This window comes from Massilia orientalis (assembly GCF_030411975.2).
Classification (GTDB): Bacteria; Pseudomonadota; Gammaproteobacteria; order Burkholderiales; family Burkholderiaceae_D; genus Telluria; species Telluria orientalis.
On sequence record NZ_JASNRB020000002.1, the window covers coordinates 344,502 to 400,297 of the forward strand.

At 68.1% G+C, this 55,796-nt stretch carries 54 protein-coding genes (2 of these 54 cut by a window edge); 34 read left to right on the forward strand and 20 right to left on the reverse strand.

Translation table 11 applies throughout. From position 1 onward, the window contains the following. Window positions 1-281, reverse strand: the start of a protein-coding gene (gene tssF, locus QPK29_RS03600) for a type VI secretion system baseplate subunit TssF (protein WP_371769622.1). 1,561 nt of this gene lie to the left of the window's left edge; the window shows 281 of its 1,842 coding nt (coding positions 1-281); its start codon is at window positions 279-281; its stop codon lies off the left edge, out of view. A 98-nt stretch (window positions 282-379) separates the two neighbouring features. On the opposite strand from tssF, the gene QPK29_RS03605 reads away from it, so the two are divergent. After that, window positions 380-1,090: a glutathione S-transferase N-terminal domain-containing protein gene (locus tag QPK29_RS03605; RefSeq protein WP_371769621.1), complete on the forward strand. Its 711-nt coding sequence runs from the start codon at window positions 380-382 to the stop codon at window positions 1,088-1,090. Here the strand turns inward: QPK29_RS03605 and QPK29_RS03610 are convergent. Beyond that, window positions 1,087-1,815, reverse strand: a complete 729-nt coding sequence (locus tag QPK29_RS03610) for an SDR family oxidoreductase (protein WP_056131314.1) — start codon at window positions 1,813-1,815, stop codon at window positions 1,087-1,089. The genes QPK29_RS03605 and QPK29_RS03610 overlap by 4 nt on opposite strands. A gap of 169 nt (window positions 1,816-1,984) precedes the next feature. Between QPK29_RS03610 and QPK29_RS03615 the strand changes: the two genes are divergently transcribed. From QPK29_RS03615 to QPK29_RS03630, 4 genes are all read left to right on the forward strand, one after another. Continuing rightward, window positions 1,985-4,699 (forward strand): putative bifunctional diguanylate cyclase/phosphodiesterase, encoded by a 2,715-nt coding sequence (locus tag QPK29_RS03615; RefSeq protein ID WP_371769620.1) that lies wholly within the window; start codon window positions 1,985-1,987, stop codon window positions 4,697-4,699. Window positions 4,700-4,770: 71 nt separating this feature from the next. Next, the gene (locus tag QPK29_RS03620; RefSeq protein WP_371769619.1) at window positions 4,771-6,240 is read left to right on the forward strand and encodes a sensor histidine kinase; all 1,470 of its coding nucleotides are present in this window, start codon (window positions 4,771-4,773) and stop codon (window positions 6,238-6,240) included. Further along, a complete protein-coding gene (locus QPK29_RS03625) occupies window positions 6,212-6,874 on the forward strand; it encodes a response regulator transcription factor (protein WP_371769618.1) in 663 nt (220 codons plus the stop codon). Before QPK29_RS03620 ends, QPK29_RS03625 begins: the two co-directional genes overlap by 29 nt. Window positions 6,875-6,890: 16 nt before the next feature. Beyond that, on the forward strand, window positions 6,891-7,298 hold the full coding sequence (locus QPK29_RS03630) for a response regulator (RefSeq protein WP_371769617.1): 408 nt from the start codon (window positions 6,891-6,893) through the stop codon (window positions 7,296-7,298). Window position 7,299: 1 nt separating this feature from the next. On the opposite strand, the gene QPK29_RS03635 is transcribed toward QPK29_RS03630, so the two are convergent. Further along, entirely contained in the window at window positions 7,300-7,572 is a 273-nt protein-coding gene (locus QPK29_RS03635; protein ID WP_371769616.1) for a lysozyme inhibitor LprI family protein, read from the reverse strand. Between the two features lie 85 nt (window positions 7,573-7,657). Here QPK29_RS03635 and QPK29_RS03640 point away from each other — a divergent pair, with 85 nt between their 5' ends. Next, window positions 7,658-8,122 (forward strand): hypothetical protein, encoded by a 465-nt coding sequence (locus tag QPK29_RS03640; protein ID WP_371769615.1) that lies wholly within the window; start codon window positions 7,658-7,660, stop codon window positions 8,120-8,122. A gap of 66 nt (window positions 8,123-8,188) precedes the next feature. Here the strand turns inward: QPK29_RS03640 and QPK29_RS03645 are convergent, their stop codons facing one another. Together QPK29_RS03645 and QPK29_RS03650 are read right to left on the reverse strand one after the other, a co-directional pair. After that, window positions 8,189-8,881: a hydrolase gene (locus tag QPK29_RS03645; protein WP_371769614.1), complete on the reverse strand. Its 693-nt coding sequence runs from the start codon at window positions 8,879-8,881 to the stop codon at window positions 8,189-8,191. Window positions 8,882-9,080: 199 nt separating this feature from the next. Next, window positions 9,081-9,416 carry an energy transducer TonB gene (locus tag QPK29_RS03650; RefSeq protein WP_371769613.1) on the reverse strand — a complete coding sequence of 112 codons (336 nt, stop codon included), beginning with the start codon at window positions 9,414-9,416 and terminating at the stop codon, window positions 9,081-9,083. A 239-nt stretch (window positions 9,417-9,655) separates the two neighbouring features. Here QPK29_RS03650 and QPK29_RS03655 point away from each other — a divergent pair, with 239 nt between their 5' ends. Genes QPK29_RS03655 through QPK29_RS03665 form a run of 3 tightly spaced genes read left to right on the forward strand, consistent with a single transcriptional unit; the run spans window position 9,656 to window position 12,237 of the window. Next, entirely contained in the window at window positions 9,656-10,405 is a 750-nt protein-coding gene (locus QPK29_RS03655) for an SDR family oxidoreductase (protein WP_371769612.1), read from the forward strand. A gap of 13 nt (window positions 10,406-10,418) precedes the next feature. Next, complete coding sequence (locus QPK29_RS03660; RefSeq protein ID WP_056131281.1) at window positions 10,419-11,318, forward strand: SDR family NAD(P)-dependent oxidoreductase; 900 nt, start codon at window positions 10,419-10,421, stop codon at window positions 11,316-11,318. Window positions 11,319-11,349: 31 nt separating this feature from the next. Beyond that, entirely contained in the window at window positions 11,350-12,237 is an 888-nt protein-coding gene (locus QPK29_RS03665; protein WP_056132447.1) for a LysR family transcriptional regulator, read from the forward strand. Here the strand turns inward: QPK29_RS03665 and QPK29_RS03670 are convergent. Beyond that, window positions 12,228-12,902, reverse strand: coding sequence for a M24 family metallopeptidase (locus tag QPK29_RS03670; protein ID WP_056131278.1), 675 nt, complete (start codon window positions 12,900-12,902; stop codon window positions 12,228-12,230). The genes QPK29_RS03665 and QPK29_RS03670 overlap by 10 nt on opposite strands. Window positions 12,903-13,075: 173 nt before the next feature. Here QPK29_RS03670 and QPK29_RS03675 point away from each other — a divergent pair, with 173 nt between their 5' ends. From QPK29_RS03675 to QPK29_RS03685, 3 genes are all read left to right on the forward strand, one after another. Beyond that, a complete protein-coding gene (locus tag QPK29_RS03675; RefSeq protein ID WP_371769611.1) occupies window positions 13,076-14,047 on the forward strand; it encodes a GlxA family transcriptional regulator in 972 nt (323 codons plus the stop codon). Window positions 14,048-14,135: 88 nt separating this feature from the next. Then, on the forward strand, window positions 14,136-16,043 hold the full coding sequence (locus QPK29_RS03680; RefSeq protein ID WP_371769610.1) for a putative bifunctional diguanylate cyclase/phosphodiesterase: 1,908 nt from the start codon (window positions 14,136-14,138) through the stop codon (window positions 16,041-16,043). A gap of 231 nt (window positions 16,044-16,274) precedes the next feature. Continuing rightward, a complete protein-coding gene (locus QPK29_RS03685) occupies window positions 16,275-16,832 on the forward strand; it encodes a TetR/AcrR family transcriptional regulator (RefSeq protein ID WP_371769609.1) in 558 nt (185 codons plus the stop codon). Window positions 16,833-16,838: 6 nt separating this feature from the next. Here QPK29_RS03685 and QPK29_RS03690 read toward each other — a convergent pair whose 3' ends face one another. Continuing rightward, window positions 16,839-17,903 carry an aldo/keto reductase gene (locus QPK29_RS03690; RefSeq protein WP_371769608.1) on the reverse strand — a complete coding sequence of 355 codons (1,065 nt, stop codon included), beginning with the start codon at window positions 17,901-17,903 and terminating at the stop codon, window positions 16,839-16,841. A gap of 137 nt (window positions 17,904-18,040) precedes the next feature. Between QPK29_RS03690 and QPK29_RS03695 the strand changes: the two genes are divergently transcribed. Further along, complete coding sequence (locus tag QPK29_RS03695; RefSeq protein WP_400189722.1) at window positions 18,041-18,934, forward strand: AraC family transcriptional regulator; 894 nt, start codon at window positions 18,041-18,043, stop codon at window positions 18,932-18,934. Between the two features lie 67 nt (window positions 18,935-19,001). On the opposite strand, the gene QPK29_RS03700 is transcribed toward QPK29_RS03695, so the two are convergent. From QPK29_RS03700 to QPK29_RS03710, 3 genes are all read right to left on the reverse strand, one after another. Continuing rightward, the gene (locus QPK29_RS03700; protein ID WP_371769606.1) at window positions 19,002-19,412 is read right to left on the reverse strand and encodes a VOC family protein; all 411 of its coding nucleotides are present in this window, start codon (window positions 19,410-19,412) and stop codon (window positions 19,002-19,004) included. 190 nt (window positions 19,413-19,602) lie between these two features. Then, entirely contained in the window at window positions 19,603-20,076 is a 474-nt protein-coding gene (locus QPK29_RS03705) for a hypothetical protein (RefSeq protein WP_371769605.1), read from the reverse strand. Next, complete coding sequence (locus QPK29_RS03710) at window positions 20,076-24,527, reverse strand: DUF6861 domain-containing protein (protein WP_371769604.1); 4,452 nt, start codon at window positions 24,525-24,527, stop codon at window positions 20,076-20,078. Before QPK29_RS03710 ends, QPK29_RS03705 begins: the two co-directional genes overlap by 1 nt. A 138-nt stretch (window positions 24,528-24,665) precedes the next feature. Between QPK29_RS03710 and tssI the strand changes: the two genes are divergently transcribed. Genes tssI through QPK29_RS03735 form a run of 5 tightly spaced genes read left to right on the forward strand, consistent with a single transcriptional unit; the run spans window position 24,666 to window position 30,311 of the window. Next, window positions 24,666-27,032: a type VI secretion system Vgr family protein gene (gene tssI / locus QPK29_RS03715; protein WP_371769603.1), complete on the forward strand. Its 2,367-nt coding sequence runs from the start codon at window positions 24,666-24,668 to the stop codon at window positions 27,030-27,032. 4 nt (window positions 27,033-27,036) lie between these two features. Then, window positions 27,037-27,879 carry a DcrB-related protein gene (locus tag QPK29_RS03720; protein WP_371769602.1) on the forward strand — a complete coding sequence of 281 codons (843 nt, stop codon included), beginning with the start codon at window positions 27,037-27,039 and terminating at the stop codon, window positions 27,877-27,879. Further along, on the forward strand, window positions 27,880-29,154 hold the full coding sequence (locus QPK29_RS03725) for a PAAR domain-containing protein (RefSeq protein WP_371769601.1): 1,275 nt from the start codon (window positions 27,880-27,882) through the stop codon (window positions 29,152-29,154). It begins immediately after the preceding gene. Window positions 29,155-29,185: 31 nt separating this feature from the next. Then, window positions 29,186-29,914, forward strand: a complete 729-nt coding sequence (locus QPK29_RS03730) for an SMI1/KNR4 family protein (RefSeq protein WP_371769600.1) — start codon at window positions 29,186-29,188, stop codon at window positions 29,912-29,914. Continuing rightward, entirely contained in the window at window positions 29,907-30,311 is a 405-nt protein-coding gene (locus QPK29_RS03735) for a tetratricopeptide repeat protein (RefSeq protein ID WP_371769599.1), read from the forward strand. The genes QPK29_RS03730 and QPK29_RS03735 overlap by 8 nt, the downstream gene beginning before the upstream one ends. 230 nt (window positions 30,312-30,541) lie before the next feature. On the opposite strand, the gene QPK29_RS03740 is transcribed toward QPK29_RS03735, so the two are convergent. Continuing rightward, a complete protein-coding gene (locus tag QPK29_RS03740) occupies window positions 30,542-31,531 on the reverse strand; it encodes an aldo/keto reductase (RefSeq protein WP_371769598.1) in 990 nt (329 codons plus the stop codon). A 119-nt stretch (window positions 31,532-31,650) separates the two neighbouring features. Here QPK29_RS03740 and QPK29_RS03745 point away from each other — a divergent pair, with 119 nt between their 5' ends. After that, window positions 31,651-32,538: a LysR family transcriptional regulator gene (locus tag QPK29_RS03745; RefSeq protein ID WP_371769597.1), complete on the forward strand. Its 888-nt coding sequence runs from the start codon at window positions 31,651-31,653 to the stop codon at window positions 32,536-32,538. Here the strand turns inward: QPK29_RS03745 and QPK29_RS03750 are convergent. After that, window positions 32,535-34,316: an amidohydrolase gene (locus QPK29_RS03750; protein ID WP_160409892.1), complete on the reverse strand. Its 1,782-nt coding sequence runs from the start codon at window positions 34,314-34,316 to the stop codon at window positions 32,535-32,537. The two genes, QPK29_RS03745 and QPK29_RS03750, sit on opposite strands and share 4 nt — an antisense overlap. 103 nt (window positions 34,317-34,419) lie before the next feature. Here QPK29_RS03750 and QPK29_RS03755 point away from each other — a divergent pair, with 103 nt between their 5' ends. Beyond that, a complete protein-coding gene (locus QPK29_RS03755) occupies window positions 34,420-34,617 on the forward strand; it encodes a hypothetical protein (protein ID WP_056131219.1) in 198 nt (65 codons plus the stop codon). Between the two features lie 2 nt (window positions 34,618-34,619). On the opposite strand, the gene QPK29_RS03760 is transcribed toward QPK29_RS03755, so the two are convergent. The 4 genes from QPK29_RS03760 to QPK29_RS03775 form a co-directional block, all read right to left on the reverse strand. Further along, on the reverse strand, window positions 34,620-35,540 hold the full coding sequence (locus tag QPK29_RS03760) for a pirin family protein (RefSeq protein ID WP_371764982.1): 921 nt from the start codon (window positions 35,538-35,540) through the stop codon (window positions 34,620-34,622). A 1-nt stretch (window position 35,541) separates the two neighbouring features. Next, on the reverse strand, window positions 35,542-35,925 hold the full coding sequence (locus tag QPK29_RS03765; protein ID WP_371769596.1) for an OsmC family protein: 384 nt from the start codon (window positions 35,923-35,925) through the stop codon (window positions 35,542-35,544). An 80-nt stretch (window positions 35,926-36,005) separates the two neighbouring features. Further along, window positions 36,006-36,425 carry a DoxX family protein gene (locus QPK29_RS03770; RefSeq protein WP_371769595.1) on the reverse strand — a complete coding sequence of 140 codons (420 nt, stop codon included), beginning with the start codon at window positions 36,423-36,425 and terminating at the stop codon, window positions 36,006-36,008. Between the two features lie 50 nt (window positions 36,426-36,475). Next, window positions 36,476-37,177 (reverse strand): pirin family protein, encoded by a 702-nt coding sequence (locus tag QPK29_RS03775; RefSeq protein WP_371769594.1) that lies wholly within the window; start codon window positions 37,175-37,177, stop codon window positions 36,476-36,478. A 225-nt stretch (window positions 37,178-37,402) separates the two neighbouring features. Here QPK29_RS03775 and QPK29_RS03780 point away from each other — a divergent pair, with 225 nt between their 5' ends. The 4 genes from QPK29_RS03780 (at window position 37,403) to QPK29_RS03795 (ending at window position 41,734) form a co-directional block, all read left to right on the forward strand. After that, a complete protein-coding gene (locus QPK29_RS03780) occupies window positions 37,403-39,076 on the forward strand; it encodes an AMP-binding protein (protein WP_371769593.1) in 1,674 nt (557 codons plus the stop codon). A gap of 114 nt (window positions 39,077-39,190) precedes the next feature. Further along, on the forward strand, window positions 39,191-39,790 hold the full coding sequence (locus QPK29_RS03785; RefSeq protein ID WP_371769592.1) for an NAD(P)H-dependent oxidoreductase: 600 nt from the start codon (window positions 39,191-39,193) through the stop codon (window positions 39,788-39,790). A 33-nt stretch (window positions 39,791-39,823) separates the two neighbouring features. Then, on the forward strand, window positions 39,824-40,771 hold the full coding sequence (locus QPK29_RS03790; protein WP_371769591.1) for a LysR substrate-binding domain-containing protein: 948 nt from the start codon (window positions 39,824-39,826) through the stop codon (window positions 40,769-40,771). Window positions 40,772-40,894: 123 nt separating this feature from the next. Then, window positions 40,895-41,734, forward strand: a complete 840-nt coding sequence (locus QPK29_RS03795; protein WP_371769590.1) for an alpha/beta fold hydrolase — start codon at window positions 40,895-40,897, stop codon at window positions 41,732-41,734. 5 nt (window positions 41,735-41,739) lie between these two features. On the opposite strand, the gene QPK29_RS03800 is transcribed toward QPK29_RS03795, so the two are convergent. Next, window positions 41,740-41,904 carry a hypothetical protein gene (locus QPK29_RS03800; protein ID WP_400189723.1) on the reverse strand — a complete coding sequence of 55 codons (165 nt, stop codon included), beginning with the start codon at window positions 41,902-41,904 and terminating at the stop codon, window positions 41,740-41,742. A gap of 116 nt (window positions 41,905-42,020) precedes the next feature. On the opposite strand from QPK29_RS03800, the gene QPK29_RS03805 reads away from it, so the two are divergent. After that, the gene (locus QPK29_RS03805; RefSeq protein ID WP_371769588.1) at window positions 42,021-42,956 is read left to right on the forward strand and encodes a LysR family transcriptional regulator; all 936 of its coding nucleotides are present in this window, start codon (window positions 42,021-42,023) and stop codon (window positions 42,954-42,956) included. On the opposite strand, the gene QPK29_RS03810 is transcribed toward QPK29_RS03805, so the two are convergent. Then, window positions 42,937-43,893 (reverse strand): TIGR03571 family LLM class oxidoreductase, encoded by a 957-nt coding sequence (locus tag QPK29_RS03810; protein WP_371769587.1) that lies wholly within the window; start codon window positions 43,891-43,893, stop codon window positions 42,937-42,939. The two genes, QPK29_RS03805 and QPK29_RS03810, sit on opposite strands and share 20 nt — an antisense overlap. A gap of 213 nt (window positions 43,894-44,106) precedes the next feature. Between QPK29_RS03810 and QPK29_RS03815 the strand changes: the two genes are divergently transcribed. The 9 genes from QPK29_RS03815 to QPK29_RS03855 all read left to right on the forward strand — a co-directional run bounded on the left by QPK29_RS03815 (window position 44,107) and on the right by QPK29_RS03855 (window position 55,038). Next, entirely contained in the window at window positions 44,107-45,363 is a 1,257-nt protein-coding gene (locus QPK29_RS03815; protein ID WP_371769586.1) for a cytochrome c, read from the forward strand. Beyond that, the gene (locus tag QPK29_RS03820; RefSeq protein WP_371769585.1) at window positions 45,360-45,818 is read left to right on the forward strand and encodes a (2Fe-2S)-binding protein; all 459 of its coding nucleotides are present in this window, start codon (window positions 45,360-45,362) and stop codon (window positions 45,816-45,818) included. The genes QPK29_RS03815 and QPK29_RS03820 overlap by 4 nt, the downstream gene beginning before the upstream one ends. Then, window positions 45,815-48,052 (forward strand): xanthine dehydrogenase family protein molybdopterin-binding subunit, encoded by a 2,238-nt coding sequence (locus QPK29_RS03825; RefSeq protein WP_371769584.1) that lies wholly within the window; start codon window positions 45,815-45,817, stop codon window positions 48,050-48,052. Before QPK29_RS03820 ends, QPK29_RS03825 begins: the two co-directional genes overlap by 4 nt. A 130-nt stretch (window positions 48,053-48,182) precedes the next feature. Further along, complete coding sequence (locus QPK29_RS03830) at window positions 48,183-50,198, forward strand: ATP-binding protein (protein WP_371769583.1); 2,016 nt, start codon at window positions 48,183-48,185, stop codon at window positions 50,196-50,198. Continuing rightward, window positions 50,191-50,517, forward strand: a complete 327-nt coding sequence (locus QPK29_RS03835) for a helix-turn-helix domain-containing protein (RefSeq protein ID WP_371769582.1) — start codon at window positions 50,191-50,193, stop codon at window positions 50,515-50,517. Before QPK29_RS03830 ends, QPK29_RS03835 begins: the two co-directional genes overlap by 8 nt. Window positions 50,518-50,541: 24 nt before the next feature. After that, a complete protein-coding gene (locus QPK29_RS03840) occupies window positions 50,542-52,404 on the forward strand; it encodes an amidohydrolase (RefSeq protein WP_371769581.1) in 1,863 nt (620 codons plus the stop codon). Between the two features lie 9 nt (window positions 52,405-52,413). Further along, window positions 52,414-53,115 (forward strand): YoaK family protein, encoded by a 702-nt coding sequence (locus QPK29_RS03845; protein ID WP_371769580.1) that lies wholly within the window; start codon window positions 52,414-52,416, stop codon window positions 53,113-53,115. Between the two features lie 231 nt (window positions 53,116-53,346). After that, a complete protein-coding gene (locus QPK29_RS03850; RefSeq protein ID WP_371769835.1) occupies window positions 53,347-54,177 on the forward strand; it encodes an alpha/beta fold hydrolase in 831 nt (276 codons plus the stop codon). 105 nt (window positions 54,178-54,282) lie between these two features. Continuing rightward, window positions 54,283-55,038: a hypothetical protein gene (locus QPK29_RS03855; RefSeq protein ID WP_400189724.1), complete on the forward strand. Its 756-nt coding sequence runs from the start codon at window positions 54,283-54,285 to the stop codon at window positions 55,036-55,038. A gap of 2 nt (window positions 55,039-55,040) precedes the next feature. Here QPK29_RS03855 and QPK29_RS03860 read toward each other — a convergent pair whose 3' ends face one another. Together QPK29_RS03860 and QPK29_RS03865 are read right to left on the reverse strand one after the other, a co-directional pair. Further along, a complete protein-coding gene (locus QPK29_RS03860) occupies window positions 55,041-55,664 on the reverse strand; it encodes a response regulator transcription factor (protein WP_371769578.1) in 624 nt (207 codons plus the stop codon). A 68-nt stretch (window positions 55,665-55,732) separates the two neighbouring features. Beyond that, window positions 55,733-55,796, reverse strand: the final stretch of a protein-coding gene (locus QPK29_RS03865) for a response regulator (RefSeq protein ID WP_371769577.1). Its footprint extends 332 nt past the window's final position; 64 of the gene's 396 nt are visible here — the last part of the coding sequence; its start codon lies off the right edge, out of view; its stop codon occupies window positions 55,733-55,735.

Here is a 55,796-nt window from a genome sequence, read left to right on the forward strand (position 1 = left end):
ACCTGGACGATGGAATACGACGGCAGCGGCCGCAGGTAGTGCGGGTACAGGCTGTCGAGCAGCGCTTCCGTGAACTTGGGGTAGTCGTCGTCGAGACGCTTGTTGATGCGGGCGGAGAGCAGCGCGACGGACTGGATGAGCCGGGCGACGCCGGGATCGTCCCACGTCTCGCCGGCCACGTGCAGGTCGCCGGCGGGCTTGGGATAGCGGGCGCGGAACTCGCGCGCGAACTGGCCGAACAATCCCAGCTCTTCCTCGTAATAGCGCAGCAGGTCGTCCATGGCTTCCTATCGTTGCCCAAGACCAAGATGCATGCTCCCATCCGGCGGAAAACCGTATCTTGAGTACAATCAATGCAATCAACCCGAAGGAGATCGCCGTGACCGACCTGAATCAGTTCCTCATCACGCAGAGATGGCCCGCGCAGCACCCCGACCGCCTGCAGCTGTATTCGCTGCCCACGCCGAACGGCGTCAAGGTGGCGATCATGCTCGAGGAAATCGGCCTGCCCTACGAGGTGCACCGCATCGCGTTCGACAAGAACGAGCAGACGACGCCGGAATTCATGTCGCTGAACCCGAACAACAAGATCCCCGCGATCATCGACCCCGACGGCCCGGGCGGCAAGGCGCTGCCGCTGTGGGAATCGGGCGCGATCCTGCTGTACCTGGCCGAGAAGACGGGCAAGCTGATCCCGGCCGATCCGGCGTTGCGCTACCAGACGATCCAGTGGCTGATGTTCCAGATGGGCGGCATCGGCCCGATGTTCGGCCAGCTGGGCTTCTTCCATAAATTCGCCGGCCGCGAGTACGAGGACAAGCGTCCGCGCGACCGCTATGTGCACGAAGCCAAGCGCCTGCTGGGCGTGCTGGACGGCCACCTGAAAGGCCGCGACTGGATCATGGGCGACGAGTACACGATCGCCGACGTCGCCTGCTTCCCGTGGGTGAACAACCTGGTCGGCTTCTACGACGCGGCCGAGATCGTCGGCTTCGACCGCTTTCCGGAAGTGGGCCGCGTGCTGGAAGCGTTCCGCGCGCGCCCCGCCGTCGTCGAAGGGCTGCAGATCCCGCGCGCCCCGGCCCCTTAAGAGAGTGTGCGCAGGTCGGCGACCACCTCGGCGCCGAAACCGGCGCCGAGCAGGTAGTCGACCAGCCGTTCGGCGCATTCGTCCGGCTCGACGAGCGCGCCCGTCTCCTTCAGGTTGACGAAGCGTTTGCGCAGCGGGAAGCGGTCTTCCGTCGTGGCGCGGATCTCGGCCTGCATGTCCGTATCGATGACGCCGGGCGCCAGGCTGCAGATGCGCACCCCGCGTTCGCAGTCGAGGGCGACGGCGCGCGCATGGTGGTCGAGGGCCGCCTTGGTGGCGCAGTAGACGCTCCAGCCCGGGTAGGCATTGCGGCCGGCGCCGCTGGAAATGTGCAGGATGCGCCGTTGCGCCCCGCCGCTGGCGCGCACGACGGCGGCGGCGAGCGCCATCGGTGCAGCCACGTTCAACTGCACGGCGCGCAGCACGGCCTGCGGATCCTGCGCGTCGAGCGGGCCGACGGGGCTCACCATGCCGGCATTATTCAGCAGCAGGACGGCGCCGGTGCCGTCCAGGTAATCGCCCAGCATGCCGTCCGCGAACCAGCGCGACAGCGCGACGCTGTCGGCCAGGTCCAGTTCAACTTCCTCGAACAGGTCGGGATACGCGTCCGCCAGGTCGGCCGAACGGGTGCGCGCCAGGCCGAGGACGGGTACGCCGCGCGCCAGCAGATTGGCGGCGAGCGCGGCGCCGAGGCCCCTCGTGTGGCCGGTGACGATTGCTTTCATGGGAATCTCCTGGGGCGGGTGAATCAAATGTTAACCCAAGGACGTCCTAGCGCCAATCGTGCGCACCTATACGAACGTATGAGCGAACGTATGAGGACCCATACCAAGGTCTGATGGCGCGCCGGCGGCGGCCGGCCTACGATGCTGTCATTTCGACAAGGAGACCCCCATGCCCCTGCATCGCCTGCTCCGTTTGACCGCCGCGCGCCGCCGCCTCACCGAGTGGCTGATCCTGGGCGCGGGTCTCGTCTCGTCCGGCCTCGTGCTGGTGTGGATGGTGTGGACCGGGCGCGCCGGGGCGCTGTCCGAGGACGCCGACCGCATGCTGGCACAAGCCGTCGTCGTCGACCAGACCCTGCACCGCCAGCTCGAGGGCATCCGCTGGGCGCTGGACGGCGCGCGCGCCGCGCTGGCGCCGGACAGCGGCTGCGACCTGGCCTGCCGCCGCACGCTGCTGCAATCCCTGAAGCGCGCGATGCCGGGCGTGCGCGCGCTGCTGGCCGTCGGCCACGACGGCCGCATCGCGATCACCGACGACGACCTGGGCGACCGCCGCCTCGACGACAAGCGCTTCCTCGCCCAGCTGCCGCACATGTGCGACGGCCGCACGTTGTACCTGTCCGATCCGTACGAGCTGCAGCCGAACCAGTTCAACCTGAAGGCGGCGATGTCGCTCGACGCGGGCGACGGCTGCGGCCACGGCGCCGTCGCCGCGATCCTGAATCCGGAATACTTCGACGCCGTAATGCGCTCCGCGCTGTACGCGCCCGACATGACGATCACGATCACCGACCTGGACGGCCACCGCCTGCTGTACGTCCCGCCCGATCCGGAAACGATGCGCGCGGGCGCGCAGCATCCGGATGCGATGCTGGCCGCGCACCGCGCCGGCGGCGAACGGGTCTCGGTCCGGCGCGGCGTGGGGGCCGACGGCGTCGACCGTCTCGTCGTCCAGCGCAGCATGCGGATGGAAAACCTGGGCATGGACCGCGGCCTCGTCGTCGCCCTCGCGCGCGACGCCGGCCGCATCGACGCCGGCTGGCACCGCCTCGCGCTCGTATCGACCGCGGCCTGGACCCTGTTCTGGTCCGCCTGCGCGGCCGCCCTGCTGTTCGCCCAGCGCCGCCGCGCCGCGCTGGAACGCCTGGCGCGCAACGCCGAAGCCGAACGGGCCGCCGCCGCCGAGCGCGTGGAGCTGGCGCTGAACGGCGCGAGCCTGGGCCTGTGGGACTGGCACATCCCGTCCGGCCGGCGCACGGTGGACGGCCGCGCCTGCGCCATCCTCGGCTACACCCGCGACGAGCAGAACCGCCAGGACGGCGAACGCGACATGTTCTCCCCCGTCCACCCGGACGACCGCGAGCCGCTGCGCCACGCGCTCGACCAGCACCTGCAGGGCGCCGTCCCCGCGTTCGAGGCGGAGTTCCGCATGCGCCACCGCAACGGCCACTGGGTGTGGGTGCAGTCGCGCGGCAAGGTCGTCGAGCGCGCGGCGGACGGCCAGCCCGTCCGCATGGTCGGCACGCGCACCGACATCAGCGCGCGCAAGCAGGCCGAGGCCGACATCGCCCACCTCGCGTTCTACGACGGCCTGACGAACCTGCCGAACCGGCGCCTGCTGATGGATCGCCTGGGCCACGCGGTCGCCAAGTGCGAGCGCAACGGCGGCTTCGGCGCCGTGCTGTTCGTCGACCTGGACAACTTCAAGACGCTGAACGACACGCGCGGCCACGACATGGGCGACCGGTTGCTGGAAATGGTCGCGTTCCGGCTGCAGCAGGTCACGCGCGAAGCGGACACCGTGGCCCGCCTGGGCGGCGACGAATTCGTGCTGCTGCTGGAAGACCTCGGGACGTCGGCCGTGGACGCGACGGCCCACGCCGAGCTGGTGGCCAGCAAGATCCTCGCCACGCTGTCCCTCGCCTACACGCTGGACGGCCACGAGCTGCGCAGCACGCCCAGCATCGGCGTCTCCCTGTTCGGCAACGCCAACCACGTCGTGCACGACCTGCTGCGCCAGGCCGACATGGCGATGTACGAAGCCAAGTCGGCCGGCGGCGCCACGTTCCGCTTCTTCGACCCCAGCATGCAGGCCGCCGTCGACGCCAGCACGAGCCTGGAGACCGATCTGCGCTTCGCGCTGGCGCGGCGCGAGTTCGAGCTGTACTACCAGCCCGTCGTCAACGCGATGGGCCTGATGGTGGGCGTCGAGGCGCTGATCCGCTGGCACCATCCGAAACAGGGGCTCACGGGACCCGGCGCGTTCATCGCCCAGGCCGAGAAGTCCGGACTGATCGTCGGCATCGGCGACTGGGTGCTGCAGGAAGCGTGCCGCCAGCTCGCGCGCTGGGGCGGCGACGCCGCCACGGAGCACTTCACCATCGCCGTCAACGTCAGCGCGCGCCAGTTCCGCCAGGAGGACTTCGTGCCGCGCCTGCTCGAGATCCTCGCGCACAGCGGCGCCGACCCGCGCCGTCTCAAGCTCGAACTGACGGAAAGCGTGCTGCTGGCCGACGTCGAGGACACCATCGCGCGCATGACGGCGCTGAAGGAGCAAGGCATCGGCTTCTCGCTCGACGATTTCGGCACCGGCTATTCGTCGCTGAGCTATCTGCAGCGGCTGCCGCTGGACCAGCTCAAGATCGACCAGTCGTTCGTGCGCGACATGCTGCGCGTGCCGCACGCCGCGAGCATCGTCCAGGCCATCGTGCACCTGGCCGGCAACCTGGGCCTGCACGTCGTGGCCGAGGGCGTCGAGGAGGAAGCGCAGTGGAACGCACTGCGCTCGCTCGGCTGCGGCGGCTTCCAGGGCTATCTGTTCGCCCGGCCGATGGCGCTCGCCGAGCTGGCCGGGATGACCGAGGAAGAAGCCGCGCCAGCCTGAAGACCATCCATTCTGCCAGTTGGCCGCGGACGCGCGCCGTTGTATCCTCGCGGCTGAACTGGAGTCCTTACATGCCGCGACGCCGCACCCACCCCGTGCAATCCGCCATCCTGCTGCTGCTCACCGCCGCGATCTTCGTGGTCGACGCCTTCACCCGGCTCGACACGGCCATCGCCGTGATGTACGTCGTCGTGCTGCTGCTCGCCTCGCCCGTGTGGCCGCGCCGGTACACGTTCGCGCTGGGCGCCGCGTGCGGACTGCTGACGATGGGCGCCTACGTCGTCGCGCACGGGCTGCACGTGGCGCCCTCGCCCGCCGGGCGCGCACTGGTCAGCATCGCGGCCATCGCCATCACGACCTGGCTCGTGATCCAGCGCCAGCAGGCCACCGACCGGCTGCGCCAGCGCGAACAGGCTCTGCGCCGCAGCCAGGCCTTCCTCGCCGGCGCCCAGCGCCTTTCCCGCACGGGCAGCTTCGGCATCCGCGTGCCGGACGGCGCCATGGTGTGGTCCGAGGAAGCCGCGCGCATCTTCGGCTACGCGGGCGACGCCGCGCCCGACATGGAGCGCGTGCTCGCGCACACGCTGCCGGAAGACCGTGCGCTCGTCAGCGCCGCCCTGCGCCGGACGCTGGCTTGCGAAGGCCACATCGACGTCGCGCACCGCCTGCTGCTCCCGGACGGCACGATCCGCCACGTGCATGTGCTGGCCGAGGCCTCGTACGACGCCGACGGCCGCTGCGAATACCTCGGCGCCGTCACGGACGTCACGGCGCGCGTGGAAGCCGAGCAGGAACTGCACGCGTCGCACGTCCAGCTGGCGCACGCGGCCCGGGTGAGCATGCTGGGCGAACTCGCGGCCTCCGTCGCGCACGAAGTCAACCAGCCGCTGACCGCGATCGTCGCCAACGCCCAGGCCGGGCGGCGCTGGCTGGGGCGTGCGCAGCCCGACATCGCCGAAGCCCTCGCCGCGCTGGACGGCATTGTGCAGGCCAGCGAACGCGCCGGCCAGGTCGTCCGCCGCATCCGCGCGCTGGCCCGCCGCACCGAACCGGAGCACGTGGCGCTGGACCTGAACGCGCTCGTGCAGGACACGGTCGAGCTGCTGCAGCGCGAACTGGACCGCCGGCCATTGGCACTGCGTGTCGAGCTGGCCCCTGGCCTGCCGCCCGTCATGGGCGACCGCATCGAGCTGCAGCAGGTCCTGATCAACCTCGTCATGAACGCGCTGCAGGCGATGGACGGCTTGCCTGACAACCGCCTGGACCTGCGCACGCGCCAGGACGACGGCATGGCCCGCGTGAGCGTGCGCGACAGCGGCCCGGGCATCGCCGACGCCGACGGCGCGCGCCTGTTCGAGCCGTTCTTTTCGACCAAGGCCGACGGCATGGGCCTCGGCCTGCCGATCTGCCGCTCGATCATCGCGCGCCACGGCGGCCGCATCGCCGCGCGCGGCACGCCGCCCGGCTCCACGTTCAGTTTCGACCTCCCCATCCATCAGGAAGCCCCCCTCCATGAACAGCAGTCCGACGCCTTCCCGTGAACTCGTGTATGTCGTCGACGACGACGCCGGCGTGCGCGACAGCCTCTCCGGGCTGCTGCGCTCCGTCGGCATGGAGGTGGCCGCCTACGGCAGCGTGGCCGACTTCGCGCGCGCGCGCCGGCCGGACGTATGCAGCTGCCTGCTGCTGGACGTCCGGCTGCAGGGCGCCAGCGGGCTCGATCTGCAGGACCAGCTGAACCGCGACGGCGTGCCGCTGCCGGTCGTGTTCATGACGGGTTTCGGCGACATCCCGATGACGGTGCGCGCGATGAAAGGCGGCGCCGTCGACTTCCTCGCGAAGCCGTTCCGCGAGCAGGACTTGCTGGACGCAATCCACCAGGCCCTCGCGCGCGACCGCGAACGGCGCGCGAAGCGCCAGGCGCACGCGGCGCTGGCGGCCCGCTACGCGGCGCTCACGCCGCGCGAAAAACAGGTCATGGCGCTGGCCGTGCGCGGCCTGATGAACAAGCAGATCGCGGGCGAAACGGGCACGAGCGAAATCACCGTCAAGATCCACCGCGGCAATGCGATGCGCAAGATGGAGGCGAAGACGTTCGCGGACCTCGTGCGCATGGCCGAGGCCCTGGGCACGGAAAATGAGAGTCCACACGGCCAGGATGCCACTCATACCTAGGTATGATTCCGTGCGCATGGGCCAGCGCGGTATGCTGCGCGGCATGGATACCCAGTTGCCCGCCCCTCACGTCGCGCTCGTCGACGACGACCCCGACGTGGGCACGAGCCTGCGCGGCCTCTTGCGCGCCTGCGGCTACCGCGTGAGCCTGTTCGGCGGCGCGCAGCAATTGCTGGCGCACGGCCTCGACGACATCCAGTGCGTCGTCAGCGACGTGCAGATGCCCGGCATGGACGGCCTGGCCTTGCTGGAACGGGTGCGGGCCATCGCGGCGGCGCCGCCCGTGATCCTGATGACGGCGTTCGCGGACGACCACGTGCGGCTGCGCGCGCTGCGCGGCGGCGCAGCGTGTTTTCTCGCCAAGCCCGTCGATGCCGAGCAGCTGGCGGAGTGCGTGCGGCTGGCCTGCGCGGGAACCGGTTGAGTCAGCGCCGCGCGGGCCGGTCGGGCGCACGGGGCGGCAGCGTGAACGCCTTGCCGGCCTTGGCCTTGTAATACTCAGGCTTGAATTCGACACACCCGTTGCAGGGAATGACCTGTTCGAGTTCCACGATACGACGCTCGGCAAGCCGCGTGCGGCAGAGGTCCGCCGAGAACGGCTGTGCCGACCCGCCTTCGAGTCCTTCGTTCTCGAACGTGCATTGCGCGTCGCGATAGCCTTGCCACGCCCGCTGGGCGCGCGCGTTACGGCAAGGCAAGCACACCTCCGGTCCGCTGGCGTGCGCCGGGCCCGGCCGGACTGCCGCTAGACTGGCCATCCCGACCGTTTCCGGAAAGACGACCATGGCACTTCGCAACCTGCTCTCTTCCATCCTGATCGGCGCCGTGGCCAGCGCGCGCTCGATGACGCCGATGGCCGCCCTCGCGACCGCCCGCCTCGCGCACCGCGGCACGCCCGGCAAGCTCGCCCTGCTGGACCGTCCGCTGTTCAAGTTCGGTGCCCTCGCGATGGGTGTCGGTGAATTGTTGGGTGACAAGATGAAGACGGCGCCCGACCGGACGGTATTCCTGGGCCTGCTGGCGCGCACGATGAGTGCGGGAATCGCCGGGTCGGCGCTGGCGCCGCGGGGACGCGAACGGGAGGGCGCGGTGGCCGCGGTCGCGACGGCGGTGCCCCTGGCCTACCTGACGCTCGCGGCCCGCAAGCGCGCGATGGCCCGGGTCGGCCAGCCACGCAGCGGCCTCGTCGAGGACGCGCTGGTGGTGGCCGCCGGCGCCGCCATCGTCGCGCTGGCGACGCGCCGCTGACGGCGCGAACGCCGCGCACCGGATTCGCCACGCCGATGACGCGGTCGCCGTCGGCCTGCAGACGACTCAGCGTACGGGCGCCGCAACCGGGGCCAGCACGGGGTTGTCGCCCTGGTTGCGCGCCGGTGCCTTGTGCACCATCGTGTAGGCGTAGTCGACGCCCATGCCATATGCGCCCGAGTGTTCGGTGACGATCTTCATCACGGCATCGTAGGTATCGCGGTGCGCCCAGTCGCGCTGCCATTCGAGCAGGACCTGCTGCCACGTCATGGGCACGACGCCGGCCTGCACCATGCGCTGCATCGCGAAGTCGTGCGCATCCTTCGACGTGCCGCCCGACGCATCGGCCACCATGTAGATCTCGTAGTCGCCTTCGAGCATCGCGGACAGCGCGAAGGTCGTGTTGCACACTTCCGTCCACAGGCCGGCGACGATGATCTTCTTGCGGCCATTGGCCTTGAGCGCATCGCGCACCTTCTGGTCGTCCCAGGAATTCATCGAGGTCCGTTCGAGGATCGCCTTGCCCGGGAAGACGTCCAGGATTTCCGGGTAGGTCTTGCCGGAGAACGAATCGCTTTCGACGGTGGTGATCACGGTCGGGATGTCGAACGCCTTGGCCGCCTTGGCCAGGCCGACCACGTTGTTCTTCAGGGTCTGGCGGTCGATCGACTGCACGCCGAATGCCATCTGCGGCTGGTGGTCGATGATGATCAGTTGCGAGTTGTGCGGGGTCAGGACTTCGAGTTTGGCGTTGCTCATGATGTTCTCCAATATTATCGGGTTGGGGTTCGATATTGCATCGAACATTTCGAAGCTTTGCGCTTCGTTGTTCGCTGCGATGGAGACATTATGCTCGGCCGCTCGGGTTTAAAAAAACGAGAAAATTGCCAGTCTCTTATCGATTTTTTCGAACATCGTTGGCGCTGCCGGCGGCGGACGCCGGCAGCCCCGGCCGGGATCAATCGTTGATCCATTTGTACTGCACGGTGGACCAGCCCGGCTCACCGACGCCGTCTTTTGCGGCCACGCCGAACTTGCACGTATAACTGGCGCGCAGCGAGGCCCTGTCCAGCGCGCGATGGCCGCTGGACTCGACGACCTTGGATTGCTTCACCGAACCGTCGGCGCCCACCAGCACGGCGAGGCGGACCGTGCCCTGCAGATAGTCGTCCTTGAGGTCCGCGGTATAGGCGGGAGCGCCGCAGGTGGCGGGTTTCAGGCGCGCGGCCGGCTCGGCGTGGGCGGCCAGGGAGAGCACGGAAGCGATGGCGACAACGTGACGTTTACCGATCATGATGAGCTCCAGTAGGTTGGGTTCGAAAGGATCGCTGCTACGAATCCAATTTACTGCGCTGCAGCATCGTTGAAAAATTTATTGTTGGAATAGCAGTTATGCGTCGTCCGGTGATATCGCACGATAAACAGACCATATTGTTATTCGAAAGCGAATTCTGAAGCCATTTTTCTGGCGATTATCTTCGACTGGAAATCAATCATCATGATCTCACTGTCAACCACCGAAGGAGATTAAACATGAACACCCAAGCCAAGCACACCGCCCGCGTCGCCCTGGTCACCGGCGCCTCGCGCGGCATCGGCGCCGCCGTTGCGAAGCGCCTCGCCGCCGACGGGTTCGCCGTCGCCGTCAACTATGCCGGCAACGAAGCGGCCGCCAACGCCACCGTCGCCGCCATCGAAGCGGCAGGCGGCCGTGCCATCGCCGTGCGCGCCGACGTCGCCAAGGTCGACGACGTGAAAGCGATGTTCGCGGCGATCGAAGAAAAGCTCGGCCGCGTGGACATCCTCGTCAACAACGCCGGCATCCTGCCGTACGTGACGATCGCCGAGACGACCGACGAGCAGTTCGAACGCACGATGGCCATCAACGTCACGGGCACCTTCAACACGATGCGCGAGGCCGCGACGCGCCTGAACGACGGCGGCCGCATCGTCAACTTCTCGACGAGCGTGCTGCACATGGCGCCGCCGACCTATGGCGTGTACGTCGCCACGAAAGGCGCGGTGGAAGCGCTGACCCGCGTGTTCGCGAAAGAGCTGCGCGGCCGCGGCATCACGTGCAACGCCGTGGCGCCGGGCCCTGTCGCGACGGAGCTGTTCCTGACCGGGAAATCGGATGAGCTGATCCAGCAGATCGCGAAATCGGCGCCGCTGGAGCGCCTGGGCCAGCCCGACGACATCGCCGGCGTCGTGTCCTTCCTGGCCGGTCCGGACGGCGGCTGGGTCAACGGCCAGATCCTGCGCGCCAACGGCGGCATGGCCTGAGGAGATCGCAACCATGGACAAGGCCATCATCCTCATTACGGGCGCCGGCAGCGGCATCGGCAAACTCTCCGCGCAGGCGCTGGCCCGCGCCGGCCACACGGTCTACGCGACGATGCGCGACATCGCCGGACGCAACGCGGCCCGCGCCGCCGCGGCGCGCGACTGGGCGCGGCAGCATGGCGCCGACCTGCGGCCGCTCGAACTGGACGTGCTGTCGCAAGACTCGTGCGACGCGGCCGTCGCGGCGGTCGTCGCGGAACAGGGCCGGCTGGACGTCGTCGTGCAGAACGCGGGCCACCTCGTCGTCGGCCCGACCGAAGCCTTCACGGCCGAGGAAGTGGCCAAGGTGCTGGACACGAACTTCCTCGGCGCCCAGCGCGTGCTGCGCGCCGCCCTGCCCCGGCTGCGCACCCAGGAGTCCGGCCTGCTGCTGTGGATCTCCAGCACGACGACGAAGGGCGGCTTCCCGCCTTTCCTCGGCCCCTACGGCGCGGCGAAGGCGGCGATGGATTCGCTCGCGGTGTCGCTGTCGTACGAAGTCTCCCGCTTCGGCATCGAGACGGCGATCATGGTCCCCGGCGCGTTCACGCGCGGCACGGAGCACTTCCCCAGCGCCGGCAAGCCGGCGGACGCCGGACGGATCGCCGCGTATGCCCGCTACGACGGGGTGCTGGACCAGGTGGGCGAACGCCTCGACGCGCTGACGCCGCCGGAGGCCGATCCGCAGGCCGTGGCCGATGAACTGGTGCGCATCGTCGGCCTGCCGCGCGGCCGGCGGCCGTTCCGCACGGTGGTCGACTTCGTCGGCGACGGCGCGCGCGAGGTGCTGGAAGTATCCGAGGCCGTGCGCGTGGACTTCGCCCGCCGCATCGGCATCGCCGACCTGCTCGTGCCAGCCGCGCCGACCGTATAATCGCGGAGGGAGGTGGCGCATGTCGACGCAGATGGACCGGTTTCAGGAAATGCAGATTTTCGTGCGCATCGTGGAGCGCCGCAGCTTCACGCAGGCCGCCGAGGATCTCCTGATCCCGCGCGCCACCGCCACCAACGCGATCAAGCGGCTGGAAAACCGCCTCGGCACGCGCCTGCTGGAACGGACGACGCGCGCCGTCGCGCCCACGCAGGATGGCGCCGCCTACTACGAACGGTGCGTGCGCCTGCTGGCCGACCTCGACGAAGCGGAAGACGCGTTCCGCGGCAGCGAGCCCGCGGGCCTGCTGCGCGTGAACCTGCAGCCGACGCTGGCCCGCTACTTCGTCTTTCCCGCGCTATCCGGCTTCCTCGCGCGCTACCCGCGCATCCAGCTGCACGTGGGCGAGGACGACCGCCTCGTGGACCTCGTGCGCGAAGGCGTCGACTGCGTGCTGCGCGCGGGCCAGCTGCACGATTCGTCGATGGTGGCGCGGCGCGCGGCCGACATCGAGCAGGTGACGGTGGCGAGCCCCGCCTACCTCGACCGCTTCGGCACGCCGGCCGCGTTGACGGACCTCGTGCATCACCAGGCCGTGCACTACGTGTCGACGGCGACGGGTCGGCCGTATCCGCTGGAATTCATGACGGACGCTGGTCTGAAGCTGGCGACGCCGCCCGGCGTCGTCTCCGTCACCGGCACGGAAGCCTATACGGCGGCCGCCCTCGCGGGCCTCGGCCTCGTGCAGGTGCCGCGCTACCGCATCGCCGGGCAGCTCGCGGATGGCCACCTGGTCGAGGTGCTGGCGGACATGCCGCCGCCCACCATCCCCGTCTCCGTGATGTATCCGCACGCGCGCCAGCTGTCGGCCCGCGTGCGCGTGTTCGCGGACTTCCTCGTGCAGTGCTTCCGTCAAACGTAGTCGGCGTCGTCGAGCAGCATGTCCTCGAAAAATGCGCCGAAGCGGCGCTGCGGATCGAGCAGATGGATCTCGAGGATCCAGCGCATGCTCGATGGCGCGTGGTCGTAATCGGCCAGCGCGCCCGTGTGCAGCGCCGCGTGCGGGAAGTCGGAGACGCGGTGGCCCGGCAGGTCCGGATCGAGGTCCCAGCCCATGTCGCGCGCACGCTGCTGCGCGAACTCGTACAGCTTCCGGCCGCTCCAGTCCTGCGTCTTCCACGCCTGGCGCACGGCATGGAACAGGCGCTCGGCGTCGGCGGCGCAGCGCGCGTACTCCGGCGCGTCGCCCACCGTGAACGTGGCGCCGCCGTCGCCTTCCCAGTGCTCCACGCGCGGCGCGATGTCGATGAAGAAGATATCGTGCTCGCCCAGCACGATGCCGGGTGTCGACGCGCGCTTCATCGGCAGGATCGTGTTGGCGCCGAAGCGCACGCGCACCGGGTGCCAGCTGAGGGTGTGGCCCTGCGTGGCGATGACGTCGCGCGCCATGGCGACGGCGTCTTCTTCCACCATGCCGGGCCGGATGCGCTGCGCGATCGCGCCGATTGCCTTGCGGGTCTCGAGGCGTGCGCGCAGCATGCCGTCGACGGAGAATGCGGGGCCCACGCGTTCCGCGGTGTTGTCCATGGTCGTCCTTTCGTGTGTTGGGGATGACGACATTCTGGCGCCGGGCCGCGCGCCGGCGCCCGCCGCGTGCACCGGTTTCCCGCCACGGTGCGCGCATTTCCCGCCACGCCCTCCCGGCGCCGCGCGCGCGGGGCTATAGTGACGGCGTCCGCATTCACAGCAGGAGCCCGCGCTTGTCCACCATCGCCATCCTCGCCTTCCCCGGCGTGCAGTCGCTCGATGTCACCGGACCGCTCGACGTGTTCGCGGAAGCCAACCGCTTCCTCGCGCCGCGCGACCACTACCGCATGCGCGTGCTCGGCACGGTGGACGGCGCCGTCGCGTGCTCGAACGCGATGCTGCTGCAGCCGCATGCGCGCTACGACGACGAAGTCGATGCGCCCGACCTGCTGCTGGTCCCCGGCGGCCCCGACCTGCCGCGCCACCCGGCCGATACCGCCCTCGCCGCGTGGCTGCGCACGATGGCCGCGCGCTGCCCGCGCATCGCGTCCGTCTGCAACGGCGCGTTCCTGCTCGCGCACGCGGGCCTGCTGGACGGCCGCCGCGCGACGACGCACTGGAACGACGTCGCGCTGCTGGCCGCGCGCTTTCCGCGGGTGGCCGTCCAGCCGGACCGCATCTTCGTGCGCGACGGTCCCGTCTATACGTCGGCCGGCGTCACGGCGGGCATCGACCTCGCGCTGCACCTGGTCTACGAAGACCACGGCGCCGACGTGTCGCTGAACGTGGCCAAGCGGCTCGTCGTGTTCACCCAGCGCAGCGGTGGGCAGTCGCAGTTCAGCCCCTACCTGACGCCGTACGTGGGCGACGATTCCGTGCTGCGCACCGTCCAGGACCACGTGCTCGCCCACCTCGACGCGCCGTTGACCGTGGCCGACCTCGCGCGGGTGGCGGCGCTGAGCGAGCGCCACTTCGCGCGCCAGTTCGCGCGCGCGGCCGGGGTCACGCCGGCGGAATTCGTCGAGCGGGCGCGCGTGGACGCGGCCAGGGCCCTGCTCGAACGCGCCGACCAGCCCCTCAAGACGGTCGCGCACCGCTGCGGGTTCGGCACGGCGGCGCGGATGCGCGCGGCATTCCTGCGCCACCTGGGCGTCAGCGCGCTCGATTATCGCCAGCATTTCGGCGCATTCCGCCAGCGTGATTAATTCCTGGCTGCAACGCCATGCCAAGCTCGTGCCTCTGCTTTGCCGCTCGTGGCAAAATGTGTCTCAACGAAGCTCCTCATGACGCGACATGCAGACCCCATCGATACCGCTCGACGAAGCGCGCCGGTTGACGGCGCTGCACGCCACCCGCCTCCTCCACAGCGCCCCGGAAGACGCGTTCGACCGCATCACGCGCATGGCGAGCCGGCTGCTGAAGATGCCGATCGCGCTGGTCTCGCTCGTCGCCGAGGAAGACCAGTGGTTCAAGTCGCGCTGCGGCATCGACATGACGGGCACGCGCCGCGAGATCTCGTTCTGCGGCCACGCGATCCTCGACCACGAGCCATTGATCGTCCCGGACGCGACGCAGGATGCGCGCTTCGCCGACAACCCGATGGTGGTCAATCCGCCGCACGTGCGCTTTTATGCTGGCGTGCAGCTGTACTCGATCGACCGCATGCCGCTGGGGACCCTGTGCGTACTGGACCGCGTGCCGCGCACGCTGAACGAGGAAGAACTGGACATCCTGCGCGACCTCGCGCGCATGACGGAACAGCTGATCCACTTCCGCCAGCTGGCGACCGCGGCGCAATCGCTGCACTCGCACGTCTATGTCGACAATGCGAATCCCGACCTCGCGGCGGCCGCGGGCCAGGTCGAATTCCTGCTCACGCACGACATGCTGACGGGCCTCGCGAACCGCCAGGTGCTCGTGCGGACGATCGGCCAGAACCTCGACAAATGGAAGAGCGACGGCCTGCACACGCTGGTCGCGACGATCAACATCGACAAGTTCAAGCGTCTCAACGAGCTGCTGGGCCACCACGAAGGCGACAAGGCGCTCGTCGCCATCACGTGGAGTTTGCAGAACCTGCTGCGGCCGGGCGACATGCTGGCGCGCGCCGGGAGCGACGAATTCGTCGTGCTGCTGCCGGGCCTCGGCGACGACAGCGTCGCGCGCGACCGCCTGCGCCAGCTGCTGCAGGCCGCCACGCGCGAGTTCAAGACGCCGGGCGGCGCGATCCCGCTCACGTGCAGCATCGGCTATGCGATCTTCCCGGAGGACGGCACCGACGGCGACCTCCTGCTGAACAACGCGACGATGGCCGTGCGCCGCGCCAAGGCGCTGGGCGGCGGCCAGATCCAGCGTTATTCGGAAGAACTGAACCAGGCGTTGCAGCGCAAGCTCACGCTGGAAAACCAGTTGCGCCATGCGATCGGGCGCGGCGAGCTCTATCTGAACTATCAACCCAAGACGGACCTGCGCAGCGGCGGCGTCGCCGGCCTGGAAGTGCTCGTGCGCTGGAAGCATCCCGAGCACGGCAGCATCTCGCCCGCCGAATTCATCCCGATCGCCGAGGAGTCCGGCCTCGTCGTGCCGATCGGCGAATGGATCCTGCGCACCGCCGTGGCCCAGCGCCGCGCGTGGAGCGACGCGGGCGTGCCCGACGTGCCCGTGGCCGTCAACCTGTCCGGCAAGCAGTTCCTGGGCACGGACGTCGTGGCGCTCGTCGGCGCCGTCCTCCGTGAATCGGGCCTGCCTCCGCGCCTGCTGGAGCTGGAACTCACGGAAAGCATCTCGATGGACGACCCGGTCCGCACCGCGGACCTGATGCGCCAGCTGCGCGAACTGGGCACCACGCTCAGCATCGACGATTTCGGCACCGGCTATTCGAGCCTCAGCTACCTCAAGCGCCTGCCCGTCGACAAGCTGAAGGTCGACCGCTCCTTCGTCCTCGACGTGCACCAGAGCGCGGAATCGCTGGCGATGGTGAAGGCGATCATCGCCATGGCGCACACGCTGCGGCTGGAAGTCATCGCGGAAGGTGTCGAGAACGACGGGCAGCTGGCCGCCCTGCGCAGCGCGGGCTGCGACCAGATCCAGGGCGATTACTTCAGCAAGCCGCTCGACGCCGACGCCTGCGCCGAGTACCTGCGCAAGCACGGGGCCGCGCCCCACGTTCCGGCAGCGACGGACATCGCGCTTGCAAAATAACCAATACGTTATTATTCTTGTATCGGTAAATCCGCAGACACCGATCGTATGTACGTCGGTGCGCAACATTGATGCACAATTCCATGGCCGGAATTGCGGGATCCAACGCGAACGCTTACAATGGTGACACGGAGCGTTGCCTAAATTCATGAGACGCATCCGTCGCTCAACGGGTCCGTCGCTCTCGGCCGCACGGACCGCATCCGATCATTGCAGACCAACCCCACAAGCATGCGTTACTCGAGTAACCATAAGGCCGAAACGCGCCAGCGCATCATCGGCGAAGCGTCGCGCCGCTTCCGCAAGGACGGCATCGAAGGCACGGGCCTCGTGCCGCTGATGAAGGCGCTCGGCCTGACCCACGGCGGTTTCTACGCCCATTTCGAATCGAAGGACGCCCTCGTGCAGGCGTCGCTGGAAGCCGCCGTCCAGCAGACGCTGGAACGCTGGCTGCCGTCGGCGGACGCCGCGCCGCGCGCCGTCATCGACCACTACCTGTCGGCGGACCACCGCGACGAGCCGGGCGAAGGCTGCCCGCTCCCCACGCTGGCCGCGGAACTGGGCCTGCGCGGCCAGCCCAGCGCGACGGCCGACGCCATGGTGGCGCGCATGACGGCGCTGCTGGCCGACTGCCGCCTGGCGCCCGCCGCCGGCGACGAGGGCATCGTCGCCCTCGCCGCGATGGTCGGCGCGCTGACGCTCGCGCGCGCCGTCTCGGACCGCGGCGCGTCGGACGCCATCCTCACGGCCGTGCGCGGCGCCATGCAACCGGCCGAACCGGAGGCCTGACGCCCGTCACCGGCCGCGCCGTTCCACCGCCGCGCCGCCGAACACGAGCTGCCGCACGAGGGGCCGTTCGGTAAAGCGTTGCGGGAAGATGGGCGCCGGCCGGCTGGCCGCATCCAGGCGCGCCACGTGGTCCGGATCCAGTTTCACGTCCAGCGCGCCCAGGTTGTCCTGGGCCTGCGCGAGCGTGCGCGCGCCGATGACGGGTGCCGTCACTGCGGGATTCAGCAGAGTCCACGCGAGCGCCACCTGCGCCGCGCTGGCGCCGGTCTCGCGCGCCACGGCCTTCACTTCCTCCGCGATGCGCAGCGACGCCGCGTTCAGCAAGCCCGTCGATGCGATCACGCCCTTGCGCGTGTCCGCCACGCCGGGCGCGTCGTTGGTGGCGAGGTCGGACGTCCCGTACTTGCCGCTCAGGAGACCGCCGCCCAGCGGCGACCACGGCATCACGCCGAGCCCCAGCGCGCGCGCCATCGGCATCAATTCGTGTTCGACGCTGCGCTCGACGAGGCTGTATTCGATCTGCAGCGCGACGAACCGCGACCACCCGCGCAGGTCGGCGATCGTCTGCAGCTGCGCCGCGCGCCATGCGGGCGTGTTGCAGATGCCCAGGTACAGCACCTTCCCGGCCCGCACCAGGTCGTCGAGGGCGCGCAGGACTTCGTCCGGCGGCGTCGTGTCGTCCCATGCATGCAGGTGCAGCAGTTCGATGCGGTCGGTGCCGAGCTGGCGCAGGCTCTGCTCGACGGAGCGCACGAGATTCATGCGGTGGTTGCCGCCCGAATTCGGATCGCCCGGATCGCGCGCCATCGTGAACTTGGTCGACAGGACGATGCGGTCGCGCCGCCCTTCCATCAGCCTGCCGAGGATGCGCTCGGACGCGCCGTTCGTGTAGTTGACGGCCGTGTCGACGAAGTTGCCGCCGCGGTCGACGTAGGCATCGAAGATGTCCCGGGCCTCGGATTCGTCGGCGCCCCAGCCCCAGTCCTGGCCGAAGGTCATCGTGCCGAGCGCCAGCGGCGAGACGCGCAGGCCGGAGCGGCCCAGCAGGCGGTATTGATCGAGTGCGGTCATGGTGATCTCCTGTGCGGTTGAAAGTGGGCACAGTGTCGGGCCGCACAGCCGATCGGCGGTAGCGCAAACGTCGCACATGCTTGCACGATCGTCCGGAGGCGCGCACGCACGTCACCGTCCCTGCTATCCTTGCCGGCATGGATACGCTCGCCCTCTTTGCCGCCGCCATCGCCCGCCACGCCCCCGTGGACGGCATTCACGACACGCTTCTCCCGGGCATGCGCCTTATCCGATCGTCCAGCCCGACGATGCCCATGCCCGTGCTGTACGAACGGACACTGTGCCTCGTCGCGCAGGGCCGCAAGCGCGCGGTGCTCGGCACGACGGCGTTCGTGTACGACCCCGCGTACTACCTCGTCGCCTCCGTCGAACTGCCCGTGACGGGCGCCGTGATCGAGGCGTCGCCGGAGCGGCCGTATCTGTGCCTGAGTCTCGACCTGGACATGGTGGTGCTGGGTGACCTGGCGTTGCGGCATCCGCCCGCCGATGAGGATGGTGGAGAGGACATGGGCATGGCGCTGAACCGGACGACGCCCGAGCTGCTCGACGCGGCGCTGCGCCTGACGCGGTTGCTCGACACGCCGGCCGACATCGACGCGCTGGCGCCGCTCGTCACGCGCGAGATCCTGTACCGGTTATTGACGGGCGCCGGCAACCGCATCGTGCGCCGCATGGCGCGGGGAGACAGCCGCCAGAACCAGATTGCGCGCGCCATCGTCTGGCTGCGCGCGCACTACGCGCGCGACTGCCGCATCGACGAGATGGCCGACGTGGCGCGCATGAGCCGGTCGACCTTTCACGCGCATTTCAAGGCGGTGACGGCGATGAGTCCTCTCGAATTCCGCATGCAGCTGCGCATGCAGGAGGCGAGGCGGCTGATGGTCGCCGAGGGGATGGATGCGGCCAGTGCGGGGTATCGAGTGGGGTATGAGAGTCCGTCGCAGTTCAGCCGGGATTATGCGCGGTTGTTTGGGGTGCCGCCGGCCAGGGATGCGGGGAGGTTGCGAGAGGCTGCGGGGGCGGCGCACTGAGGCCGGATCGGCGTTCCCACTGCGAAGACGCAGACCTGATTGCAGGGTGCGAAATCGACATGCGGACCTAATAGCGTTTGTAAAAGGGCCAGCTGAAAGGATCCACTCCCTCATTTACCTCGTCAAAATTTTCGCATTCGACTTCAAACTGATTTCCTTCAGGATCCGATAGCAGTGCGTAGTAGCCGCCAGGGTGCGATATCACGGACTCAAAGACAGCGCCCCGCGACATCAGCTTGTCGCAGTACGACATAAAATTACTGTGGAGCAAAAAGCTAAAAATGGGAAAATGCCGGCGTGGTGGGCTTGTTTCCCGTGACGCCGCATCGACTATTAGGAGCTTCAGAGCAACATCGCGCGCGCCATTAGGCAAAAAGAACAAGTCTTCCTGCAGTTCGAACTGAAGCACATCCTTGTAGTATCGCTCGACCTTTTCGTAATCGGCCACAGGAATGATGATTTTTACTGGAGCCATCATGAGGAACGCGCTTTCGATTCTGTCGTAAAACTCTTCCGAGGCCGTTCGCATCGACGAGATGGCTTAGTTGCCTGCATGTGGCGCTCTATCCTTCACGTGCACTTCAGTATGGGGCATTGCTCTTGCGCTTGGACTCGCGCGTCCCGGCCTTCACCCATCCGTTAGTGCACTCATCGTTCAGCTGCTTTCCCTACCACAATTCCAGGACAGGACCGACTCGATCTTTCGAGAATAGTTGCGTCTGCTCGTCCGAAGCGGGCTCTAAGCCGCCGAAGAAATTGGCGATGCGATATTTGACACTGAACCCTTTAGCCCAACGATAAAGCTCTTCAGATGTCGATATACCTGCTTTCTTGCAATCCAAACTTGAAAAAAGCAATGAGACATCGCTGATGTCATCATAATGAATTATACGCAACGTTACACACTCAACTAATTTCTCACCGACACTCAGTTGTTTGAGATTAGCGGTGCACGCAACGTCTTCATCGCCAGCTGCGATTTTCGATAAGTAGGCCGAGTCGAGAACAGAATCCAGTCGCAAGGGTACGCCGTCACGTACCACTTCGCTGACGTTGTTCTTTTCACGCACGCATTCGATAACCATTGCCGCGAGATGACTGGGCGAAACCTCTTCGAAAACAAATTCCAATAGCCCGTTCATTAGTCAATGAATCCTTTAAAGGTCTTATCTTGATTCAAACGTACTCCACGACCATCAGGCAAACGCTTTTCCAGAAAGACCAGATTCCCATCCGCTATCGGTGAAAAGTCACCGGGAGCCCGAATGATATCCTTCAGGTGGGACATGCCTTGCTCGTTCCAAGTGGTCATTTTTCCTTTAATCTTCCCCCATACCTCGGCCCCAGAAACAGACGGATTGCTAAACGTAACAGGTCTTCCGCTATGTTTAGCAAGCGCATGCCCGACGATAGTCGATCCTTTATAGGGCACTTGTGCAGATGACAGAACTGTCTTGGTCTCAGATAGGGTAAGACCCCATGAGGCTGGCGTCGCGATCTTATTCGCCCCTTCCGCATTGCCACTTTTACATGGACTCAGTCCTGCCGGATCCACCCAGCCAACCGGGTTAGACGCATAACCATAACCATTTGTACCGCCAGCTAGGCCAATCGGATCAATCGAAACAAACCGCCCAATATCCGGATCATAGTAACGGAACCGGTTGTAATGCAATCCGCTTTCGTTATCGTGATACTGCCCTTGAAACCGAACAGGCTGCACCTCCCCGATCTCATCGGGCAATACGACGACCGGCACCTCCTCCTGCACAACCTCGAGCACATTCCCCCAAGCTCGATACCGCGCAGCCCACACAACGCGCCCATCCGCATCGGTCAACTCCCGCGGCGTCCCCAAATGGTCCGTATGCAAATGCCGCATCTCGGCCCGCTCCGCGCCATCCGCACCTGCCACTGAATCCAGCCGCGCCAACGGCACAAACGCATCCTCGCCATACACATACGTCCGCGCATGACTCCCGCGCTGCTCGCACAGCAACCGGTTGCCATCCCAGACAAAGCGGGTCACACCAAACGCATCACGCTTCGCAATCCGCCGCCCGAACGGATCGTAGGCATAGCTGACAGTCTGCGCGCTATCGGTCGGCCCGCGCGCCACCACGCTACGCACCAGCTGATGCCCAGGATTCCACTCGAACCGCATCCGCGTATGCCTGCCGATCAGCTTCTCGACGACATTGCCATGCGCATCGTAGTCGTAACGCTTGTCCTCGTACACGCGAATACGGTTACCTTCGACGCGGCCAACCGGCGCCACGGTGGCATCGAGCAGGTTATGCGCGGGGTCAAACGCAAACCGCTCACTCAACTGCGGCTGCACGGCCGATAAAATGCGACCGATCGGATCGTAGCTGTAGCGTGTCACACCATTGCGCTGATCGTCGATCGACACGAGATTGCCCACCTCGTCGTACTCGTACTGCCGCGCGATGACGGTCGACGCGCCCTCGCCCGCCGTCTGCGACAACAGCCGCCCCACCGGGTCATACCGGAACTGGCTGACGAGCGCCCCCTGCGTGCGGGCGATCATGCGGTGCGCCCGGTCCCGTTCGATATCGGTGATGACTTCGCCGTCCAGGTTGACCTGGTGCAGGTGACCCGAGCCATAGTACAGGTTGTTCAGGATGCGGCCATCCGGCAGCGTCGTCCGCACCCGGTTGCCCAGCTCGTCGTATTCATGACGCAGCACGGTCGACGTACCCGAGGCATCCGTCTGCTCCATCACCAGCTGACCGATCGCGTCATACGCCATGCTGACAACGGCATCCGCATTGATCGCCTGGGTCATGCGCCCCAGCGCGTCGTAGGCGAAGCGCAGCCGCATTTGCTGCGCCTGCGCCGCCCCCGTCACGCGCGAGATCACCTTTTCCGTCAACTGGCCCAGCGCATCGCGCACATACGTCGTCGCAATAGGCGTGGTCTCCATGCGCGGTGCGCAGCCCAGTTCCTCCTTGCCGACGATGAGCCCGCTGTCGTCGTAGCGGTAACGCGTCACGCGCGCATCGAAGCTCGTTTCTTCGGCGAGGCGGTCCAGCGTGTCGTAAACAAACCGGTGCACGTCGCCGTTTTCATTGATCAGTTCCGCGATCCGGCGCGCCGTGTCGTAGCGGTATTCCAGCACGCCGCCGCGCGCGTCGATGCGTTTCAGCGGCTTGCCGTCGCGATCGAGTTCGTAGGCGGTGCGGTGGCCCGCGGCGTCGACGTGGGCGACGAGGCGGCCCAGCCGGTCGTATTCGTAGCGCTCCGTGGTCCGGTCGGCATGCGTCACGGCGTGCAGGCGGCCGAGCGCGTCGTAGGCGTAGGTGCTCGCATCGCCGTTCGGGTCGAGCGCGCGCACGAGGCGCCCCTGGTCGTCGTAATCGAAACTGCTCGTGCTGCCCGAGCAGTCCGTGTAGCGGATCAGCTGCCCGGCGCGGTTGTAGGCAAGTGACTTGACGCCGCCGCGCGCGTCGGTGACTTTCACCGGCAGGCCGCGGTCGTCGTACTGGTATGCGGTCCGCTGGCCCAGCGCGTTCGTCACGCTGGTCAGGTTGCCCTGCGCATCGTAGCGCAGTACCGTCGTGGCGCCGACGGCGTCGGTGATGAGGGCCGGCTTGTCGAAGCGCGCGTCGTAGACGATGCCCGTGCCCCGCCCGCCCCGCTCGACACGGACGATGCGGCTGCGCTCGTCGTAGCGGTAGCGCACCGTGCGGCCGGCCGGGTCGGTCAGTTCGAGCAGGTTGTCGTTCTCGTCCAGACGATGCGTCGTGACGCCGCCCGCCGCATCCACCTGCGCGACCAGGCGCCCGTGCGCGTCGAACCGGTAGTGCTGCGCGCGGCCCAGTTGGTCGGTGACGATCGTTTCCTTGTCGAGATAGCGGAACGCCCACCACTGGCCCGTGTTGGTCCAGTTGCGCAGCACCTTCCCATCCGGCCCGTCGACGTCGTATTCATAGCGCGACACGAGGCCGTCCGGCTGGCCGTGCTCCACCATGACGTGGTTACGGTAGCCGAACTCGCGCACAACGTCGCCCGCGCGATTGCGCACGCGCCGCAGGTCGCCCGCGCCGTCGTACTCGTAGGACACCAGCGTATGCGCGCTGCCTTCCGGTTCCGCGGGCATCAAGGTCACGCCCAGCAGGCGCATGCCGCCCGCGACCCGGCCGAACTCGAGGGCCAGGCTGTGCCCCGCGCTGTCGTCCACGCGCGCGGGCAGCCGGCGTGCGTCGTACGTGACGCGGATGTGATTGTCGTTCGCGTCCCGCCAGCCCGTCAGCCGGGCGATGCCGTCGCCGTACAGGACGGCGAATTGCGTGCGCAGGCCATTGTTGTCGACCAGCTCGAACGTCGTATCTCCCGTGCGCGCCAGCGTGATCTGTTCGGACGGCGAATAGATCGCGTCACCGACCCGCGGCAGCGAGAACGTGATGCCGCGGTCGAACGCGTCCAGCACGACGACCTCGTCGGCGCTGAGTTGCAGGCTGTCGCTGATGCGCAGCGCCCAGCCCTGGCCCAGCCAGCCGACGCGGTGCAGCGCCGAGCTGTACGTGCGCTGCCAGACCAGCGGCAGCGGCGCGGGTAACGCGAAGTCGAGATCCAGGTCGCCGAGGAGGATCTTGTCGCCCGTGATCGGGTTGACGGGCTGGCCGACGAGGTTGCACGGCGGCTTGCTGGTGGCGACGCCGCGCTTGACCTCCGACGGCTTCTCGGCCGGTTTCTGCGCCTCCACCGGTTCCCTCGCGACGCCCTTGCCGGCGCCGGCTTCGGCCTGGCCCTGCGCCGACGCGAGCCTGGGCTGTAGGTTCGGATGCGTCATCAGCTTGTCGCGGTTCTGGCCGACCCATTCCGCGAACTTCGGACCCGGCCTGCTGTTCGACAGGTTGCGCACGAGGAGCGAACTTTGCACCTGGCCGCGCGACAGGTACAGCACCAGCGCCGTCAGGATTGCCTTCACGAGCAGCATCTGCCCTTGCGCGAACGATTCCGTCGCCTCACGCAGCATCGTCGTGCGCCGGGCGGTCGCGTCCGCCGGCAGGTCGCCGGCGTGCCAGGCGGTCGCGAAACCGTGGGCGGCGTGCCGGCACAGGTCCGGCACCGTGCTGCTCATGTCCATGACCAGCATCCCGAGACCCATCCAGACGAGGATCTCGCCGCCGATCGCGACGCCCGCCTGCGCGCCCACGGCCGCGCCCGGGATGGCGCCCACGCCAAAAGCCAGCGATCCCAGCGCCCCGCCCGCCGCCGCGCCGAGCACGGCGCCGCCGCCCAGGTACAGTGCCATCTGCTTCATGACCTCGTACAACACGTCGACGATCACCGCGAAGTTCAGGCCGGCGAACTGCTGCCTGAGCAGTTCCGCGAAGCGCGGCCGGGATGCGTCGAGCGCCTGCTTGACGGCCAAGGCGTTGCGCACGCCGCCCATGTCGGCGCCCGCGTCGGCGATGCGGCCGAGCGTGGCGCTCGCCTCGTTCGACCAGCGCTGCACGCGCCGCGCGATGTCGAGCCGGGCCTGCGCGCCGGCCTGGGCATAGTGGCGCTGCATGGTGTCGAGGGTGCGCGTCAGATCGGTCCAGTTGCTCGAAAAGTCAGACATGGTGCTCGCAGGAAAACAATTGTGAACGGCGCCAATGGCCGATTTAACGAACAGGAAATTTCTGATAGTATATACATGATTTAACATAAATCTAACAATCCCCCGTGCGGAGGACACATTCGATGCAGGAGCTGCGATATGTCATCAGATTCGCTCGATAACCGGATCAAGGCGCTCGGCGTGGCCGGCACTGCCCTCGACACCGCCGCGCTGCTGAAAGCCGGCTCGGGCGGCGCGGCCCTGGCGTCGGGCGTCGCCGGTCTGGCCGGGCACGCGAGTCCCCAACTGGCCCAGGCGCTCCAGGTCGCGTCGCAGGCGCACTCGCTGGCGCAGCATGCCGGCGCGTTGGCCGACCATGCGGGACAACGCGCGGACCAGCCCGCGGCGCTGGCGCAAGGCGCTGCGGTGGCGGAAAACCTCGCGCTCGAAGAACACCCCCTGGCGGGCCAGGCCGTGAACGATTTCGCCGGCAACGAGCCGCACTACGTGCCGCCGAATATCGATCCCGCCGGACAGGACGACGCCGCATCGGCCGTGGCATCCCTGCTGGCGAAGTTCAACGACGGCAAGCGCCTGCTGCGTTTCTATTCGCCGCTGCAAGGCGACAAGACCCTGCTGGTCGAGTCGTTGAGCGGCTCGTCGGCCATGTCCGACCAGTTCGTGTTCAACCTCAGCCTGATTTCGGAAAACGCCGCCATCGACCTGAAAGACCTGATGGGCAAGAACGTCGGCGTGGGCGTGCAGCTCGCGGACGGGGGCGAACACTTCGTCAACGGCTACGTGCACTCGTTCGGCTTCAGCCATGCGGACGGCGGCTTCGCGTTCTATCACGCGCAGATCGTGCCCTGGCTCAGCTACCTGAAGCAGCGCGTCAACTCGCGCATCTTCCAGGACCAGAGCGTGCTCGACGTGCTGGACACGATCTTCAAGGGCGACTACAACGGCCTCGCCGCATACGAATTCCGCGTCAGCCAGACCTACCGGCCCGAAAACTACATCGTGCAATACGACGAGACGGACGAGCACTTCGTCTGCCGCCTGATGGAGAAATACGGGCTGTTCTACTATTTCGACCACAAGCCTAACGGCCACGTGATGGTGATCAGCGACGATTCGCGCTCGGGCGCGTTCTGCCCGCCGCAGCCGGATCACGCCGACGTCGAATTCAACGGCGGCAACCGCTGGCACGACCGCGACAGCGTGACGGCGTTCGCCGCCGAACGCAACCTGCAGCCGACCAAGGTCGCCCTGAACACGTTCGACTTCAAGGCGCCCAATGCGATGCAGTACGTGGAGCTGCCCACCGTGACGCAGCAGGGCGACATGCCGGCCATGGAAATCTATGACGGCAACCCGGCCTTCTCGTACAAGGACAAGGACGACGGCCAGCGCGAAGCGCGCCAGCGCCTGGAAGTGCTGGAGTGGCAGGCCAAGGTCTTCACGGGTGCGTCCGACTGCCGCGGCCTCGTCGCCGGACGCACGTTCAAGCTGCAGGGCCACCACTGGTTCGATCCGGCCACCGAGGGCGACAACGATTTCCTCGTGCTGTCGGTGCAGGTCAGCGCCCGCAACAATTATTTCGAACGGGGCCAGAGCGACGTCTACCGCAACACGTTCACCGCCATCCGCCGCAAGATCCCCTACCGCCCGCGCCGCGCGCACCCGCCGCCGCGCATGCCCGGACCGCAGACGGCGACGGTCGTCGGCCCCAAGGGCAAGGAGATCCACACGGACCAGTACGGCCGCATCAAGGTGCAGTTCCACTGGGACCGCTACGGCCGCCGCGACGAACGCAGCTCGTGCTGGATCCGCGTCTCGCAGCCGTGGGCCGGGCGTGGCTGGGGCACGATTTCCGTGCCGCGCGTCGGGCAGGAAGTCATCATCGACTACCTCGAGGGCGACCCGGACCGCCCCGTCTGCACGGGACGTTTGTTCAATGCGGATCAACCGGTCCCGTACGGCCTGCCGGATGGCGCCCACATGATGGGTTTCAAGAGCCGCTCCACGCCGGGCGGCGGCGGCTTCTGCGAGATGGTGATCCACGATAGCAAGGGCAAGGAACTGATCAATATCCACTCGCAGAAGGATATGGTCACGACCGTGCAGAACACGCAGGCGACCGTCGTCAACGGACCGCACCAGACCAATACGGTCAGCACGGGCTACCAGACCAACACGGTCAAGCAGTACATCGTGACGACGGCGCAGACGGGCCACATCCACGACACAGCGAAAACCAACATCGAGCTGACGGCCGAAGACGACTACATCCACGCGACGGCCAAGACGAACATCGAACTCGTGGCGCAAACGGCCCACCTGCACCAGACCGCGAAGCAGAACATCGAGCTGACGTCGCAGACGGAGCACATCCACCTGAAGGCCAACACCGACATCACGCTGGAAGTCGGCAGCAGCAAGATCGTGCTGCAGGCCGACGGCACGATCCTGATCCAGGGCGTGAACGTCGCCGTGATGGGCAGCCGGATCGATTTGAACAAATGAGCAAATGAGCGAGCGCGCCATGTACCACGCCAACCACGCCACCTTCGAACTGCCCGCGCAGTTGAAGGACAAGACGATGCACATGTTCACCTTGCGCGACGATGGTCCGAGCGAGTTCAACGTCGTCGTCTCGCACGCGGACGTCAAGCCCGAGGAACAACTGGACCAGTTCGGCGAGCGCCTGACGAAGGAACTGACGCGCGCCTTGCCACGCTTCCAGCTGAAGGCGATGACGGAACGCCTTGTGGACGGCGCGCCGGCGCTGGAACTGGCCTACAGCTGGCGCAACGAGGCGGGCTTCATGCACCAGCGCCAGGTCATCACGCTGGTCCAGGGCAGCGCGCCGGGCACGATCGAGGCGATGCTGATGGCGGCGACGTGCCTGCGCGAATTCAGCGATGAGTGGAATGCCGCGTTCGACGCGATCGTGGACAGCATCAGGCTGCGCCGCCCGCTGCCGAAGGCCCAGGACGGGCCGCCCGCGGCGCCGTCCCCTGCCCTGCCGACGATCTTCGCATTGTCCGAACCGCGCAAGACCTTGCACGTGTTCGCGGACAGGCACGAGGCGGGCAGCAAACTGTCGGCGCGCGACGTCAACCAGGACCACTGGGAATTCTATGACGCCGAGGGCACGCGCCTGCAGGCGAACGTCTCCCGTACGAACGCCGGCCTGTCGCTGCTGCGGCCATCGGGCACGGTCACGCTGGAACGCAAGGCGGAACCACCGGGACCGGCGCTGGCGGAACGGCTGCATCTGGCCCAGTACATCCAGGCCAGTTCGTCGTCCGTGCCGTTCTACAGTCTGACGGAGGTGCGCGCGCATCTCGATCAGGTGGCGGAGCGCTAGATGCCGGCGGCGGCACGGCTGGGAGACCCGATCGGGCACAGCCCGACCATGAGCTGGCTCCTGAAAGGCCTGCTCATCGGCGCGGCCATCGCGGTGGCCGGGGTAGCGATCGTGGGCACGGGCGGCCTCGCGGCCGTGGCCGTCGTCGGCGCGGGCGCGGCCATGGGTGCGGGCCTGGGCGAAGCGATGAGCACGATGAGCTTCGCGGCCAAGGAAGTCACCGGCGCCATCGCGATGACCGGATCGTCCAATGTCTTCGTCAACAACCTGGCTGCGGCCCGCGCCCACGTCGACATGGTCGCGTGCTCCAAGCATCCGGGACCGATACCGATCGCGACGGGCAGCGGCCAGGTCTACATCAACGGCATGCCGGCCGCGCGGGTGGACGACAAGACGGGCTGCAGCGCCGTCATCACGAAGGGGTCGGGCAACGTCTACATCGGCGGCGGCACGGCGCAGACCGACACGATCAATCCGGAGAACCTCGTGCCGGGCTGGGTGCATGCGTCGCTGTTGGTCGTCGGGGTCGGCTCGGCGATCGTCCTCGCCGGGCCCGTGATCGCGGTGGGCGGCCTGGTCGGCGCGTTCGCGGGCGGGATCGGCGGCGGCTGGGTCGGCGGCAAGATGTTCGGCGAAGGCAGCGACGGGCAGAAATGGTCGGCGATCGCGGGGAGCTTCCTGGGCGGGTATCTGGGGGCGAAGGCGGCGCCGGGGGCCTGGGAGTTCGCGCAGCGGGTCCAGGTGTCGGTCGAACCAGGCACGCTGGGCATGAACGGCGGGAACGTTCGTGTCTCGCTGCGCCCACCTGCGACGGCCGCCGAGCCGCCGGCCACGCCGCCGGTGGAGCCGCCGGCACGCGTCTCGGCATCGACGTATGCGCGGCTGCGCGCCAAGACGCCGAGTTCCGCGATTCAAAAGCAGGTCAACGAAGGCGTGACCTTGCCGATGCCCGACCGGGCACTGCCGGGCCTGACGGTGACGAAGCCGCTGCACGCGGACCATATCGTGTCGATGAAGCAGATCACGGAAATGGAGGGATTCGCCCGGCTCTCGCAGGAAGATCAGCTCGCGGTGCTGAACAATCCCCGCAACTTCATCGGCCTGAGCGAGACGGCGAATACGTCGAAGGGCGCGAAATCGTTCGCCGACTGGACCGAATACAAGAAAGGCGGCATCGCCGTGGACCCGGCATTCCGGCAGGAGATGATGCAGAAAGAGGTCGACATGGCGGCCGAGTTGCAACAGCAGATTTATAATCTCCTGGGCGGCGGCTAGCGTGCACCGGCAATCACTGAAAGACGAAGCGATGACAACAACACCCGACAAGAACGCGGTACTGAATGAATTGCAGCAGTTCGTGCAGCCGGCCGCATTGATGGCCTCGCCGGCCGAAACGGAAGCGGATCCGGCCGTGCCCGTGCAGTGGCTGCGCTTCCTCGACGAGCAGGAACACGGCCGCAGGCTCGCGCTGCTCACGGAATGGAGCGACTTCGCCGCGGAGTGGACCAGCGTCCAGGATTTCCTGCGCACGATGCTGAAGCACCTGTACGTGATGCGCGAGCAGGACGACACCCTGTCGCTGCTGTATCTCTACACCGTCGGCGGCAAGGACCTGAACTTTTTCCGCGGCCGCGCGCCGATCACCGACGTGCCGGAGCGCCTGCGCCCTGTCTGGGACTGGGTGCCCGCCAAATTCCGCGATTTTTATACGCAGTTGCACGACGGCTGGACCTTCCTGCCGGCAAATTCGATGGGACCGCTGCCGGTCGAGGATTGGGCATTCCTGTCCGACGACAAGTTCGACATCGACGACGACACCGCACGCCGGCTGCCCATCGATATCTCGCGAACCGTCGCCGTCTTTCACAACGGCGCCGGCGATTACCTGTGCCTGAATTGCGTGGGCAACGGCGAAGCGACGGGAGTCATCTGGTGGCACGAAGATCCCGAGAATCCAGAGCCGGTCGATTTCTGGGGCGTGCTGGATGCCTGGGTCGGCATTTTTCTGGAAGAAGCGGACCGCCACGGTGCATGAGCGGATCACCGCCCTGTGCAAGGAAGGCGATGCGCTGGCGTCGGCCGGCCGACCCGACGACGCCAAACAGAAATACATCGCGGCGCTGAAATTGCTGTCCGGGGAGCCTGGGCAGTGGGAAGCGGCGACATGGATTTATGTGGCGCTCGGCGACGTGCACTTCCACGCGCAGGACTTCGACAAGGCATTCAAGTGTTTTTATAACGCGGTCCACTGTCCAAAAGGACTCGGCAACGCCTACATTCACCTGCGTCTTGGGCAGATCTACTTCGAACAGCGTCTCTTCGACAAGGCAGCCGATGAACTGACGCGCGCGTACATGGGTGGCGGGATCGATCTCTTCATGGAAGACGACGCCAGATACCTGGCGTTTCTCGAGACCAGGATCTCGCTCTGAAACACCCTGTCCATTACTGCAAAAGCTGGTTCCGTGCGAAGAAAAGGACGACCGAGCTTTGGCCTGCCGAGAAGGCCGAGGCGGCGCATTTGCAGCGGCAACCCTATACGGCGCTCGTCGGCAGCGCCGTCGCCAAAGTCATCTACGCAAGCCAGCGCGCCGGGGTACCGGTCGAGAACCTGCGCTACGCCACGGGGAACGCTTGACATGCGCGCGGCCGCGCCCCCCCGTCAACGATCCACCATCGCCATCGCCTTCTCGTTGTACCGCGCCCCCGCCACGCCGATCTGCTCAAGCGCCCCATCCAGCCGACGCAGGTCCTCGTCATCCAGCCTGAGGTCGGCCGCAGCGAGATTCTGCTCGAGATACGTACGGCGCTTGGTCCCCGGAATCGGCACGATGTCGTCGCCCTGCGCCAGCAGCCACGCCAGCGCCACCTGCCCCGGCAGCGCGCCGTGCCGCGCCGCGATCTCCTTCACCAGGCCGGCGATCGCGAGATTGCGGTCGAAGTTCTCGCCCTGCAGGCGCGGGTCGTTCTGGGCGCGGAAGTCGTCGGCCGGATAATCCTCGGCGCGCTTCGCCGTACCGGTCAGGAAGCCGCGGCCGAGAGGGCTGAACGGCACGAGGCCGATGCCCAGTTCGCGCAGCGCGGGCAGCACGTCGGCGTCGAGGTTGCGCTCCCAGATCGAGTACTCGCTCTGCAGCGCCGACACGGGCTGCACGGCATGCGCGCGGCGGATCGTCGCGACGCCCGCTTCCGACAGGCCGAAGTGCAGCACCTTGCCTTCGCGGATCAGGTCCTTGACGGTGCCCGCCACGTCCTCGATCGGCACGTTCGGGTCCACGCGGTGCTGGTACAGCAGGTCGATGCGGTCGGTGCGCAGGCGCTTCAGCGACGCCTCGACGACTTCGCGGATGTGCTCCGGGCGGCTGTCGGCGCCGGCGAAATGGCCCTTGCCGATGACGAAGCCGAACTTGGTCGCGATCTGCACCCGGTCGCGCCGGCCTTCCAGCGCGCGGCCCAGCAATTCCTCGTTCGTGAACGGGCCGTACACTTCCGCCGTGTCGAAGAAAGTGCAGCCCAGGTCGATGGCGCGGTGGATCGTCGCGATCGATTCCGCGTCGTCCGGCGTGCCGTAGGCGTGGCTCATGCCCATGCAGCCCAGGCCGATGGCGGAGACATGCAGTCCTTGAGATCCCAGTTGTCGAGTCGTCAGCATGTTCTTCATCCTTTTTTGCAAAATGCCGCCCGCGGCGGCCTAGTGACAAGGTAGTCGTTGCACCTTGCAAAGAAAACACCAATAATCGGCGGATCATTTTCCAAAAATGGAAAACGCCCTTGGACTGGAACGATCTTAAATACTTTCTCGAAGTGGCGCGCGGCGGCAGCCTGACGCGCGCCGCGGACGTGCTGCGCGTGAGCCAGTCGACCGTCAGCCGGCGCATCGCCGAGCTGGAAGCGCGCCTCGCGACGCGCCTGTTCGCCCGCCACCAGACGGGCTACCACCTGACGGACGAAGGCCGCGAACTGCTCGGGCGCGCGGAGGCGGTCGAGGACAATATGCTCGCCTTCGAACGGGGCGCGTCCGGCCTGAGTCCCGGCGTGTCGGGCCTCGTGCGCCTGGCCACGTCGGACAACCTCGCATCCGACCTCGTGATTCCCGCCCTGCCCCGTTTCGTCGCGCGCCATCCGCAACTGCGCCTGGAGATCGTCACGACGACGGCCGCCGTGGAACTGGGCCGGCGCGACGCCGATCTCGCGCTGCGTCTCGTGCGCCCCAGCCACGGCAACCTGAAGGCGCGCCGGCTCGGTGCGATGTCGTACGGCGTGTACGGGCACCGCGACTATCTCGCGCGCCATCCGGCGGCCGGCGACGATCCGCTCGCGGGCCGCGCGATGATCACCTGGGACGAGGCGCACGCGCACCTGCCGGCCGCGCAGTGGCTCGCGAAGCGCGCGCCGGAAGCGCACGTGGTGCTGGCCGTGTCCACGCTGCGCGCGCAGATCGCGGCCGCGCGCGCGGGGCTCGGCCTGGCCATCATCCCCGACTTCCTCGTCACCGATCCCGATCTCGTACGCGTGCTGGCGCCGGGCGACGTGTTCAGCGACGGCGTCTGGCTCGTGCTGCATGCGGATCTCGCCGCGTCGAGCCGGGTGCGCGCCGTCGCCGACTTCCTCGCGGAGACGGTCGACGCGGCGCGCGCCGCGCTGGCGGGCGAGGCCTAGCGCTTCTGGTAGCCGCCGTACGCCGCGACGGGGCTCCACGCCGGCGACACCGGCAACGCCTTCGGTGCGAGCGGTGCATAGTCGCCCGCGCCGTACACGACCTTGCCGTTGACGACGGTAAGCACGCTGTCGAGCCGCTTGATGCCCTCCGCGTCCATGCCGAAGTAATCCTGCGGCAGCACGACGAAGTCGGCGTACTGGCCGCGTTTCAGGGTGCCCTTCACTTTCTCCTCGCCGCTCATCCACGCGGACCCCGTCGTGATCAGCTTCAGCGCTTCGAAGCGCGACAGGCGGTCGCCGTCCTGCCAGATCTGCAGGCCGCCGGCGGTCTTGCCGGTGACGGCCCAGTACACGGACGGCCACGGGTTGTAGCTGGAGACGCGCGTGCCGTCCGTGCCCAGGCCGACGGGGATGCCCTGCGCGAGCATCTTGCGGATCGGCGGCATCTGGCGCGTCTGTTCGCCGTAGCGCTTCCAGTACGATTCGCCCTGGAAGTGCATGCGGTCCTGCACGGCGATGCCGCCGCCCAGCTTCCTGATGCGCGCGAGGTCGGCGTCGGTCACGGTCTCGCCGTGGTCGATGATGAAGCGCAGGCCGTTCAGCGGCGTCTGCGCATCGACCTTCTCGATGACATCGAGATCGCGCGCGATGCTCTCGCCGTACGTCGCGTGCAGGCGGAACGGCCAGCGGTTCTTCACGAGCAGCGACACGACGGGTTCCAGGTCGTGTTCCATCGAGGCCGGCAGGTCCGGGCGCGGCTCCAGGAAGTTTTCGAAATCGGCCGCGCTGGCGACGAGGTTTTCGCCCGCGCCTTCCGCCGAGAAGCCGTTCGGGTACAGCATGTGGTCGTTCTGCTTCGGATGCGTCATGGTGAGCCAGCGCTGGAAGTCTTCCAGTTCCTTGCCGGCCTTTTGCGCGAACAGGTAGTAGGCCGTGCGCACCGTCAGCTTGCCCTGCTTCGCCAGTTCCAGCGACACGCCGTAGTCGTCCGGGTAGTTCTGGAAGCCGCCGCCCGCGTCGATGGCGCTCGTCACGCCCAGGCGGTTCAGTTCGCGGTAGAACTGCAAGGTGGAGTTGACCTGGTCGTCGTGCCCCAGCTTGTTCGTCTTCGCGAGCGTCGAATACAGGATCAGCGCGTTCGGCTTGGCGATCAGCTTGCCGGTCGGCTGGCCGTTCGCGTCCAGCTCCACTTCGCCATCCTTGTACCTGGTGTTGCGGTCGTAGCCGAGCGTGTCGATGCCCTTCTTGTTGAGGAAGCCAAGGCCGTACAGGTACAGGATGAACACCGGCTTGTCCGGCACGGCGGCGTTGATTTCTTCCAGCGTGGGCAGGCGTTTTTCCTCGAACTGCCATTCGTTCCAGCCCCCCACGACCTTCACCCACTGGCCGTCCGGCGTACGCGCGGCCTGCTCCTTCAGCATCTCCAGCGCGCGCTTCAGCGACGTCACGCCGTCCCAGCGCAGCTCCATGTTGTAGTTCAGGCCCTCGCGGATCACGTGCAGGTGCGAGTCGTTCAGGCCCGGGATCACGGTGCGGCCGTGCGCGTCGATCACCTGCGTGTTCGCGCGCTTCAGTTTCAGCACCTTCGCGTTGCTGCCGGTGGCGAGCACCTTGCCGTCCTTGACGGCGATGGCCTGCACGAACTCGCCTTCTTTCGCCATCGTGGCGATCTTGCCGTTCTTGAGGATCAGGTCGGCCTGCGCGAAGGCGGCGCCGGCCGTGAGGAAGCCCGCTGCGGCCAGGGCGGCGCGCAGCGCGGGGATACGAATCGTATTCATGATGTCTTTCTTCGGTTTTTCAACGGGGGCAGGTTAGCGGATCGTCATGCGCGCCACCACTGTCTTACGACCGGGCGCGCAGCCTTCGTGTTAGCATCGAACGATGGAACGACGAAGCGACTACAAGACCGCCCTCATGATCGAATCAACGATCCACGAGGCCCAGGAACAGAACCGCTCGCCCGCGCGCGCACTGGCGTCGCTGGGTGTGCCGTTCGAGATTGCGATGCGGGTGCTCACGCGCCCGGACGAGCGGCGCCATGCGGTGCCGCCGCCGCGGAGCGCGGACGCCCAGGGCTAAGTTCAGGGATAGCGGACCGGCCGACCCGGCAGATCGGGCAAGGGAATGAATTCCGTCTCGCCCGGTACCTGCGGGAAGCGCTGGGCTTTCCAGTCTTCCTTGGCCTGCTCGATGCGGTCGGACGAACTCGACACGAAATTCCACGTCAGGTAGCGCGGGCCATCCATCGGCTCGCCGCCCAGCAGCATCACGCGTGCGCCCCGGTTCTCGGTCGCCGCCAGCGTGACCGTCGCACCCGGTTTCAGCACGAGCAGCTGGCCCTGTTCGAAGCGGCCATCGCGGCCCAGGTCGAGCGTGCCGTCGACCACGTACAGCGCCTGTTCCGGATATTCGGCCGGCATCGTCAGGCGCGCGCCCGGCTGCAGCGCCAGGTCGACGTAGAACAGCGGCGATTGCACGGGCACGGGCGAGCGCTTGCCGAAATAGCTGCCGGCGATGATGCGGGCGGTGGCGCCGTCGCCGTCCAGGATCGGCAGCTCCTGCGAGCCGACGTGCGCGAAGGCGGGATCACACTCTTCCTTGTCTTTCGGCAGCGCCACCCAGCACTGCAGGCCGAACAGGTTGGAGCCGGCGGCGCGCACGTCCGGGCCGGTGCGCTCGGAGTGGACGATGCCCTTCCCGGCCGTCATCCAGTTCACCTCACCCGGCTTGATGTCCTGCACGGTGCCGAGGCTGTCGCGGTGGCGGATCTGGCCGTCCAGCAGGTACGTGACGGTGGCCAGGCCGATGTGCGGATGCGGGCGCACGTCGATGCCCTCGCCCGCGTGGAAGACGTGCGGCCCCATCTGGTCGAGGAAGACGAACGGGCCCACCATGCGCCGGTCCTTGTGCGGCAGCGCGCGCCGCACTTCGAAGCCGCCGCCCAGGTCGTGCGTGCGGGGAACGACGATGGTTTCCAGGCTTTCGTGTTCGAACGCGTCCATGCTAGATAGCCTCCGTGGTGATCTGGATGGTGCCCGACAGCGTCTTGTGCACCGGGCATTTGTTGGCGATGTCGGTCAGCCGCGCCTTCGTCTCGTCGTCCAGCGCGCCGATGTATTCGATCGTGCGGTGCAGGCCGTAGGCCGCGCCCTCCTGGCCATGCTTGATCGAGACCTTGATGTCGTCCAGCGGGTAGCCCTTGCGCTTGGCGTACAGGCTCACGGTGAGCGTCGTGCAGGCCGCCAGCGCGGCGGCCAGGATGTCGTGCGGTTCCGGGCCGCTGTCCTCGCCGCCGAATTCCGGCTTCACGTCCGTCAGGATGCGGTGTGGGCCGATCTCGATCACCTGCTGCAGCGGCCCCGTGCCGCGATGCGTCGTCACTTCCATGGCTCGTTCTCCTCGTCTCTTTCGTTTGCGTGGATGTCCGCCACCCGTGTGCGCCAGGTCGCGGACTGATTGTACTCGTGTCAGGCAGCCCGGCTGCGCAGGACATTCACTCGTGCGGCGCCCGTCTCACGCTGGCGTTCGACGTCGAACAGGGCCAGCAGGCCGCCGAAGATCGCCACGTTCTTCAGGAAGTGGTTCAGCTGGTTCTGGAACTCGGCCGCGCCCACATGCCAGAAGCCGTGGAAGATCAGGGTGACGGGCACCGTGAACAGCGCGAGCGCCAGCGCCGCATATTTCGCCTGGATCCCGGTAACCAGCGCGAGTCCGCCGCCGACCTCGAGCAGGATCGCGCCCGCCAGCAGCAACCCGGCCGCCGGGATGCCCAGGCTGTTCATCCATCCGGCCACGTAGCCGAAGCCGATGATCTTGTTGATGCCCGATGCCAGGAACAGGGCGCCCACCAGGGCGCGGCCGACGGGATACAGTTTAGTGGTTTCCATGATCTTCTCCTTGAATATCGTTGCGTTTGACTCGTTAATGTTCACCAGGTTCAGACCGGCAGGTCGAACAGCAGCACTTCGGCATCCTTCGCGTCCGACAGCGCCACGACGGCCTCTTCGCTGACCTGGACGGCGTCGCCGGCTGAAAGAAGCAGGCCGTTCACGGTCAGGCTACCCCGCGCCACTTGCACGTAGGCCTGGCGGCCCGGCAGCAGCGCATGGTCGGCGCGCTCGCCGCCGTCGAGGATCGTCGCGTAGATGGCGGCGTCCTGGCGCAGCGAGACGGAGCCGTCGCGGCCGTCGTTCGACGCGATCAGGCGCAGCGTGCCGCGTTTGCTGTCGGTGTCGAAGTGCTTCTCTTCGTAGCCCGGCTCGCCGCCCGCCTCGGCCGGGATCACCCAGATCTGCAGGAAGTGCGCCGGTTCGGTCGCCGAGTGGTTGTACTCGCTGTGGGTGACGCCCGTGCCGGCGCTCATGCGCTGCACGTCGCCGTAGCGCAGGACCGAACCGTTGCCCATGCTGTCCTTGTGTTCCAGCGCACCGTCCAGCACGTAGGAAATGATCTCCATGTTCTTGTGGCTGTGCGGATCGAAGCCGCGGCCCGCGGCCACGCGGTCTTCGTTGATCACCCGCAGCGGGCCGACATTCATGTGCGCCGGGTCGTGGTAATGACCGAACGAGAAGGTGTGCTGCGAGCGCAGCCAGCCGAAACTGGCGACACCGCGGTCCGAGCTTTTACGTACTTTCAGCATGATGTTCTCCTTGTGATTGTAAAGTTCCATGTTCGAACTCTTCGAACACACTGCGCTTCCTTGTCGACTCGCTGCCGTCGAAAGCGCGTTGCCATGGAAAGCATTATGGGCGGTGCCGGGCAAGAAGAAAAACGAGTTGTTTAATGGTCTAAGATCGATTTTTTCGATAGTCGCCCGCAATGCGGGACGCTACACTGTGTCGGAAGGGATAAACAGGAGACACAGATGCAAGCCAGCTACGTCCACGGAGCGCATTCGCTCCCCCTCATCGGCGACACGGTCGGGGTCCACCTCGACCGCATCGCCGAGCGCTATCCCGACCGCGATGCGCTCGTCATCCCGCACCAGTGCGTGCGCTGGAGCTGGCGCCAGCTGCGCGAACGCGCGGACCGGCTCGCGGCCGGCCTGCTGGGCGTCGGCCTGGACCCCGGCGACCGCATCGGCATCTGGTCGCAGAACCGCGCGGAATGGGTGCTCACGCAGTTCGCCACCGCCAAGGCCGGCCTCGTCATGGTCAACATCAATCCGGCCTACCGCCGCGCCGAGCTGGAATACGCGCTGGCCAAGGTCGGCTGCCGCGCGCTGATCCTCGCCCCCGGCTTCAAGTCGAGCGACTACCTCGGCATGCTGCGCGACCTCGTTCCCGAACTCGATGGCGCCGCACCCGGCGAACTGCGCAGCGCGAAGCTGCCCGAGCTGCGCCACGTGATCCGGCTCGGTCACGAATCGACACCGGGCATGCTGGACTTCGACACGGTGGCGCAATGCGCGACCCCGGCCGACATGGCGCGCCTGCACGACGTGGCGCGCACCCTGCAGTTCGACGATCCGGTCAACATCCAGTTCACGTCCGGCACGACCGGCGCGCCGAAGGGCGCCACGCTCACGCACCACAACATCCTGAACAACGGCTTCTTCATCGGCGAGGCGATGCGCCTGACGGAACGCGACCGCCTGTGCATCCCCGTCCCGCTGTACCACTGCTTCGGCATGGTGCTGGGGAACCTCGCGTGCATGACGCACGGCGCCGCGATGGTCTATCCCGGCGAAGGTTTCGATGCAGGCGCGGTGCTGGCGACCGTGCAGGCCGAGCGCTGCACGGCGCTGCACGGGGTGCCGACGATGTTCATCGCGTTGCTGGACCATCCCGAGTTCGCATCGTTCGACCTGGGCAGCCTGCGCACGGGGATCATGGCCGGCTCGCCCTGCCCGATGGAAGTCATGCAGCGCGTGATTCGGCAGATGCACATGGACGAGATCACGATCGCCTACGGCATGACGGAGACGTCGCCCGTCAGCTTCCAGACCTCGGTCGACGACCCGCTCGCGTGCCGCGTGGGCACGGTCGGGCGGATCCACCCGCACCTGGAAGTCAAGATCGTCGACGCGGACGGCCGCGTGGTCCCGCGCGGGGACACCGGCGAGCTGCTCACGCGCGGCTACTCGGTGATGCTCGGCTACTGGGGCGACGACGAACGCACGCGCGAAGCGATCGATGCGGCCGGCTGGATGCACACGGGCGACCTCGCCACGCTGGACGCGGACGGCTATTGCCGCATCGTGGGCCGCGCCAAGGACATGGTGATCCGCGGCGGCGAGAACATCTACCCGCGCGAGGTCGAGGAGTTTTTATACCGCCACCCGAAGGTGCTGGACGTGCAGTGCGTGGGCGTGCCCGATCCGAAATACGGCGAGGAGCTGTGCGCGTGCATCGTGCTGCGGCCGGGCGAGCACGCGGATGCGGACGAGATCCGGGCCTTTTGCCAGGGGCAGATCGCGCACTACAAGATCCCGCGCTATATCCGGTTCGTGGACGGGTTTCCGATGACGGTGACCGGCAAGATCCAGAAGTTCATGCTGCGCAAGGAAGCAGCCGATGAATTGGGCCTGCACACTTAGCACGTCGTCCCCGCACAGGCGGGGATCCAGGTTTGCTCGCGCTGCGCTATCGCTCGCAAAATCAGGCCCCCGCCTGCGCGGGGGCGACGGCTCTTACTCCTCAGGAAGTCATTCATGAAGTGTCTCGTCGTGATCGCCCACCCCGTCCATGACAGCTTGTGCCGCGCGCTGGCGCAGCACGCCATCTCCACCCTCACCGCCCATGGCCACGACGTGGTCGTCGACGACCTGTACGGCGCCGGCTTCGCGCCGGCATTGACGGCGACGGAACGCGCGAGCTACTACGGGCCGGCGTTCGACGCAAACGCCACCGCGACGCACATCGCACGCCTGCAGGCCGTCGAGGCCCTCGTGCTCGTGTTCCCGACCTGGTGGTTCGGTTTCCCGGCCATGTTGAAAGGCTGGTTCGACCGCGTGTGGGCGCCGGGCGTCGCCTACGACCACGCCGGCGACCTGGGGCCGATCCGGCCGCGCCTGGACAAGTTGCGGCACGCGCTCGCGATCACGTCGCTCGGCTCGCCGTGGTGGGTCGACCGGTTCATCCTGCGCCAGCCCGTGAAACGCGTGCTGAAGACGGCGCTGCTGGGCACGTGCGCGCCGCAGTGCCGGTTCGGGATGCTGTCGCTGTACCGGGCCGAGTCGCTCGCGCCGGATCAGGTGCAGGCATTCCGCGCCCGGATCGGAAGGACGTTGTCGAAGTGGGCGCGCGCCTGATACGATGCGCCCTTCGCCCCCGATTGCCCGCACATGCTCAGACTCAGCCTGGACGCCCTCCTCACCGTCGACACCATCGCCCGCCGCGGCAGCTTCTCGGCCGCCGCGAAGGAACTGTATCGCGTGCCGTCGACGATCTCGTACACCGTCTCCAAGCTGGAGGACGACCTGGGCGTGCAGCTGTTCGAACGCTTCGGCCCGCGCGTCGTCCTCACGCCGGCCGGCGAAGAGCTGCTGAAGGAAGGCCGCTACCTGCTCAAGGCCGCGGGCGACCTGGAGAGCCGCGTGCGCCGCGTGGCGTCCGGCTGGGAGACCGAATTCACCGTCGGCATGGACTCCGCCCTCGCCCCGCTCGGCCTGCAGGACGACATCCGCGCCTTTTATGAAGTGGCCGACCAGACCCGGCTGCGCATCGTGCGCGAAGCGTTGTCCGGCACGTGGGAAAGCCTGCTCGACCGCCGCGTCGACCTGCTCGTGGGCGCGGCCGGCGAAGGGCCGTCCGGCGGCGGCTACACGGCCGAACCGCTCGGGACGATGTCGTTCGTGTTCGTCGTCGCGCCCTCCCACCCGCTGGCCAGGGTCCGGCACCGCCTGGGCAAGGCGGAGCTGACAGCGCACCGCGCGGTGTCCGTCGCCGACTCCGTCCGGCTGCTGCAGGCGCGCACGGTAGGCCTGCTGTTCGGCCAGGACACCCTGACGGTGCCCGACATGCAGACGAAGTACGAATTCCAGCTGGCGGGCCTCGGCTTCGGCTTCCTGCCCGAGGCCTGGGCCCGCGCCGACATCGCGGCCGGCCGCCTCGTGGCAAAGGAAGTCGAGGAACCGAAGCCGGACGAGACGCTGTACATGGCGTGGCGCACGGGCGAGGAAGGCGCCGCGCTGAAGTGGTGGCGCGAGCGCATGCGGACGTCGTCGCCGGTAGGGCGCATGCTGGCCCTCAACTGCCCGGTCGATAAGGCAACACCCGATACTGCCGGGTAAGCAAAACCTATACGTTCGTATGACTAGACCGCCCGCGCGCCGCTCCCGACAATGTCCGGGTCCGGATGCGGCGGCGCGCGCTGTCCCTTCCGGCTTCCAGCCACCAACCCGAAGGGACACGCCATGACCATCACCCGCACCGCCAACACCATCACGACCCGCGACGGGACCATCATCCACTTCACGGACTGGGGCCACGGTCCCGCCGTCGTGTTCAGCCACGGCTGGCCGCTGCAGGGCGACGCCTGGGAAGACCAGATGATGTTCCTGGCGAACCACGGCTACCGCGTCATCGCCCACGACCGCCGCGGCCACGGCCTGTCGAGCAAGCCCTGGCACGGCAACCACATGAACGACTACGCGGACGACCTGGCGCAGCTGGTCGAAGCGCTGGACCTGACCGACGTGACGCACGTGGGCCACTCGACCGGCGGCGGCGAAGTCGCGCGCTACATCGGCCGCCACGGCACCGGCCGCGTCAAGCGCGCCGTGCTGGTGGGCGCGGTGACGCCGCAGATGGCCAAGTCGGACGCGAACCCGAACGGCGTGCCGATGTCCGTGTTCGACGGCATCCGCGCCGGCGTGCAGGCCGACCGCGCCCAGTTCTTCAAGGATCTGAGCATCCCGTTCTACGGCTTCAACCGCGAAGGCGCCAAGGATTCGCAGGGCGCGCGCGACACGTTCTGGCTGCAGGGCATGCAGTGCAGCGTGCGCGCCGCGTATGAATGCATCAAGCAGTTCTCGGAAACGGACTTCACGGAAGACCTCAGGAAGATGACGATCCCGACCCTCGTCATCCACGGCAGCGACGACCAGATCGTCCCGATCGACACCACCGCGCGCCGCGCCGTCGAGATCCTGCCGCAGGGCCGCCTGGTCGTCTACGAAGGCGGCCCGCACGGCCTGGCCTTCACCCACAAGGACCGCCTGAACGCCGACCTGCTCGCGTTCCTGCGCTCCTGATGCAATCACGCCGGCAGCGCCGCGCCCGCGCAGGGCGCGGGCGCCGGCGCGTCGCTGGCGCCGAACATTCCCATCATCGCGACGGCCGGCGCCGCCGTATGCACTTCCAGCACGATACACAGGCCGCCCATCTGGAGGCCCAGCATCACGAACGTCAGGTAGTAACGCATCATCCGCTCCCCATTCCGGCCGAATCGATCATGGAACCATGGTAGGTGCAGATCGGCGCACGGGACAGTATCCTTTGGTATGAGTAGCGTAAAACGACACACGAGATGAGGATACGATGGACCGCTTCGCCGAACTGAAAGCCTTCTGCACCGTCGCCGCCACCGGCGGCTTCTCGCCCGCCGCGCGCCGGCTCGGCCTCGTCACGTCGTCCGTCGCCCGCCTCGTCGACGCGCTTGAAGGCCGCCTCGGCGCCGTGCTGCTCAACCGGTCCACGCGCAGCGTCACCTTGACGGACGCGGGCCGCACGTACTACGAGGAAGCCCTGCGCATCCTGGAACGCCTGGACGCGGCCGACGAAGCGGCGGCGGACGGCGCGGCCGGCGTGCTGCGCGTGGCGGCCCCCGTCACCTTCAGCACCCTGTACGTGGCGCCGATCCTGCCCGCGCTGCGCGCGCGCCACCCGCGCCTGACGCTGGACCTGCGCCTGGACGACGCGCACGCCAACCTCGTCGACGAAGCGATCGACGTGGCCATCCGCATCGGCAGCCTCGATCCGCAATCGAACCTCGTCGCCCGCAAGCTCGCCGCCCACGACCGCGTGCTGTGCGCGAGCCCGGCCTACCTGGCCGCGCATGGCGCACCGGAGACGCCGATCGCCCTCGCGGCGCACGACTGCCTGCAGTTCGCGTTCGGGGCGGGCCGCCGCACGTGGCGCCTGCAGGCCGACGATTCGCACGCCGACGCGGAAGACGTCGAGGTGCGCGGCGTCGTTCACGCGAATAATTCGGAAGTACTGCGCCAGGCCGCGCTGGGCGGCCTCGGCATCGCCATGCTCGCGCGCTGGCTCGTGCAGCGCGACCTGCGCGCGGGCACGCTCTTGCAGGTGCTGCCCGGCTACCGCGTCAATCCGGGCCCCATGGACGTCGGGCTGTACGCGCTGTATCCCGCGAGCCGGCGCAACTCGACGAAGATCCGTGCCTTCGTCGACCTGCTGGCCGAACATCTCGCGGCGCAGGACCTGGGCGACCACCCTAGCGCACCGCCAGCGTAGGCAGCCGCGGCACGATCTCGCGCCCCAGTTCCTCGACCTGCTCCTCGATGGGCCGCGGTCCCTGCAGGTTGACGAGCATGTGCGCCACGCCCAGCGCCGCCATCCGCTCGAAATAGCCCAGCAGCGCGCGGCGGCCGGCGCGCAGGCCCAGTTCCAGCGCTTCCGCGGGCGCGTCCGGGTCGGCCAGCAGTTCCAGTTGCAGCGACTGCACGAACGGTTTCGCCACGCCGCCGGCGCGCTCTTCCAGCGCCCGCTGCCACAGCGCGATGCGGCCCTGCTGGCGCGCTTCCTCGCGGTGGTACGTGGCCCAGCCGTCCGCGTGCGCCGCGATCCATTGCAGCGACTGGCGCGCGGTGCCCACCGCGAGCAGCGGGATGCGCGCGGTGGGCAGCGGTGTCGGCGCGTGGCCGCCCGTGTCCTCGAGCAGGTCCGCACGCACCCGCGCATCCGTCGACAGCGCGGCGGCGAGCGTCTGCCAGCGCTCGCGGAACAGGACTTCCGGCGCGCTGTCGACACCGAACGGCGCCAGTTCCTCCGGCCGGTCGCCCGAGCCGAGGCCGAGGATGAAGCGGCCGCCGCTCAGCCGGTCCAGCGACCACGCGGCCTTGGCCACGTGCAGCGGATGGCGCAACGGCAGCACCGCGGCGGCTGTGCCCAATGCGGCGGACGCCGTCGCGCCGGCCAGCAGCGTCAGCCAGATGAACGGATCGTCCAGCACGGCGGCTTCCCGCGTGCTGCCCTGCGGGACGATCAGCGGCACGTCGCGGGTCCACAGCGCGGCGATGCCGAGCGCGTCCGCGCGCGCGGCAAGCGCCGTCTCGCGCGCGATGTCGGCCGGCGCGCCGGACGCGCGTGCGAGAGGCGTCATCAGGCCCAGCGTGAGGTGGCGCGCGCCCAGCACGCGGTGCCAGGCGTGGTTGTAAGCGGTATCGGTCATGGATATCTCCTGCGAACGCCCAGCATACCGCGTCGGCGGCGCGCGCGCCGGCGCCTGCGGCGCAAGACACTCTTGCGCCAAAAGCATCAATCGACCGGGCGGTCCGGCGCTACAGTGACGGCCTGCCGCTAGCCCTTCGCGTATCCCTTTGTATAACTAGACGATGGGGCGGCAGGAATCGACAATCGCCGCAACTGAATCAAGGAACCCACGATGAGACTGCGCACCCTCGCCGCCGCTGGCACGGCCTTCGTGGCCGTCGTTCTGGGCGGCCTGTATGCCTGGACCCGCCCGGCCGCCATCGCGCCCGCCGCCGCTCCTCCGCCACCACTCTCTACCGCCGTCCTCGCGGCCGGCGCGCGCGTCGTGGCGCTGGGCGACTGCATGGTCTGCCATACCGCACCCGATGGTCCCGCGTATGCCGGCGGCCTCGGTTTGAAGACGCCGTTCGGCATCATCTACAGCACCAACATCACGCCCGATCCCGAGACGGGCATCGGCCGCTGGACCAGCGCCGCGTTCAAGCGCGCCCTGCGCGAAGGCGTGGCGCGCGACGGCCACCTGCTGTATCCCGCCTTCCCCTACATCCATTACACGAGGATGTCCGACGAGGATATCGAACTGGCCTACGCCTGGCTGATGTCGCGCCCGCCGGTGCGCGTCAAACAGCCGGACAACGACCTCGCGTTCCCGCTGAATTTCCGGCCCCTGCTCGCGTTCTGGAATGCCTTGTATCTGCGTCCCGGCGACGGTGCCGCGCCCGGCACGGGCCAGGTCGAGCGGGGCCGTTACCTCGTCGATACGCTCGGCCATTGCGCGTCCTGCCACAGCGGCATGAATGTGCTGGGCGGGGAGCGCAGTCCCGCGTTCCAGGGCGGCACCGTCGACGGCTGGCATGCGCCCGCGCTCACTCGCCTCGCGCAAGGCAGCGCGCCGTGGACGCGCGCCGAACTCGCCGATTATCTGCAGGGCGGCCTGGCGCTCGCACACGGAGCCGCGAAGGGGCCGATGCGGCCCGTGACCGAGCGCCTCGCCGGCGTTCCGCGTGCGGACGTCGAGGCGATGGCCGCCTACCTGATGACGATCCAGCAGCCTGCCGCCGCGGCGGCCGTCCCCGCCGCGGCACAAACCGGGACGCCGGGCGCCGCGCTGTTCGCGGCCGCCTGCGCCGGCTGCCACACGCCGGCCGCACCGATGATGCGCCTGGGCGGACGGCCGGGTCTCGACCGCAGCAGCGCCGTGCTGGGCGACGATCCATCCAATTTCATCCAGACCGTGCTGCACGGGATCCCGTGGGAACGCCCCGCGCCCGGTGGCGCGGCTGCCGCCTACATGCCGCCGTTCGCCGACGTGCTGTCCGACGCCCAGGTCGCCGAGCTGGCCGCGTGGGTCCGCACCGGCGCCGGCCGTCCCGACTGGCCCGGCGTGGCCGCCGCCAGCGCGAAGCTGCGCAAGGAGATGCAACCATGACCAAGATCGAAGTCAACGGCCGCGCGCACGAGCTGCGCGCGGATCCCGCCACGCCGCTGCTGTACGTGCTGCGCAATGAATTGAACCTGAACGGCGCCAAGTTCGGCTGCGGCATGGGCCAGTGCGGCGCCTGCACCGTCCAGCTGGACGGCAAGCCCGTGTTTTCCTGCGTGACGCCGCTGGCCGCCTGTGCGGGGCGCAAGGTACGCACCGTGGAGGGGCTCGGCAGCGCCGCCCGGCCCGGCACGCTGCAGGCGGCGTTCATCGAGCACCAGGCCGCGCAGTGCGGCTACTGCATCGCCGGCATGATCGTGCGGGCGGAGGCCTTGCTCGACAAGGTGCCGCATCCGACCGACGAGCAAATCCGCCGCCACATGGAACCGAATCTGTGCCGCTGCGGCACCCACCACCGCATCCTCGCGGCCATCCGCGCCGCGGCGGGAGAACCCGCATGAATGAAGTCAATCAAGGCCGCCGCGCCTTCCTCGAAGGGGGCGCCCTCGTCCTCGCCTTCGCGCTGCTGCCCCGTGCCGCGCGCGCCGAATTCAATGGGATGGGCGTGCCGCCGGTCGCCAATGCCAAACTGGCCGGCAGCCTGCAACGCACGCCGTTCCTGGACGCGTGGATCCGCGTGGCACCCGACGGCAAGGTGACGGTCTTCAGCGGCAAGGTCGAACTGGGCACCGGCGTGCGCACGGCGCTCGCGCAGGTCGCGCTCGAACAGCTGGAACTGCAGCCGGGCGACATCGAGTTCGTGCAGGGCGACACGGCGCGCACGCCGAACGAAGGGTTCACGGCCGGCAGCCACACGATGGCCGACAGCGGCAGCGCACTGCTGCATGCGTCGAGCCAGGTGGCGGCACTGCTGCGCCAGGGCGCGGCGGCGCAATGGCGCGTGGGGCCGGAGACGGTCTTCCTGCGCGCCGGCCGCGCCGTCGGCCCCGACGGCCGCAGCATGCACTACGGCGAGGCGTTGCGCGGTCTCGACGCGGGCGGGTTGCACCGCGCGGCCAGCGAGACGTCGCCATTGCGGCCGCCCGCGCGCTACCGCCTGATCGGCAAGCCGCTCGCCCGCTTCGACATCCCGGCGAAAGTCACGGGCGGCGTGGCCTATGTGCAGGACATGCGCCTGCCCGGCATGCTGCACGCCCGCGTCGTGCGGCCGCCGCGTCCGGGCGCGAAGCTCGTGCGCGCCGACCTCGATGGCGTCCGGCGCCTGCCGGGCGTACGCCACGTCGTGCGCGACGGCGACTACCTGGCCGTGCTGGCGGACGACGAATGGCGCGCCGTGCAGGCGATGAACGCGCTGGCCGCGAACGCGCAGTGGCAGGGCGGCGCGCCGCTGCCGCAGGCGGACGCCATCCACGCGACCCTGCAGGGACTGCCCGCGCAGAGCATCACGATCCTCGACCGCGGCAAGGTGAACTCGCCGGCAGCCGGCCCCGGCGTCTCCGCCCGCTACACGAAGCAGTACGTGATGCACGGCTCGATCGGGCCATCGTGCGCCGTCGCCCGGCTGGACGGCGACATGCTGACCGTCTGGACGCACACGCAGGGCGTGTATCCCCTCCGGGCCGCGCTGGCGGAGCTGACCGGCATGCCGCTCGATAAAGTCCGCTGCATCCACACGGAGGGGTCGGGCTGCTATGGCCAGAACGGCGCCGACGACGTGGCGGCCGATGCCGCGCTGCTGGCGCGCGCCGTGCCCGGCGCGCCCGTGCGCGTGCAGCTGATGCGCGACCAGGAAAACCTGTGGGAGCCGTACGCCCCCGCGATGGTGACGACCGTGCGCGCGGCGCTCGACGGCCAGGGCCGCATCTCGCACTGGGATTACGCGCTGTGGAGCGGTTCGCACAACGAACGGCCCGGGAATGCGGGCAAGCTGGTCCCCGCGTGGCTGCTGGCGCAGCCGATCGCGCCGTCGCCGTCGCAGCCGATGCCGATGCCCGAAGGCGGCGGCGACCGCAATGCCCTGCCGCTGTACGCCATCCCGAACGCCCGCGTCGTGAACCATTTTCTGCCGGTGACGCCGCTGCGCAGCTCCGCCATGCGCTCGCTCGGGGCGCACATCAACATCACGGCGATCGAAGGGACGATGGACCAGCTGGCGCAGCTGGCGGGCGTCGACCCCGTGCGCCTGCGCCTCGACCACCTGGGGAGCGAGCCGCGCGCCCGCGCCGTCATCGAAAAGGCGGCCGCGCGCTTCGGCTGGGGCAAGTCGAAGCCGGCGCCGGGGCACGGCTACGGCTTCGGCTTCGGCCAGTACAAGAACATCATGGCCTACGTCGCGATCGCCCTGGAACTGGCCGTCGACAAGGACAAGAACACCGTGCGCATCGTCCGCGTGGCGTGCGCCGCCGACTGCGGCCAGGTCGTGAATCCGGACGGCGCGCGCAACCAGCTCGAAGGCGGCATCATCCAGTCCGCGAGCTGGACCCTGCACGAACAGCTGCGCTACGGCCCGGACGGCATCGCCAGCATGGACTGGAGCACGTACCCGATCCTGCGCTTTTCCGGAGTGCCGGAGCGGATCGACGTCGACCTGCTGGACCAGCCCGGCCTACCCTTCCTGGGTGTGGCGGAAGCCGCTCAGGGCCCGATGGCGGCCGCGCTCGCGAACGGCCTGGCCAACGCGACCGGCGCGCGCCGCCACGACCTGCCGCTGCTCGGGCGGCCCTTCCCCGCCTGAGGCCAAGATGCTCGCCATGCATTCAAGACCCGCATCGATCATCCTTTCGTATGAGGGGATTGTCCTACAAGGCCGCGATACTGGTTCAGCTCCGGCCCAATTCCCGCCGGCTGCACTCTTGAGCGCGCAGATGAATCGAACGACCGTACCTAACGAACCTGCTTGTGCCCCGCCCGCCCCGCTCGACGCCGGCGCCGCGGCGTCCGAGCCCCATATCGCCGCCTGCCGGCGCGCCTGGCAGCTGCTGTGCGCCGCCGGCATGCCCACGCTGGCCGACGCCCCCGTGCTGGCCGCCGACCCGCTGCTCGCCAACGCGCTGCAGGATGCCTTCAACGCCGGCCGCCTGCCCGGCGCGCTGATCGAAGCGGAGATCCGGCGCGCGCTGCTGGACGGCCCGCGTGATGCGACCTTGCTGGCCGCCGTGCTGCTGGCGGCCGTCGCGCTCGACCGCTTCCGGGGCGGCCGCCGCGCCATGCTGCTGGCCGACGCCTGCGCCGTGCGCGCCCGCCATGACGATGCGCGCGCCGTCGCCGGCGCCGTGCTGCGCGCCCATGCCACGCTCATCCTGTCCCGCTGCGCACCGCTGCGCGAAGCGGCGCTGCTGCAGGCCGAGGCCTGCCGCCTGGAAGCCGGCCGCCCGGACACGCTGGCCCGCAACGCCGTGCTGTGGACGGGCGTGCGCCTGCTGTGCGGCGCGCCGCTGGCAGAGCTGCTCCATTACGCCGACGCCGTCCGTCAGTCGGTCCCGTTTGGCAACGTTTCCGTCGCCACCAGCCAGCTGGACAGCCGCATCGCCCTGTTCCGCATGCTTGCGGACGGCCCGCGCACGCCATACCTGCCGACGGTGCCCGCCGACGCCATGCAGTTCGGGTGCTGGCTCGGCAGCCTGCAGGCCGCGTGGCTGCGCGGCGACACGGGCGCCGCGCGTGCGGCGCTGGCCGCCGCCCGCCAGCTCGTCACGCCGCTCACGCCCCCATGCGAGCTGCTGCCGTATCACCTGTTCGGTGCGCTGACGCTGGCGCGGCTCGACCATGTGCCGGGCGCCACGGCCGCGCTGCGCGTCCATCGCCGCGCCCTGCAGGCCTGGGCCCGGCGCGCGCCCGATGTCGCCGGCGCGATGGCGCCGCTCGCGCTCGCGGTCGAACAGGATGCCGCGGGGGCCGGCCGGGCGCTCACCGCCTACGAACGCGCGGCCGCGCAGGCCCAGTCGGCCGGCCAGGCGTGGATTGCCGCACTGGCCTGGGAAGGCGCCGCCGGCCTGTGCGCCCGCAACGGCCTTGCCGGCGCGCTGCCGGGCTACCGCAAGCTCGCGCTGGACGCCTGGCGCGACTGGGGCGCGCACGGCCGCGTGCGCGACCTGATGCAGGCCTGGGACGCGACGCCCGCCGCGCCCGACCACGACCAGCAGACGCGCGCCGCCCGCGCCGGCACGGTCGGCGAACTCGGCATCACGATCGCGCACGAAGTCAACCAGCCGCTGGCCGCGATCCTGCTGCACGCGGCGGCCGCCCGGCGCTGGCTGCGCCGCGGCCAGCCCGACACGACGCGCGCGCTGGAAGCGCTGGAACAGATCACGGCCTGCGGCCGCCAGGCCGGCGACATCGTGCGCAGCGTGCGCGGCCTCGCGCGGCGCGAGGGCGAAGCCGCCAGCATGTTCGCACTCGACACGGCGGTCGGCGAAGTGGCGCAACTGCTGCGCGCACTGATGGTGCGCCAGAACGTGCAGCTGGAGACGCGCCTGCTGCTGCCGGAACGCCAGATCCACGCCAGCCGCGCCCAGATCCAGCAGGTGCTCATCAACCTGCTGCTGAACGCGATCGAGGCGCTGGCTTGTGTCAGCGACCGGCCGCGCCGCATCGTGCTGGAATCCGTGCCGGCCGGCCCCGCGCTGGTCGAGCTGCGCGTGCGCGACAACGGCCCCGGCATCGCGCCGGCCGACCGCGAGCGCATCTTCGACGCCCTGTATTCGACCAAGCCGCACGGCACGGGCGTCGGGCTGTCGATCAGCCGCGCCATCGTCGAGGCGCACGGCGGCCGCATCGAATACACGGCCGCCGAGCCGCACGGCGCGCTGTTCCGCGTCGTGCTGCCCGTGCGCAGCATCGCCAGTGTCGTGCCACCCTCGGAAAGCCGCGACCATGCCTGAGAATCCCGCCCCCGTGATACGTGTCTGCCGTTACATCGACGACCACTTGACCGAGCCGCTCACCCTGACGGACCTGGCCGGCCACGCGGGCCTGTCGCGCCATTATTTTTCGCGCCTGTTCCGCGCCACGACGGGCGACCCGCCCATGCGCTACCTGATGCGGCGCCGCATCGAGCACGCGCGCCGGCTGCTGCTGGACCGCCGCCACAGCGTGTGCGAAATCGCCATGCTGCTGCATTTCGCCGACCAGAGCCATTTCTGCCGCAGCTTCCGCCGCAGCACGGGCCTGTCGCCGTTGCAGTACAGCCGCGCGCAGTAATATATTTACATTCTGGAGGAAACCATGAACCTACCCGCCATCGCCGACCTGATCCTCACCAACGGCCGCTTCCACACGCTGGACCGGTCCAACCCGCAGGCGGACGCCGTCGCCATCGCCGACGGCCGCTTCGTCGCCGTGGGTGACGCCGCCGACGTCATGCGCCACCGCGGCGACACGACCCGCGTGATCGACCTGGACGGCCACACCGTCATCCCGGGCCTGAACGACTCGCACCTGCACCTGATCCGCGGCGGCCTGAATTACAACCTCGAGCTGCGCTGGGAAGGCGTGCCGTCGCTGGCCGACGCGCTGCGCATGCTGAAGGAGCAGGCCGACCGCACCCCGAACCCGCAGTGGGTGCGCGTGGTCGGCGGCTGGAACGAATTCCAGTTCGCGGAACGGCGCATGCCGACCCTGGAAGAACTCAACGCGGCGGCGCCCGACACGCCCGTGTTCGTATTGCACCTGTACGACCGCGCCCTGCTCAACCGCGCCGCGCTGCGCGCCGTCGGCTACGACAAGACGACGCCGAACCCGCCGGGCGGAGAAATCGTGCGCGACGCCGCCGGCAACCCGACCGGCATGCTGATCGCGCGCCCGAACGCGATGATCCTGTACGCGACCTTGGCGAAAGGCCCGAAGCTGCCGCTGGAGCAGCAGATCAATTCGACCCGCCACTTCATGCGCGAACTGAACCGCCTCGGCCTCACGAGCGCGATCGACGCGGGCGGCGGTTTCCAGAATTATCCCGAGGATTACCAGGTCGTCGAACAACTGGCCGCGCAAGACCAGCTGACCATCCGCATCGCCTACAACCTGTTCACGCAGAACAAGGGCAAGGAACTCGACGACTTCAAGACGTGGACGGAGATGGTGACGCCGGGCCAGGGCACCGACTGGTACCGCCACAACGGCGCCGGCGAGATGCTCGTGTTTTCCGCCGCCGACTTCGAAGACTTCCTGGAACCGCGCCCGGACCTGCCGGCCGGCATGGAGGATGAACTCGAGCAAGTGGTGCGCCACCTCGTGTCGAGCCGCTGGCCGTTCCGCCTGCACGCGACGTACGACGAATCCATCTCGCGCATGCTGGACGTGTTCGAAAAAGTCGACCGCGAGATCCCGTTCAACGGCCTGCGCTGGATGTTCGACCACGCCGAGACCATTACCCCGCGCAACATCGAGCGCGTGAAAGCGCTGGGCGGCGGCATCGCGATCCAGCACCGGATGGCCTTCCAGGGCGAATACTTCGTCGACCGCTACGGTGCGAAGGCGGCCGAATCGACGCCGCCGATCAAGCGCATGCTGGACGCCGGCGTGCCCGTCGGCGCCGGCACGGATGCCACCCGCGTGGCCAGCTACAACCCATGGACGGCGCTGTACTGGCTCGTCTCCGGCCGCACCGTCGGCGGCCTGCGCCTGTACGATACGGGGTCGCGCCTCGACCGCCACACCGCACTGGAACTGTGGACCGCGGGCAGTGCCTGGTTCTCCAGCGAGCAGGGGCTGAAGGGCCGCATCCAGTCAGGCATGCTGGCCGACCTGGCCGTGCTGTCCGCCGACTACTTCCGCGTGGACGAGGACGCGATCAAGGCCATCGAATCCGTGCTGACCGTCGTGGGCGGCCGCATCGTGTTCGGCCAGGGCGCGTTCGACAAGCTCGCGCCGCCCACGATTCCCGTGCTGCCCGAGTGGTCGCCCGTGGCGAAGGTGCCGGGCCACTACCGCCCCGTCCAGCAACCGGTCGCCGCGACACTGCCGCACCAGTGCCGCGGCGCGTGCTCCGTCCACGCGCATGCGCACGACCGCGCGCGCAAGTCGGACGTGCCGGTGTCGGATTTCAGCGCGTTCTGGGGCGCGTTCGGCTGCAGCTGTTTTGCGTTCTGAGGAGAGACCATGTCCATGAAACCCAGTGACCTGACGCTCGGCGTCGGCCTCGGCCTGCTGGCCGGCTACATCGACACGTCCGCGTTCGTCGGCCTGTTCGGCCTGTTCACGGCGCACGTGACGGGCAACTTCGTCCTCATCGGCAGCGAACTCGCGCGGCCGTCGCACGCCGGCGTGCTGCCGTTGAAATTCCTCGCGATTCCCGCGTTCGCGGCCGGCGTCGTCGTGGCGCGCCTGATGGACGTGCGCTGCGCGCGCCTGGGCGACAATCCGGCCCGTCCGCTGCTGGGCATGCAGTTCGTGCTGCTGGCGCTGTTCACGATCGCGGGCCTGGCGGCGTCGCCGCTGGCCGGTCCGGAAGCGCCGCTGGTCCTCGTGACCGGCATGCTGGGCGCCGCGGCGATGGGCGTGCAGAACGCCGTCGGCAAGCTGCAGCTGGGCCGCATCGCGCCCACCACGGTCATGACCGGCAACGTGACGGAACTCCTGATCGACATGACGGACCTGGCCACGGGCCGCGCCACGCCGGCCGTCAAGGCGCGCTTCGTGAAGTTCTTCTGGCCCGTGCTCGCGTTCGCGCTCGGCTGCGTCGCGGGCGGCATGGCGTGGATGGCGTTCGGATTCTGGTGCTTCGTGCCGGCGCTCGTGCTGCTCGCGTGGCTCGTGCTGCTGGACTGGCCGGCACTGGAAGCGGCACCGGCGGCAGCGTAATCCCTGCATTCCGGCGAGTGGTTTTTAGCGCTCGCATCGGGCATCGTAGCGACGGAACATCGGTTCATCACAACAACACCAAACGAAAGGAAAAACGATATGAACGATATGAACGATATGAACGCCAAACGCCGCAGCATGCTGGGCGGCGCCGCCGCGCTGCCCCTGGCCATGATGGCTGCCGCCGGCCCGGCCCAGGCCGCGACCGAGGCGAAGGGCGGCGCTGCCCGCATGACGTCGAGCTACGTACGCACGAAGGACGGCGTGGACATCTTCTACAAGGACTGGGGCAGCGGCACGCCGATCGTGTTCTCGCACGGCTGGCCGCTGAGCTCCGACGACTGGGATTCGCAGATGATGTACTTCGTGCAGCGCGGCTTCCGCGTGATCGCGCATGACCGCCGCGGCCACGGCCGTTCCACGCAGGTCGGCTCCGGTCACGACATGGACCACTACGCGGACGACCTCGCGGCCGTCGTCGAACACCTGGACCTGAAAGGTGCGATCCACGTCGGCCACTCGACGGGCGGTGGCGAAGTCGTGCGCTACCTGGCCCGCCACGGCCAGTCGCGCGCGTCGAAAGCCGTGCTGATCGCGGCCGTGCCGCCGATCATGGTCAAGACCGCGGCGAACCCGGGCGGCCTGCCGAAGGACGTGTTCGACGGCATCCAGCAGCAGGTCGCGACGAACCGCGCGCAGTTCTACCGCGACCTGCCGTCCGGCCCGTTCTACGGCTTCAACCGCCCGGGCGTGAAGCCGCAGGAAGGCATCATCCAGAGCTGGTGGCGCCAGGGGATGATGGGCGGCGCCAAGGCCCATTACGACGGCGTCGTCGCGTTCTCGCAGACCGACTTCACGGCGGACCTCAGGAAGATCACGCTGCCGGTGCTGGTCCAGCACGGCGACGACGACCAGATCGTGCCGTACGCCGACTCCGGCGTGCTGTCCGCCAAGCTGCTGCAGAAAGGTACGCTGAAGACCTATAAAGGTTTCCCGCACGGGATGCCGACGACGCATGCGGACGTGATCAACGCCGACATCCTCGCCTTCATCAAGGGTTGACGTGTGAACGTGGTCCGGCCCCGCGCCGGATCACGTGACATTGTGTGAGCCTCCAGGCCGCCGCTGCCGGTACAATCGGATATGTTATCGATATCCAACACCGGCATGGTCCCTCTTTCCCTGTTCCGGCGCATCGCGATCTGCGCCGCTGCGTCGTGTCTCGCATCCCTGCCGGCAGCCGCCGACGAGGTCCGCTACACTGGCCCGTTGACGGTCAAGGCGGTCGACGAATTCATCCGCTCGAACGACGACAAACCGGTGACGCAGCTGTCCATTTCCTCGCTTGGTGGCATTCTCGACGCCGGCATCAAGCTGGGCAGGTGGGTGCGACAGAAACATGCGGACGTGCGGGTCAATTTCTTCTGCGCGTCCGCCTGCGCCAATTACGTATTCGCCGCCGGCAGGCACAAGATCATCGCGCCCGACAGTGTCGTGATGTGGCATGGCGGCGTGCAGGCCTGGGAATTCACCGAAGTGCTGGACGAGTACCGCAAACAGGTCGCGCTGGCGATGCGGCCCGACCCCGATCCCTACGCAAGGTTCGCCGTCGCGGCGCTCAGGCGCTACTCGACGGTCGCGGACGTGCGCGACCTGGAGACAGCGTACTTCAAGGAAATCGGATTCGACGGCGCGCTCGTCCTGCTCGGGGCCCAACCCGTCCACTACGATACCGAATGGTGGACGGCCACGGTCGGCGTCATGGAAAAATACGGACTTGAGGACATTGAAGCGCCCGCGGATTACGGCACCCCGGCGTACCTGAACAGGTCGATCTTCCGGAGGATGTTGTTCAAGAACGCCCGCGTGACGTTCGAGCTCGGCCCGGACGGCGCGGTGGTCGCGACGCCGGTCGACAGGTAGGCTCAGCGGCTGCGCACGCTCGCGATGCCGAGCTTCTCGGCCATGCGCACCAGTTCGGCCAGGGTGCGCGTCTGCATCTTCTGCATCAGGTTGCGCTTGTGGACCTTGGCCATGATCTCGCTGATACCCATTTCGTCCGCGATCTGCTTGTTCAACAATCCGCCGATGGCGAGGCCGAACACCTCGCGCTCGCGCGGCGTGAGCTGGGCATGGCGGCGCGCCAGTTCGTCCGCTTCGCGGCGCTGCGCGATGCGGCTCGCGTCGCTGGCCAGCGCCTCGTCGACGGCGGCCAGCAGCGCGTCCGGATCGACGGGCTTGGTGAGGAATTCGTTGGCGCCGGCCTTCATCGCGGCCACGGACAGCGGGATGGTGCCGTGGCCGGTCAGGAAGATGACGGGCAGCGCCAGGTGGCGCTCGGCCATGTGCTGCAGTACGCTCATGCCGTCCAGCTGCGGCATCTGCATGTCGAGGATCAGGCAGGCCGGCACCGGCGGCGCCGGCTGCACGAGGAAGTCGGCCGCGTCGGCGAACGCGCGTACGTCGTACCCCTCCGCCTCGAGCAGGTCCTCGAGGCCGGAACGCACGTTCGCATCGTCGTCCACCACCATCACCATCCGCTCGCCCATGCCTGCCTCCTCGTCTGTTGCAGACGCAAGCATAGCGGAAAACACCGGGTTGTGCGGAGGGGCCGCCGTCACCGGACGGCGTCCGGCGGCACCGGGATCGAATCGATCAGCGCCAGCAGGCAGTCGGCGTCG

Coding starts and splice junctions, on each gene's coding strand:
- QPK29_RS03610 (WP_056131314.1), bottom strand. CDS start 1,815: ATGAAAGCAATCGTCACCGGCCACACGAGGGGCCTCGGCGCCGCGCTC.
- QPK29_RS03615 (WP_371769620.1), top strand. CDS start 1,985: ATGCCCCTGCATCGCCTGCTCCGTTTGACCGCCGCGCGCCGCCGCCTC.
- QPK29_RS03620 (WP_371769619.1), top strand. CDS start 4,771: ATGCCGCGACGCCGCACCCACCCCGTGCAATCCGCCATCCTGCTGCTG.
- QPK29_RS03625 (WP_371769618.1), top strand. CDS start 6,212: ATGAACAGCAGTCCGACGCCTTCCCGTGAACTCGTGTATGTCGTCGAC.
- QPK29_RS03630 (WP_371769617.1), top strand. CDS start 6,891: ATGGGCCAGCGCGGTATGCTGCGCGGCATGGATACCCAGTTGCCCGCC.
- QPK29_RS03640 (WP_371769615.1), top strand. CDS start 7,658: ATGGCACTTCGCAACCTGCTCTCTTCCATCCTGATCGGCGCCGTGGCC.
- QPK29_RS03645 (WP_371769614.1), bottom strand. CDS start 8,881: ATGAGCAACGCCAAACTCGAAGTCCTGACCCCGCACAACTCGCAACTG.
- QPK29_RS03650 (WP_371769613.1), bottom strand. CDS start 9,416: ATGATCGGTAAACGTCACGTTGTCGCCATCGCTTCCGTGCTCTCCCTG.
- QPK29_RS03655 (WP_371769612.1), top strand. CDS start 9,656: ATGAACACCCAAGCCAAGCACACCGCCCGCGTCGCCCTGGTCACCGGC.
- QPK29_RS03660 (WP_056131281.1), top strand. CDS start 10,419: ATGGACAAGGCCATCATCCTCATTACGGGCGCCGGCAGCGGCATCGGC.
- QPK29_RS03665 (WP_056132447.1), top strand. CDS start 11,350: ATGGACCGGTTTCAGGAAATGCAGATTTTCGTGCGCATCGTGGAGCGC.
- QPK29_RS03670 (WP_056131278.1), bottom strand. CDS start 12,902: ATGGACAACACCGCGGAACGCGTGGGCCCCGCATTCTCCGTCGACGGC.
- QPK29_RS03680 (WP_371769610.1), top strand. CDS start 14,136: ATGCAGACCCCATCGATACCGCTCGACGAAGCGCGCCGGTTGACGGCG.
- QPK29_RS03685 (WP_371769609.1), top strand. CDS start 16,275: ATGCGTTACTCGAGTAACCATAAGGCCGAAACGCGCCAGCGCATCATC.
- QPK29_RS03690 (WP_371769608.1), bottom strand. CDS start 17,903: ATGACCGCACTCGATCAATACCGCCTGCTGGGCCGCTCCGGCCTGCGC.
- QPK29_RS03695 (WP_400189722.1), top strand. CDS start 18,041: ATGGATACGCTCGCCCTCTTTGCCGCCGCCATCGCCCGCCACGCCCCC.
- QPK29_RS03700 (WP_371769606.1), bottom strand. CDS start 19,412: ATGATGGCTCCAGTAAAAATCATCATTCCTGTGGCCGATTACGAAAAG.
- QPK29_RS03705 (WP_371769605.1), bottom strand. CDS start 20,076: ATGAACGGGCTATTGGAATTTGTTTTCGAAGAGGTTTCGCCCAGTCAT.
- QPK29_RS03710 (WP_371769604.1), bottom strand. CDS start 24,527: ATGTCTGACTTTTCGAGCAACTGGACCGATCTGACGCGCACCCTCGAC.
- tssI (WP_371769603.1), top strand. CDS start 24,666: ATGTCATCAGATTCGCTCGATAACCGGATCAAGGCGCTCGGCGTGGCC.
- QPK29_RS03720 (WP_371769602.1), top strand. CDS start 27,037: ATGAGCGAGCGCGCCATGTACCACGCCAACCACGCCACCTTCGAACTG.
- QPK29_RS03725 (WP_371769601.1), top strand. CDS start 27,880: ATGCCGGCGGCGGCACGGCTGGGAGACCCGATCGGGCACAGCCCGACC.
- QPK29_RS03730 (WP_371769600.1), top strand. CDS start 29,186: ATGACAACAACACCCGACAAGAACGCGGTACTGAATGAATTGCAGCAG.
- QPK29_RS03740 (WP_371769598.1), bottom strand. CDS start 31,531: ATGCTGACGACTCGACAACTGGGATCTCAAGGACTGCATGTCTCCGCC.
- QPK29_RS03750 (WP_160409892.1), bottom strand. CDS start 34,316: ATGAATACGATTCGTATCCCCGCGCTGCGCGCCGCCCTGGCCGCAGCG.
- QPK29_RS03755 (WP_056131219.1), top strand. CDS start 34,420: ATGGAACGACGAAGCGACTACAAGACCGCCCTCATGATCGAATCAACG.
- QPK29_RS03760 (WP_371764982.1), bottom strand. CDS start 35,540: ATGGACGCGTTCGAACACGAAAGCCTGGAAACCATCGTCGTTCCCCGC.
- QPK29_RS03765 (WP_371769596.1), bottom strand. CDS start 35,925: ATGGAAGTGACGACGCATCGCGGCACGGGGCCGCTGCAGCAGGTGATC.
- QPK29_RS03770 (WP_371769595.1), bottom strand. CDS start 36,425: ATGGAAACCACTAAACTGTATCCCGTCGGCCGCGCCCTGGTGGGCGCC.
- QPK29_RS03775 (WP_371769594.1), bottom strand. CDS start 37,177: ATGCTGAAAGTACGTAAAAGCTCGGACCGCGGTGTCGCCAGTTTCGGC.
- QPK29_RS03780 (WP_371769593.1), top strand. CDS start 37,403: ATGCAAGCCAGCTACGTCCACGGAGCGCATTCGCTCCCCCTCATCGGC.
- QPK29_RS03785 (WP_371769592.1), top strand. CDS start 39,191: ATGAAGTGTCTCGTCGTGATCGCCCACCCCGTCCATGACAGCTTGTGC.
- QPK29_RS03790 (WP_371769591.1), top strand. CDS start 39,824: ATGCTCAGACTCAGCCTGGACGCCCTCCTCACCGTCGACACCATCGCC.
- QPK29_RS03795 (WP_371769590.1), top strand. CDS start 40,895: ATGACCATCACCCGCACCGCCAACACCATCACGACCCGCGACGGGACC.
- QPK29_RS03800 (WP_400189723.1), bottom strand. CDS start 41,904: ATGCGTTACTACCTGACGTTCGTGATGCTGGGCCTCCAGATGGGCGGC.
- QPK29_RS03805 (WP_371769588.1), top strand. CDS start 42,021: ATGGACCGCTTCGCCGAACTGAAAGCCTTCTGCACCGTCGCCGCCACC.
- QPK29_RS03810 (WP_371769587.1), bottom strand. CDS start 43,893: ATGACCGATACCGCTTACAACCACGCCTGGCACCGCGTGCTGGGCGCG.
- QPK29_RS03815 (WP_371769586.1), top strand. CDS start 44,107: ATGAGACTGCGCACCCTCGCCGCCGCTGGCACGGCCTTCGTGGCCGTC.
- QPK29_RS03820 (WP_371769585.1), top strand. CDS start 45,360: ATGACCAAGATCGAAGTCAACGGCCGCGCGCACGAGCTGCGCGCGGAT.
- QPK29_RS03825 (WP_371769584.1), top strand. CDS start 45,815: ATGAATGAAGTCAATCAAGGCCGCCGCGCCTTCCTCGAAGGGGGCGCC.
- QPK29_RS03830 (WP_371769583.1), top strand. CDS start 48,183: ATGAATCGAACGACCGTACCTAACGAACCTGCTTGTGCCCCGCCCGCC.
- QPK29_RS03835 (WP_371769582.1), top strand. CDS start 50,191: ATGCCTGAGAATCCCGCCCCCGTGATACGTGTCTGCCGTTACATCGAC.
- QPK29_RS03840 (WP_371769581.1), top strand. CDS start 50,542: ATGAACCTACCCGCCATCGCCGACCTGATCCTCACCAACGGCCGCTTC.
- QPK29_RS03845 (WP_371769580.1), top strand. CDS start 52,414: ATGTCCATGAAACCCAGTGACCTGACGCTCGGCGTCGGCCTCGGCCTG.
- QPK29_RS03850 (WP_371769835.1), top strand. CDS start 53,347: ATGACGTCGAGCTACGTACGCACGAAGGACGGCGTGGACATCTTCTAC.
- QPK29_RS03855 (WP_400189724.1), top strand. CDS start 54,283: ATGGTCCCTCTTTCCCTGTTCCGGCGCATCGCGATCTGCGCCGCTGCG.
- QPK29_RS03860 (WP_371769578.1), bottom strand. CDS start 55,664: ATGGGCGAGCGGATGGTGATGGTGGTGGACGACGATGCGAACGTGCGT.